This is a genomic window from Deinococcus koreensis, from assembly GCF_002901445.1.
Classification (GTDB): Bacteria; Deinococcota; Deinococci; order Deinococcales; family Deinococcaceae; genus Deinococcus; species Deinococcus koreensis.
On record NZ_PPPD01000004.1, the window covers coordinates 55084 to 112754 of the forward strand.

At 65.8% G+C, this 57671-nt stretch carries 54 protein-coding genes, 1 pseudogene and 1 riboswitch (1 of these 56 running past the window's edge); of the genes and pseudogenes, 25 read left to right on the forward strand and 30 right to left on the reverse strand.

Features of this window, described 5'->3' with window-relative positions; genetic code table 11:
- Positions 1-1253 carry the 3' portion of a hypothetical protein gene (locus CVO96_RS19580; protein WP_103314156.1) on the forward strand. It extends 736 nt beyond the left edge of the window, so 1253 of the gene's 1989 nt are visible here — the last part of the coding sequence; its start codon lies off the left edge, out of view; its stop codon occupies positions 1251-1253.
- On the forward strand, positions 1253-1531 hold the full coding sequence (locus CVO96_RS19585; protein ID WP_103314157.1) for a hypothetical protein: 279 nt from the start codon (positions 1253-1255) through the stop codon (positions 1529-1531). The genes CVO96_RS19580 and CVO96_RS19585 overlap by 1 nt, the downstream gene beginning before the upstream one ends.
- Before the next feature lie 966 nt (positions 1532-2497).
- On the opposite strand, the gene CVO96_RS20845 is transcribed toward CVO96_RS19585, so the two are convergent.
- From CVO96_RS20845 to CVO96_RS19600, 4 genes are all read right to left on the reverse strand, one after another.
- A complete protein-coding gene (locus CVO96_RS20845; RefSeq protein ID WP_133161875.1) occupies positions 2498-2866 on the reverse strand; it encodes a hypothetical protein in 369 nt (122 codons plus the stop codon).
- Positions 2863-3462, reverse strand: a complete 600-nt coding sequence (locus CVO96_RS19595; RefSeq protein WP_103314159.1) for a ParA family protein — start codon at positions 3460-3462, stop codon at positions 2863-2865. The genes CVO96_RS20845 and CVO96_RS19595 overlap by 4 nt, the downstream gene beginning before the upstream one ends.
- Before the next feature lie 86 nt (positions 3463-3548).
- On the reverse strand, positions 3549-4124 hold the full coding sequence (locus CVO96_RS20850) for a hypothetical protein (protein ID WP_133161876.1): 576 nt from the start codon (positions 4122-4124) through the stop codon (positions 3549-3551).
- Positions 4125-4269: 145 nt separating this feature from the next.
- Positions 4270-4953, reverse strand: a complete 684-nt coding sequence (locus tag CVO96_RS19600) for a recombinase family protein (RefSeq protein ID WP_243398526.1) — start codon at positions 4951-4953, stop codon at positions 4270-4272.
- A 126-nt stretch (positions 4954-5079) separates the two neighbouring features.
- On the opposite strand from CVO96_RS19600, the gene CVO96_RS19605 reads away from it, so the two are divergent.
- From CVO96_RS19605 to CVO96_RS19615, 3 genes are read left to right on the forward strand one after another with little or no spacing between them, the layout of a single operon-like run.
- Positions 5080-6009, forward strand: coding sequence for a helix-turn-helix transcriptional regulator (locus tag CVO96_RS19605; protein ID WP_103314161.1), 930 nt, complete (start codon positions 5080-5082; stop codon positions 6007-6009).
- 58 nt (positions 6010-6067) lie between these two features.
- Entirely contained in the window at positions 6068-6427 is a 360-nt protein-coding gene (locus tag CVO96_RS19610) for a VOC family protein (protein WP_103314162.1), read from the forward strand.
- An 11-nt stretch (positions 6428-6438) separates the two neighbouring features.
- Positions 6439-7350, forward strand: coding sequence for a DNA-3-methyladenine glycosylase family protein (locus CVO96_RS19615; RefSeq protein WP_103314163.1), 912 nt, complete (start codon positions 6439-6441; stop codon positions 7348-7350).
- A 186-nt stretch (positions 7351-7536) separates the two neighbouring features.
- On the opposite strand, the gene CVO96_RS20855 is transcribed toward CVO96_RS19615, so the two are convergent.
- The 16 genes and pseudogenes from CVO96_RS20855 to CVO96_RS19695 form a co-directional block, all read right to left on the reverse strand.
- Positions 7537-7761, reverse strand: coding sequence for a hypothetical protein (locus tag CVO96_RS20855; RefSeq protein ID WP_133161877.1), 225 nt, complete (start codon positions 7759-7761; stop codon positions 7537-7539).
- Between the two features lie 602 nt (positions 7762-8363).
- Positions 8364-11234 (reverse strand): DNA methyltransferase, encoded by a 2871-nt coding sequence (locus CVO96_RS19625; RefSeq protein ID WP_103314165.1) that lies wholly within the window; start codon positions 11232-11234, stop codon positions 8364-8366.
- A 15-nt stretch (positions 11235-11249) separates the two neighbouring features.
- Positions 11250-11447 (reverse strand): annotated as a pseudogene (locus CVO96_RS21730) (ribbon-helix-helix domain-containing protein); the annotation flags it as partial.
- 222 nt (positions 11448-11669) lie between these two features.
- Positions 11670-12590, reverse strand: coding sequence for a DUF2971 domain-containing protein (locus CVO96_RS19635; RefSeq protein ID WP_103314239.1), 921 nt, complete (start codon positions 12588-12590; stop codon positions 11670-11672).
- Positions 12591-13184: 594 nt separating this feature from the next.
- Positions 13185-14009: a hypothetical protein gene (locus tag CVO96_RS20860; protein WP_133161878.1), complete on the reverse strand. Its 825-nt coding sequence runs from the start codon at positions 14007-14009 to the stop codon at positions 13185-13187.
- On the reverse strand, positions 14006-14314 hold the full coding sequence (locus CVO96_RS20865; protein WP_133161879.1) for a hypothetical protein: 309 nt from the start codon (positions 14312-14314) through the stop codon (positions 14006-14008). The genes CVO96_RS20860 and CVO96_RS20865 overlap by 4 nt, the downstream gene beginning before the upstream one ends.
- Before the next feature lie 182 nt (positions 14315-14496).
- Positions 14497-15861, reverse strand: coding sequence for an IS701 family transposase (locus tag CVO96_RS19645; RefSeq protein WP_103314168.1), 1365 nt, complete (start codon positions 15859-15861; stop codon positions 14497-14499).
- Between the two features lie 107 nt (positions 15862-15968).
- Positions 15969-16280: a hypothetical protein gene (locus CVO96_RS19650; protein WP_103314169.1), complete on the reverse strand. Its 312-nt coding sequence runs from the start codon at positions 16278-16280 to the stop codon at positions 15969-15971.
- A gap of 482 nt (positions 16281-16762) precedes the next feature.
- Positions 16763-17194 carry a hypothetical protein gene (locus CVO96_RS19660; protein WP_103314171.1) on the reverse strand — a complete coding sequence of 144 codons (432 nt, stop codon included), beginning with the start codon at positions 17192-17194 and terminating at the stop codon, positions 16763-16765.
- Positions 17191-18546 (reverse strand): hypothetical protein, encoded by a 1356-nt coding sequence (locus CVO96_RS19665; RefSeq protein ID WP_103314172.1) that lies wholly within the window; start codon positions 18544-18546, stop codon positions 17191-17193. Before CVO96_RS19665 ends, CVO96_RS19660 begins: the two co-directional genes overlap by 4 nt.
- Positions 18543-19559, reverse strand: coding sequence for a hypothetical protein (locus tag CVO96_RS19670; protein ID WP_103314173.1), 1017 nt, complete (start codon positions 19557-19559; stop codon positions 18543-18545). Before CVO96_RS19670 ends, CVO96_RS19665 begins: the two co-directional genes overlap by 4 nt.
- A gap of 90 nt (positions 19560-19649) precedes the next feature.
- A complete protein-coding gene (locus CVO96_RS19675; RefSeq protein WP_165795459.1) occupies positions 19650-21278 on the reverse strand; it encodes a type IV secretory system conjugative DNA transfer family protein in 1629 nt (542 codons plus the stop codon).
- An 89-nt stretch (positions 21279-21367) separates the two neighbouring features.
- Positions 21368-21787, reverse strand: a complete 420-nt coding sequence (locus tag CVO96_RS19680; RefSeq protein ID WP_103314175.1) for a hypothetical protein — start codon at positions 21785-21787, stop codon at positions 21368-21370.
- Between the two features lie 12 nt (positions 21788-21799).
- Positions 21800-22513, reverse strand: coding sequence for a hypothetical protein (locus CVO96_RS19685; protein ID WP_103314176.1), 714 nt, complete (start codon positions 22511-22513; stop codon positions 21800-21802).
- 2 nt (positions 22514-22515) lie between these two features.
- Positions 22516-22998, reverse strand: a complete 483-nt coding sequence (locus tag CVO96_RS19690) for a hypothetical protein (protein WP_103314177.1) — start codon at positions 22996-22998, stop codon at positions 22516-22518.
- 198 nt (positions 22999-23196) lie between these two features.
- Positions 23197-23709 (reverse strand): hypothetical protein, encoded by a 513-nt coding sequence (locus CVO96_RS19695; RefSeq protein ID WP_133161881.1) that lies wholly within the window; start codon positions 23707-23709, stop codon positions 23197-23199.
- A gap of 884 nt (positions 23710-24593) precedes the next feature.
- Between CVO96_RS19695 and CVO96_RS19700 the strand changes: the two genes are divergently transcribed.
- From CVO96_RS19700 to CVO96_RS19705, 3 genes are all read left to right on the forward strand, one after another.
- A complete protein-coding gene (locus tag CVO96_RS19700; RefSeq protein ID WP_103314179.1) occupies positions 24594-25997 on the forward strand; it encodes a replication initiator protein A in 1404 nt (467 codons plus the stop codon).
- A gap of 602 nt (positions 25998-26599) precedes the next feature.
- Complete coding sequence (locus tag CVO96_RS21195) at positions 26600-26746, forward strand: hypothetical protein (RefSeq protein ID WP_165795460.1); 147 nt, start codon at positions 26600-26602, stop codon at positions 26744-26746.
- A gap of 435 nt (positions 26747-27181) precedes the next feature.
- Entirely contained in the window at positions 27182-31630 is a 4449-nt protein-coding gene (locus tag CVO96_RS19705; protein ID WP_103314180.1) for an Ig-like domain-containing domain, read from the forward strand.
- A 138-nt stretch (positions 31631-31768) separates the two neighbouring features.
- On the opposite strand, the gene CVO96_RS19710 is transcribed toward CVO96_RS19705, so the two are convergent.
- On the reverse strand, positions 31769-32605 hold the full coding sequence (locus tag CVO96_RS19710) for a LuxR C-terminal-related transcriptional regulator (protein ID WP_133161882.1): 837 nt from the start codon (positions 32603-32605) through the stop codon (positions 31769-31771).
- A 655-nt stretch (positions 32606-33260) separates the two neighbouring features.
- On the opposite strand from CVO96_RS19710, the gene CVO96_RS19715 reads away from it, so the two are divergent.
- From CVO96_RS19715 to CVO96_RS19725, 3 genes are all read left to right on the forward strand, one after another.
- Positions 33261-33533 (forward strand): hypothetical protein, encoded by a 273-nt coding sequence (locus tag CVO96_RS19715; RefSeq protein WP_103314182.1) that lies wholly within the window; start codon positions 33261-33263, stop codon positions 33531-33533.
- 184 nt (positions 33534-33717) lie between these two features.
- Positions 33718-34443, forward strand: coding sequence for a ZIP family metal transporter (locus tag CVO96_RS19720; protein WP_103314183.1), 726 nt, complete (start codon positions 33718-33720; stop codon positions 34441-34443).
- Between the two features lie 106 nt (positions 34444-34549).
- Positions 34550-34792, forward strand: a complete 243-nt coding sequence (locus tag CVO96_RS19725; protein WP_103314184.1) for a hypothetical protein — start codon at positions 34550-34552, stop codon at positions 34790-34792.
- Positions 34793-34931: 139 nt separating this feature from the next.
- On the opposite strand, the gene CVO96_RS19730 is transcribed toward CVO96_RS19725, so the two are convergent.
- The 3 genes from CVO96_RS19730 to CVO96_RS19740 form a co-directional block, all read right to left on the reverse strand.
- Positions 34932-35375, reverse strand: a complete 444-nt coding sequence (locus CVO96_RS19730; RefSeq protein ID WP_103314185.1) for a hypothetical protein — start codon at positions 35373-35375, stop codon at positions 34932-34934.
- 191 nt (positions 35376-35566) lie between these two features.
- Positions 35567-36100, reverse strand: coding sequence for a DUF4158 domain-containing protein (locus CVO96_RS19735; protein WP_165795461.1), 534 nt, complete (start codon positions 36098-36100; stop codon positions 35567-35569).
- A 7-nt stretch (positions 36101-36107) separates the two neighbouring features.
- A complete protein-coding gene (locus CVO96_RS19740) occupies positions 36108-36659 on the reverse strand; it encodes a recombinase family protein (RefSeq protein WP_103314187.1) in 552 nt (183 codons plus the stop codon).
- A 472-nt stretch (positions 36660-37131) separates the two neighbouring features.
- Here CVO96_RS19740 and CVO96_RS20870 point away from each other — a divergent pair, with 472 nt between their 5' ends.
- From CVO96_RS20870 to CVO96_RS19750, 3 genes are read left to right on the forward strand one after another with little or no spacing between them, the layout of a single operon-like run.
- A complete protein-coding gene (locus tag CVO96_RS20870) occupies positions 37132-37401 on the forward strand; it encodes a hypothetical protein (RefSeq protein WP_133161883.1) in 270 nt (89 codons plus the stop codon).
- Entirely contained in the window at positions 37383-38138 is a 756-nt protein-coding gene (locus tag CVO96_RS19745; RefSeq protein WP_103314188.1) for a cupredoxin domain-containing protein, read from the forward strand. Before CVO96_RS20870 ends, CVO96_RS19745 begins: the two co-directional genes overlap by 19 nt.
- 36 nt (positions 38139-38174) lie before the next feature.
- Positions 38175-38621: a CHRD domain-containing protein gene (locus tag CVO96_RS19750; protein ID WP_103314189.1), complete on the forward strand. Its 447-nt coding sequence runs from the start codon at positions 38175-38177 to the stop codon at positions 38619-38621.
- A 95-nt stretch (positions 38622-38716) separates the two neighbouring features.
- Here the strand turns inward: CVO96_RS19750 and CVO96_RS19755 are convergent, their stop codons facing one another.
- Together CVO96_RS19755 and CVO96_RS19760 are read right to left on the reverse strand one after the other, a co-directional pair.
- The gene (locus tag CVO96_RS19755) at positions 38717-39409 is read right to left on the reverse strand and encodes an anti-sigma factor (protein WP_103314190.1); all 693 of its coding nucleotides are present in this window, start codon (positions 39407-39409) and stop codon (positions 38717-38719) included.
- Entirely contained in the window at positions 39406-39960 is a 555-nt protein-coding gene (locus tag CVO96_RS19760; RefSeq protein WP_103314240.1) for an RNA polymerase sigma factor, read from the reverse strand. The genes CVO96_RS19755 and CVO96_RS19760 overlap by 4 nt, the downstream gene beginning before the upstream one ends.
- 335 nt (positions 39961-40295) lie before the next feature.
- Between CVO96_RS19760 and CVO96_RS19765 the strand changes: the two genes are divergently transcribed.
- Both CVO96_RS19765 and CVO96_RS19770 read left to right on the forward strand, forming a co-directional pair.
- A complete protein-coding gene (locus CVO96_RS19765; RefSeq protein ID WP_103314191.1) occupies positions 40296-40721 on the forward strand; it encodes a response regulator in 426 nt (141 codons plus the stop codon).
- 55 nt (positions 40722-40776) lie between these two features.
- On the forward strand, positions 40777-41220 hold the full coding sequence (locus CVO96_RS19770; protein WP_103314192.1) for a hypothetical protein: 444 nt from the start codon (positions 40777-40779) through the stop codon (positions 41218-41220).
- A gap of 259 nt (positions 41221-41479) precedes the next feature.
- Here CVO96_RS19770 and CVO96_RS19775 read toward each other — a convergent pair whose 3' ends face one another.
- The gene (locus tag CVO96_RS19775) at positions 41480-41689 is read right to left on the reverse strand and encodes a hypothetical protein (protein WP_103314241.1); all 210 of its coding nucleotides are present in this window, start codon (positions 41687-41689) and stop codon (positions 41480-41482) included.
- A gap of 178 nt (positions 41690-41867) precedes the next feature.
- Here CVO96_RS19775 and CVO96_RS19780 point away from each other — a divergent pair, with 178 nt between their 5' ends.
- On the forward strand, positions 41868-46589 hold the full coding sequence (locus tag CVO96_RS19780; protein WP_133161884.1) for a GAF domain-containing protein: 4722 nt from the start codon (positions 41868-41870) through the stop codon (positions 46587-46589).
- 489 nt (positions 46590-47078) lie between these two features.
- Here the strand turns inward: CVO96_RS19780 and CVO96_RS19785 are convergent, their stop codons facing one another.
- A complete protein-coding gene (locus CVO96_RS19785; RefSeq protein WP_133161885.1) occupies positions 47079-47360 on the reverse strand; it encodes a hypothetical protein in 282 nt (93 codons plus the stop codon).
- A gap of 180 nt (positions 47361-47540) precedes the next feature.
- A riboswitch (adenosylcobalamin-variant (AdoCbl-variant) riboswitch) is annotated at positions 47541-47640 on the forward strand.
- Positions 47641-47805: 165 nt separating this feature from the next.
- Between CVO96_RS19785 and CVO96_RS19790 the strand changes: the two genes are divergently transcribed.
- From CVO96_RS19790 to cobT, 7 genes are all read left to right on the forward strand, one after another.
- On the forward strand, positions 47806-48678 hold the full coding sequence (locus CVO96_RS19790; RefSeq protein ID WP_103314195.1) for an ABC transporter substrate-binding protein: 873 nt from the start codon (positions 47806-47808) through the stop codon (positions 48676-48678).
- 124 nt (positions 48679-48802) lie between these two features.
- Positions 48803-49426 carry a cob(I)yrinic acid a,c-diamide adenosyltransferase gene (gene cobO, locus CVO96_RS19795; RefSeq protein ID WP_103314196.1) on the forward strand — a complete coding sequence of 208 codons (624 nt, stop codon included), beginning with the start codon at positions 48803-48805 and terminating at the stop codon, positions 49424-49426.
- A 1-nt stretch (position 49427) separates the two neighbouring features.
- Positions 49428-50321 carry an adenosylcobinamide-phosphate synthase CbiB gene (cbiB, locus tag CVO96_RS19800; RefSeq protein WP_243398527.1) on the forward strand — a complete coding sequence of 298 codons (894 nt, stop codon included), beginning with the start codon at positions 49428-49430 and terminating at the stop codon, positions 50319-50321.
- 23 nt (positions 50322-50344) lie between these two features.
- Positions 50345-51343, forward strand: coding sequence for a pyridoxal phosphate-dependent aminotransferase (locus CVO96_RS19805; protein WP_243398528.1), 999 nt, complete (start codon positions 50345-50347; stop codon positions 51341-51343).
- Positions 51344-51365: 22 nt separating this feature from the next.
- Positions 51366-52757, forward strand: a complete 1392-nt coding sequence (locus CVO96_RS19810) for a cobyric acid synthase (RefSeq protein WP_165795468.1) — start codon at positions 51366-51368, stop codon at positions 52755-52757.
- Positions 52754-53293 carry a bifunctional adenosylcobinamide kinase/adenosylcobinamide-phosphate guanylyltransferase gene (gene cobU / locus CVO96_RS19815; RefSeq protein WP_103314199.1) on the forward strand — a complete coding sequence of 180 codons (540 nt, stop codon included), beginning with the start codon at positions 52754-52756 and terminating at the stop codon, positions 53291-53293. The genes CVO96_RS19810 and cobU overlap by 4 nt, the downstream gene beginning before the upstream one ends.
- The gene (gene cobT, locus CVO96_RS19820) at positions 53290-54357 is read left to right on the forward strand and encodes a nicotinate-nucleotide--dimethylbenzimidazole phosphoribosyltransferase (RefSeq protein WP_103314200.1); all 1068 of its coding nucleotides are present in this window, start codon (positions 53290-53292) and stop codon (positions 54355-54357) included. The genes cobU and cobT overlap by 4 nt, the downstream gene beginning before the upstream one ends.
- A gap of 156 nt (positions 54358-54513) precedes the next feature.
- Here the strand turns inward: cobT and CVO96_RS19825 are convergent, their stop codons facing one another.
- Positions 54514-55443, reverse strand: coding sequence for an IS110 family RNA-guided transposase (locus CVO96_RS19825; RefSeq protein ID WP_103314201.1), 930 nt, complete (start codon positions 55441-55443; stop codon positions 54514-54516).
- Between the two features lie 410 nt (positions 55444-55853).
- Positions 55854-56264 (reverse strand): HD-GYP domain-containing protein, encoded by a 411-nt coding sequence (locus CVO96_RS21640; RefSeq protein WP_279327028.1) that lies wholly within the window; start codon positions 56262-56264, stop codon positions 55854-55856.
- A gap of 84 nt (positions 56265-56348) precedes the next feature.
- Between CVO96_RS21640 and CVO96_RS19835 the strand changes: the two genes are divergently transcribed.
- Complete coding sequence (locus CVO96_RS19835) at positions 56349-57269, forward strand: hypothetical protein (RefSeq protein WP_103314203.1); 921 nt, start codon at positions 56349-56351, stop codon at positions 57267-57269.
- The last annotated feature ends 402 nt before the right edge of the window (positions 57270-57671 follow it).

Genomic DNA, 57671 nt, shown 5'->3' on the forward strand with positions numbered 1-57671 from the left:
CCCGCTCGACGACCACGTTCAAGCCCTTGAGTACGGAGGCCAGTCCGCCCCCCCCACCGGTCGTGCCGGAACGCCGCGTGAGGAGGGCCGACCGACCGCCGCCGGCCCTCTTCACCCCGGTGACCGTCGCCCCCGCGCCGCAACCGCCCACCCCTCCGGCTCCCGCTGCGCCTCCTGGGGGCTCATTCGGCGCCCCACCTGACCCCCGGCCCCTCCCCTGGGCCCCGACCCCGGCACGCCCCACGCGGGCCCCGGCAGCGCGGCCAGTCGCGGCCGCCCGGCCGGCCCCTCCCTCGACCGCTGCGGCCCGGCCCGCGCCTCCAGCCCATGGGGGCGCGGCCTTGACCCGCGCCAGCGAGGCTCCGGACGTCAACGCCGCCTTCGGTGCCCTGCGCGTGATGCCCGCCCCTGGGGATGCCCCGGAGTCGGCCGACAGCCCGCGGTTCACCGGGGGTGCCGAGGCCCCGTCCATGCCAGCCGTCCGCACCCTGTCCTCCAGCACGGTGCGGGACACCATTCCTGTGACCGCGCCTCCACCTCCGGACACCGCAGGGTTTGCCAGTGGCGTGGTGTACGAGCGCGCGCCCCGCCCGGCTGTGGCGGCTGCGGCGGTCGGCTCCGGCGCAGGGGAGACCCTTCCCGCCGAGACGCCGTTCGGCAGTGAGGCCAGCATCCCGGCGTCCACCATCGGTGCGACCGGCCCGTTTGCACCCCTGCAACAGGTGCCGGCCACCCTGATGACCGCCATTCGGACTCCGGGCGGCGGGTCGGTGCCGGTGGTGGCCGTGACCCCGGACGGCGGCTCGTTCGTCGGGCTGGCCACCATCCAGGCCACCCTGGCCCGGGTGGACATGCAGTTCCGGCGGTATGTCGCCGCAGACGGCACCATCTTTGCGATCGACGCCCTGGCGTACTCCCGTGACCCCGGCGGCCTGACCCAGGGTCTCGCGGCCCAGATCCAGGTGGTGGCCCCGACGCTGGCCCTCGACGCGGCGCAGAACAGCGCCAACGCCCTGAACACGTACGTCCAGAACGTCGCGGCGGCGGCCAGGACGCAGGGCACCAGCATCACCCTTGGGGACAACCTGACCCTGTCCGGGCCGTCGGTGGCGACCCTGGCCCAGACCCTGCTCGGCGGCCTCGGCAGCACCTTCCGGATGCCGGAGACCGCCCAGAGCGTCACCCGGATTGCCACGGTCAGGGGCAATGTGCCCCTGATCGTCATTGCGGGCCTGGGCGGGGAGGGCCGCTGATGACGGGCCCCCTGCGCTCGCTGGTGCCGGTGCTGTGGCTGCTGGCTGCGTCCACGGCCTCGGCCTGGGCCCTGCGTCACTTCCTGGTGACCGGCCGCCCCGCTTCGACGCTGACCCTGGGGGCCGCGTGCGCCACAGGTGGGCTGTGGTTCTTCGCCTTCCCGCGGTTCCAGGCCCTGCTGTGGCCGCAGGTCGCCTTGATGGTGGTGGCCGGCGTCCTGGCCCTGGGCGCATTGCTGGTGCCGGTGGCTGGCCGGCTGCTCCCACAGCGTGCATAGCGAAAGATTGACAGACACAGCCCACTGAGAGAAGGCGCTCATGGAGAGCCTTGTATCTTGCTGACTTTCTTCATTATGAGAAGAGGGAGACGGGTGGGGCATCGTTTCTCAGCTCGTGCGAAGGCCTGGTGTGTAGAGCTCATGCAGCACTTGGTCGAACCATTCGGAAGCAAGCCCGGGCACCATCAGCGCAGCTCCCAGAGCCGAACCGACACAGCGACCCTGAGCTTCAATCAGATCCTGTGTGGTCGGCCAAAACGAGACGCGAACGTCGTTCGGGCGCGGTAGGATAACCAGGTCTACGGACGGGCTGCATGACAAGTGGGACGTAGAGGGCGTGTCCTCAGCAAGAGGAAACCCCGGTGTTTCCGCACCGGGGCCACTGAAAGGTGGTGATTCTCTACGAAGCACAAGCAGCATACCACGCAGGGCCGCCGTCGTCTGACGGCTCGACTGGTGACGGCCTGGGCTGGGGCGGTTTCCGCCGTCCTGCTCGCCGTGAAGCTCTTGGTGGAGATCATCAAACTGATCCTCACCTAGCCTGAAGCTCTCGTGCGGCCCATAGCGTTCCCAGCTCGTCCAAAGACAACCCCCGACTGCAAGGCCGGGGGTTACTCACTTCTCCCCCTGGCAAACCCCAGAGATCTTCTGACGTGGTGACAAAAAAGATGGCCGCGTCGAGTGCGCGGCCCGTCGTGCAGATTCATTTCCCAGCCTACTTTCTACTTCTTGTTCGTGATTTTAACGGTCGTCTTGGGGCTGTCCTTGACCTTCTTATCGGTCACGAATCGGCCCGTTCCGGCATCGTGGTTCGTCGTCCTGGTGGACTTCGCACTTCCTTTCGTTGGCATGTTCTCACCTCCCTTCTACGTAAATAACATAAGAAGGGGTTATAGGTCAAGCTCTGGTATCTTCCTTCGCCACAGGGTACTAGATGTGGTAGTACGGCGGCGCGCTCGCTAGGTGCTAACTCTTTTCGTCGCCTTGGTGCTGCCGTATGTAGTCGATCAAGGCTGCTTCGACCACATCGCCCAGGGTCATCCCCTCAAGCCCAGCCAGCCCAGCAGCGGCCCGCTTGAGTTCGGGCCGAATGCGCACGTTGAGCTGCTCGCGGGGAACATCGGTACGCTTCACCGTGCCGTCCTCTTCTCGTCTCCCCTTCCGCTGTGGGGGCAGGGCATAGGCTGCTGGATTCTGAAGAGCGTGCCGTGGATCGCTAGCCGCTTTGGCTGAATCTCCAACCCGCTTCAACTCTGTAGGCGTTGCTAGCACTTCCGGCTCTCCCGTCTTTTCCGGCTCTGCTGCGTAGCTGAAGCGTCCTCCCTTACGGGTCATGCCACCACCTCTCGGGCCACCGCTTGAATGTCCGCCCACGCTTCCCTGGCACGGTCGTCTCGGACATCCCGCACCAGGCCGCCCGCCTCGGCCGCCCGCTCGTGGGCTGCGCATCGCCTCACCACCGCCTCTAAACAGGTCACACCCGCGCCCCTGAGGGCGTCCCGTGCCTCCTGGCCCACCCTGCCCACTGGAGGGGCTTTGGTGATAACCACGCGCACTGCTGCCAGGTCGTCACCGGCCCGCAGTTGCCGCCAAAGGTTCAGTGTGCTTTGAACTTCCAGTCTGGATACGCCACATGGAATGAGTACCTGGTCGAAAGTTCGGGCCAGCTCCAGCAGATCATCGACGGCGGGCCGCCCCTCACTGTCCACTATCAAGAATGCCGCGCCCTTGATTCCCTGTCCTGCCTGCTCTGGGGACAGGACTTCAAAAGGCACCGGTGCCAGCTCCGCCCACTGAAGGCAGGAACGAACCCGCGTGTCCTCGTCCACTAGTGCAACTCGGCCGCGCTCAGCCAGAGCGCCGGCAAGATTGAAAGCTAGAGTAGATTTACCTACTCCCCCCTTCTCGGATGTGACCGCTATACGTTTCATGCTTCAAGCAGCATAAGCTGAGTTGTGCCGGAAGAGACGGTATGCCGGAAGTGCTAGCTATATTGAATTCTCAGCCCTGGAGAGAGTCAATCCTCATGCTGTGAGAATGTGCGTATGTACGCCATGAGCCCGACTACGATGATAAACATCGATATAGCCGCATTCAAATACATAAATCCATCAAGCATACCGACAATATTCGTCAATGGAGAAGCAAAGCGAAATTTAGAGAATGTATTTTCATCTAAGATTCGATTGCCTATAGCCAACACGAAAGTCATTCCTAAAAAATAAAACCCTTTAAGCAGGGCTCTACCTGCATATCCATACCTATATGACATCTCTTGATTATTTTTAATTGATCCCTGTGCGGCTAAAATAAAGCCACCGAAAGCTAAAATTCCGAATGGTATCAATGACGCCCCAACGTCCAAGTTTTCAGGCAGAAAATTTATTTCTTTAATCTTTTTGTCACTTAATTGAAATATAAAATACCACACTACCCAAAAACCCGCAAAACCCGCAAATAAAGTTAATATGGCGGTATAAACCATACCCAAGAAGGGAATAAAATTTCTTACATCTAACAGAGCTTTTCTGGATTTGCCCGATCTATAAATATTTCTACGAAACCAAACACGCATCCGAGTGAGTATCAACATAGAAGATAGTACGTTGACTGAATCGGGATAGTTGCACAACTTGACAGTGTAGGTCGTTTGGCTTAGCGATCATCAGTAAATTTTTTCGTGCGTCTACTGAATGAATTGGACGTACGGCTGTTTAAAAGGTTTTGTTTTTGCTTGATCACGTTGCCCGCTCCAGTATCCGGCTGACCTGCATAGCGGTGAACGCTTTGCCCCTCCGCGTGGTGTGCCCCTCGGCATTCAGGCGGGCCGCGATCCGGGCCAGACTGGCGCCGGAGTCCCGAAGCAGCCGGACATAGCCGGCCGCCTTGCGCTCAGCCTCACGGGCCGCCTCACGCTGTACGGCCGCGCCCTTGACCTGCGCGGCGTGGGTCAGGTTCTCGGGCTGGCCCAGCACTACCCCACGCGCCTTCACGGCCCCTAAGGCCGCCTTCGTACGCTGGGAAATCAAGGCCGCCTCCCGCTCGGCCACGGCCGCCATCACGTGGATGGTCAGGTTGTCGACTTCGGGCATATCCACCGCGACGAATCGCACCCCGGACTCCATCAGAGCGGACACGAAGGCCACGTTCCTGGCCAGGCGATCCAGCTTGGCGATCAGCAGCACGGCGCCTGTGCGCCGGCTCTGGGCGAGGGCGGCGGCCAGCTGAGGGCGGTGGCGTTTGCGGGTGCCCGTCTCGACCTCGGTGAACTCCTGGGCGAGCACCAGGCCCCGACCGGCGGCGAACGCCTGTACGGCCGCGCGCTGGGCTTCCAGGCCCAGGCCGGAGGCGCCCTGCTTGACGGTGGAGACGCGGTAGTAGGCGACGGTGGGGGTGCCTGGCAGGAGGGCGGCGATGGTCACAAGGCGAGCGTAACAGGGAAGCATACACGATTCAGAAATTCTGGTATGCCCGGCACACCAGACCGACTGGGACGAGGTTTCTCACTGTATGAAGGGCAAGAACCCGCTCACTTAAACTGAAAGGGCGTGAACCGCACCGACCGCCTGCTCGCCATCGTCCTCGAACTGCAAGGACGAGGCCGCGCGCGTGCGGACGATCTCGCCCGGCAGCTCGAGGTCTCCAAACGCACCATCTACCGCGATGTGCTCGCCCTGAACGAGGCGGGGGTGCCCATCGTGAGCACCCCTGGACAGGGCTACACCCTGATGCCCGGCTACTTTCTGCCACCGCTGCACTTTAGTGTGGACGAAGCCGTCATGCTCCTGTTGGGCAGCGACGTCATGACCCAGGCCTTCGACCCGGGCCTGGCCGGTGCCGCCGGCCGCGCCGCGCGCAAGATCAGCGCCGTGCTCGGGGAGGACGTTCAGCGCGAGGTGCAATTCCTGCGTGACCACCTCCGGCTGGTGGAACGCGACCCAGGTGGGGACGAAACACGGGGCAAGCTGCGGACGCTGCGCCAGGCCACCCTGGAGCGGCGGACGGTCGAGTTCCGGTATTACAAACCCCGTGGTGGGGGGGAAGCGCGGCGGGTGCAGCCGCACGGGCTGTTCCGCCTGAACACCGCGTGGCTGCTCGCGGCCTTCGATCCCGACCGGGCCGCCCTGCGCACCTTCCGCCTCGACCGCATGGAGGGTCTGAGGCTGCTCTCCGAACCGTTTGAGCGCCAGCCCGAGTTCAAGCTGGAACGCGACGAGTCGCGCGAGGGGCGTGGGCTGATCGTGCGCGCCCTCTTCGCCCCCGAGGTGGCCCGCGAGGTTCGGCATCACCCGTCCTACTACGTGACCCGGGCCCAGGAAACCCTGGACGGGCTCCTCGTCACCCTGCAGGTACGTTCTCCCGAAGAGGTGCTGCCCTGGCTGCTGTCCTGGGGCAGTGCGTGCCGGGTGCTCGAACCCGCCTCCTTACAGGCCCGGCTCCGCGACGTCGCTCAGGAGCTGCTGCGCCGGTACCCCTGACAGCTGCTGACAGGACGGTGTCACTGGCCCCCTTCAATCTGGAGGTGGAGGGAAACAAATGCACACTCGTTTGGATTTCATGTCAGTGCAGGTGCGGAACCTGGAGGCTTCGCAGGAGTTCTACACGCAGGTGATTGGCTTTGAGGCCGCCGAGCCCTCTCGGCCTGGCGCGGTGGTGTTTCGCAATGAGGGGGGCGCCATCTTCGCCATCCGCCTGCCCCTACCCGGAACGGACACCAGTCAAGATCTCGGCCTGGGCGTGGGGCTGTGGTTCGCGGTGGGGGACGCGGACGCGGCGCATGCGCGCATCGTCTCTAATGGTGGACAGGTGGTGTCCTCTCCACAGCCTGGCCCCTTTGGGCGCATGTTCGTGGTGCGCGATCCGGACGGCTACCTGCTCACTTTCCACCAGGCCTGAGGGAGGACAACATGCCCATACTGACCACCCACCGGCTGCGACCCGTGCCCCCCTTCGATTTCGCGCAGACGCTGAGGTTTCTCGGCGTCTTCACGCCCATGGATGGGGAGCAGACCCTGGGCCCGCGATCCCTGACGAAGGCCGTGCGGATCCATGGGCAGACCGTGGGGCTGGGCCTTCACTCCGCTGGTTCGGTCGAGGCACCTGAGTTGACCTGCGATCTCTTCTCCGACCACGCCCTCACCCCCAGGATCGAGGAAGCCGCCCTAAACCGGGTGCGCTTTTTTCTTAGCCTGGACGAAGACCTGGAGCCGTTCTACGCCCTCGCCCGGCAGGACGCACCGTTTCAGAAGGTGCTGCGGCAGTTGTACGGATACCACCAGGTGAAGTTCCTGACGCCCTTCGAGAACGCCTGCTGGGCGGTGTTGACACAGCGTACCCCGGGCAGCGTCGCCAGAGAGATGAAACGGCGTCTGGTGGAGGTCTACGGGGGATCGGTGCAGACACCGGACGGTGCCTTGCGGGCCTTCCCTGAGCCCGCCGACCTCGTCAGGGCGTCCGCTGCTGAACTGGCCGGCTTGCTGCACAACTCGCGCAAGGGTGACGCTCTGGCCGCCGCCGCGCAGGCGTTCGGGCAGGTGAACGAGGCATGGCTGCGTCAGGAGCCGTATGACGAAGTGAAGGCTTGGCTGTGCCGCATTCGTGGGATTGGCCCCTGGTCGGCGACCTTTGTGCTACTGCGGGGGCTGGGGCGCATGGACAACCTGCCCCTGGACGACCCGGGCAATGTGTTGACCCGGGAGATGATGAGCGCGGCCACCAAAATGTACGGCCCCCTGAGCGTCCAGGCACTGAGGGAGCGCGCCTGCCACTACGGAGTTTGGCAGGGGTATTGGGGACACTATCTACGGGCGACGGGGTGAACTGTCTTGAGCCTGGCAGGCAACAGGCTACCCACCGGAAGCGCCTATCGACGTCACAGAGAGAACAGGCGTCCTGCACGAGTCATTCCCCCTATCGAACCAAAAGCTCTCAATCCCGCATGCTTCCATAACAGCTCACATCGGGTCGTTTGAGGGGTGTTATGGAGTGCGTAATCCTGTGTAGCCTCAATGAAATGTGACTTCTTGCGTATGCAGTATGAGAAGGTCAGCTTTAGTCTCATAGAGAAGAGGTGCGCTCAAACGGCGTTCCACAGGAGTTTCTTGAGCAATTCGGATGTGAAGCAGTCCCCCGCTGTTCGTCTCCTTGAAGCCCTCAACACCCCCGAAGGCCCAGCGCGAATATTCAGGAAGCAGAGTAGCGGCAGCTACCTTGCTGAGCATGGTGGACATGCCTGGGAGGTCACTTTGAGTGATCTACAGACTCTCAATCCCACCAAGTATCTCGACGAGGGGCCTTCGTCGAAGGAAAGAGCCGATCAGGAAGAATTTCTAGAACGCATTCGCTTCAGCAAACAGCGTTCAGCTCCAACCCTCTACCGGCGCTCAGAAGCAGGTCTTCGGTTCGCTCAGCAACAGCAGCAGGCCAACCGAGTTGAGGCTGCCCAGGAGGCTGCGTGGACGCGTGTGAGTAGACGAGTGAAACGGCCCAGAACTACCGCGCGCTCTGGCCAGTCTGAGCGGCCCCCTCTCACTCCTGAGGCGGTAGAGCATCTGCGACAGCATCTGGCTCTTGCCAAAGAAAGCCGAGAGAAGGAAAACGCGGAAGTACCCTTCTGGATGCGTCCCAGCCGCGACGACTAACATCCCGCTGAAAACATGAACTGATGGTGTTGCACCTCTTCAATGGAACGCCGATCAGGAAACATGTTGGTTGGAAAACTGCCTGTCAGCAGCTCGGTGCATAAGCTTGACCCCGGCTGCATTCGACTCTATATTTAAGAAATCAAGGCGGCCGAGAGGTCGCCTTCTTCGTTCACTTCTGCCTTTGCGTGTCATGCTTCCCTGCGCTTCCTGCCAGCTTTAGCGGGGGCGCTCTGGCTGGCCAGCGTGGGCACCAGCTCTTGGTACTGGGTGAGCAGCACGGCTAGGCGCTGGGCCTCTGTACTGCCCGTCTTGAGCCCATATAGGGCGTCCACTGCCCGGTCTAGGGCGTTGTGGGCGTCTCTCAGAGCACGAGGCATGGTCAGGGGGTCATACAGCTGCGCCAGTGTGCTGCTGGGGTGCTGTTTGCGGGCCTCTAGCACCTGCTGGGCGGCCTTCTCCACGGCCTGCACCTGCTTGGGCTTGAGGGCGGCCCGGTCAAGCCAGGGAAAGGTGTTGTAGACGAGATCGGACGAATAGCGGTAATCCGACTTGATACGCCCCCCAACGGCATGTAACCAAGCCATATGAACAGCGCTGCTGATGATCCCGAAGGTGAAGAGGTCGGCGTCAGGCACAAAGAAAACAGAATTATTGACGATGGTTTCAGTGCCCAGATAGCCGAATGGCACGTAGTCGCGGTTCTCGCTGGTGTGGGCTGGAATGACCACGTACTGCCCTGCTGGGTGCCTGTTTTCCACAAACTCCCCTGCTCGGCTGGCCCATTCCCGCGTTTGCGCCTTCTGGCTGGCTGCCCTGAACTCCCGCACGCGCTGCATGCGCTCTCGTACCTTGGACAACTTCGCCAGTTCGTGCGGCTCGGCCTCAGGCAGCCACAGCACCCAACGGTGACCACCTTGTATAAAATCCTCTGCACCAACAAGAGGTCTGATGAATTTTCCGGCTTCCGGTTCGACCTTCAACAGGGCGTCCAGCTCGGCCTGGGTGGAGATGATCAGGTTCCCCTCTGTCGGGGTGTTCTTCAACTGCTCTCGCGTTCCGTCCACGGGCTTATTTCCATATACAACCTGCTGCACGTTGTTCAGGAAGGGTTGGCGGCGCTTGGTCACGATCACGTCGGGCGCGTTGGTCAGATACGCATTGATGAACGTCGCCGGGTGCTCCACTGGCAGCGCTTTGGGGCTGCTGTAACTGAACAGGCGGCGCGGCCCGCTGGCCTGAGCGCTGGGCTGGAATTGGACAATCACGCAATGGACGGCGGCCTGTCCTGGAGCGTCGTTACTCCACTTGAACGTGCGGTGGGCGGCGGTGATGGTCATGCGCTGGTCGCGCAGCATCGACCCCCAGAGGGGCGCGACCTGCTCGCCCTGGGTCACGCTGTTGGTGCTCACCAGGGCGGCGGCGGTCTGAAGCTGGGGAAACTCGCGCGTCACGGCCTGCATGAGCTTCGCGGCCTTCATGTACCACGCGGCCACGTAGTCCAGCTTCCCGGCCTCCTGCGCGCCCTGAAAGATCTGCACGAGTTGCTGGCGCTGGGCGGGGGTCATCAGACTTGAACCGATGAAGGGTGGATTGCCAACGATGTACACGCGGGAAAGCTGGGTGGCGTCGGCCGCTAGGTTGAGGTGATCCTTCCAATCGACGTCCAGCGCGTCCCCGTGCCGGATGTGCGCGGCCTGGGTCAGCGGCAGGTTCACAAAGTTCCGGCCGAGCTTGCGGCTGGCCTCGATGTTCATCTGGTGGTCAGCCAACCACATGGCCACCCGCGCAATCTGTGAGGGGAACTCGTCGTACTCGATGCCGTAGAACTGCCCCACGTTGACCCTGAGCCGGAACGCGATATCCAGCAGCCCCTGACCGCCCGCGCTGCGCCCTTCGAGGGCGAGCAGTTCCACCAGGGCGTCCAGCTCCAGCCGGCGCAGCTCGCGGTAGGCCAACAGCAGGAAGTTCCCCGATCCGCACGCCGGGTCGAGGAAGCGCAGCCGGGGCAGCAGATCCAGCAACTTTTGAAGCCTGCTCTGACTCCCCCTGGCCGCCTCCCGCTCGGCGTGCAGCTCGTCGAGGAACAGCGGCCCCAGGGCTTTCAGGATGTTGACCTCTGAGGTGTAGTGCGCGCCCAGGTTGCGGCGCTCGGTCTCATCCATGACCGCCTGGAACATGCTGCCGAAGATGGCCGGCGAAACGGCCCCCCAGTCCAGCGTGCAGGCGTCCAGCAGCATCTGGCGCATTTTCGGGGAGAAGTCCGCAAGGTCGATGCGCTCGCTGAACAGCTCGCCGTTCACGTAGGGGAAAGCCTTCAGCCAGTCCGGCAGGTTCGCCTGTCGGCGGTCTTTCGGCGTGTCGAGCACCTGGAACAGTCGCCCCAGGACGCTGCCGGTGTCCTCGCCGTCGCTGCGGGTGTGGTCGGCCAGCAGGTCGTAGAACAATCCCCGCTCATCCCACAGACCCGTGTCGTCCCCGAACAGCAGGAACAGCAGCCGAACCAGCAGCAGCTCCAGGGCGTGCCCGGTGTACCCGCTGTCCTCCAGCAGGTTGTGCAGCTTGCCCATCTGCTGAGCGGCCTTGACGTTCACCGGGTCGGCCTCGCGCTGGTGCCGGAGCTGCTTGCCGATCAGGAACGCGAAGCGCTCCACCTGGCGGGGCAAATCCGACACGAGGAACTCTTCGGCCTGTCCGGTGGCCACCTCCTGCAAGCGGATCTGCCCGAAGTCGGACACCGCCACCCACTGGGGGCGCTCGTGTTCCTCCAAGACCTGGACGTACTCCAGCGCCTGCGCGGTCGCTTCGCCCAGGTCACGGCCCTTACTCTTGTGTTCCGCCATGAACAGCCCAGGCCAGAGCAGATCAATTCGTCCCCGCCCGCTGCCCTTCTCCAGCCCCTTCACCTTGCGCTCGAAGGCAGCCACGCGGCGGCGGTCGATGCCGTACACCGCCAGGAATTCATTCCAGAAGGTCTGGGCCTCGGCGTTCTCTTTGGTGGCGTCGGCCCAGCGCTCGGCAAACTGCGCGGCACGGGTACGGATTTCATTCCAGGTGAGCATGTGCGCCACAGTCTCTCACTTGACTGGGCCGCTGTCGCCCAAGCCTGGCGACGCCACCCCTAACCCTGGGGGCAGGGGCAGAGTGGCCGCCTGCTTCCTTTTGGTAGCTGTGGCTCGCTCCTCTATCACTTGGGACAGCATCTCCGACCGGCTTAGGCCTGCGGCGGTCGCCCAGGCGTCGAGTTGCGCTTTCAGGTCTGGTGGGAGAGTGACGGTGAGCCGCTCATACTTCTTTTCAGTTTAATTTCCACAGCCTCTTCGGTGTTTTGTCATCACAACTCAAAACTTATCAATATTTGTTTGTGTATTCTATTCATAATGGTTTAGTAAGTGGGAGTAAAACGAGTGGAAGGTCAAGTCGTGACTCGTATTAAGTCACTGATGGTCAATCTATGAAAAGGAGATTCAGTTTACATGTTGAGTAGTAATGTCGAGTCAAATTCTATACGGTATTTTAGAATCTTGAATAATGACTGTTTCTTGATCGTTTTTTTGCAAAAATACTTTTAGACCTTTGTTTATTCTATGAAAATCACTGTTAGGCCCAACTCTAATAGATTTTATTGGTAATTTTAAGTCCTCTGATTTTAGAATCAGATGTGGGACAAATATTCCATTTTGGACTCTGTACGACAAGCCTTCATGTCCAAGAAAATCAAGTATTCCAAAACTCGCCCGCACTTCAGATTCTTCTCTAAAATTATAATTTTTAAGCAATCCCAAATAGTCGGACAGGAATCTAAGACAATGGTTTGAGCAGGTAGCGTCTTCAGATACGCCAAACTCAATAAGTTTATCATAATATTCCTGTATAATGTTGCGTAATAGCGCTGACTTTTCAGGTCTTGAATACATGACGTTATCGAAAATATTCAATATAATCATATTTGCTCTTTGAGCAGAATTGAAGAATTCGCCTAACTTATCAATATCAAACTCTATACAGAAACCTACTGATGTACTACCATATCCTCGCCATTGACTTAATTGGTCACCATTGTTAGTAAAGCAAATTAGGTAAGTAGAATTAGCAGACTCATCATCTTCGTCAGATTTTAGACTCGCCACAAACTCTTTGTAAGTTGGGTCTGTTCGTGGTTGTTCAAGAATTTCATCGACAACTCTATTCTTTTCTTTTATACCATGCACTATTTCCTCTTTGTCGTTGAGAAAGTTAGCACTTGTAGCCCATAGAGAATTAGTTTCTACAATCCCTTTAAGCCCAGCAGCTGTTGTATAATGAAAAACAGATGCACTGTCTTTTCGGTGTATTGAACTCTTCCTTTCTATGAGAGAGGAGATCTTGAGTCGTATAGAACTAGCTATACTTCCATAGATTTTATAATCTTCTGACATTCCTTAAAAAGTATCATGTTCGTCCGCCGGGGGGTGATTAGCAGCTGAATTGCTTCCCCCTCCCCGAATTGGTGTTAAGGGTGAGAAAACTGGCCCCTTTTTACCCGGCTAAAATCTCATAATATTTTCTCACCTAAAGCTATTTAGGGGAAAAGTTGAGGATTTTGGAATGGTTGGTGAGGGGGTGTTATGCCAGTGGAGCTCAATTCTGACCGGAGGGCACTGCAAGCCAGATTTATTGACGACGGCGCAGGTTTGCATCGATGCGATGGAATGTGCGCCGCTCTGGGTGGAGCTTGCTGCCGTCAAATTCACGCAGACTAACGTCGTTGCCAATAGAACAGAATCTCTTGCTGATTAATGATCACAATTTTACTCTTTATGCTTGTATAAAGGATTTTACCATAGTGGGTAAGATAAGTAGTTTGCAATGCAACAAGTCATATATTATAACAATTTGAATATGGAAAAACAATTTTACTTCTTCCAGCATTTGCATAAAAGAATCCAATAGCGTGTGCCTCTTTAAATACGGCTTGAGTAGGCTCCTCCAAATAGTAACTAGAAATAGAGCTCAGAGCTCTACTCAGAATACTACTTATCTGAGCTGGGGAGTGCAAACGTCGAGCTGATATATTTGTATCCAACAAGTAGAAATGGGGTAAAGTATTTGTAAGATTCTACAAGTTTTTGTGCACCTTCAGCCATCTCAATACATTTCTTCCAAATTTCCCAAACATCTGCCTCGCTATCTCCGGTCTTCTGATCCATAATAACGTTCTGAACATTTTGGCCAAGCAGCATATCAATATTATTAAGCATTTTTTCAGGGCCAATATAATTTATTCTATTAATGCCATCTAGAATTGCAAGCAGAGTTTGAATCAATTTATCCCTGACAGAATCATCAAGGCTAGATCTGTGGATAAAATCTATGATTTCATTTATTTTTTCACTTATAGCATTTATTTCATCTAAAGGTATTATGCTTTCTATCTCTTTATCAGCTAGATTGTCACCTACGAGCTCAACTCTAGCTAAGACTTCATTAGAAAAGCCATGAATTATGTCCGCGTGATCATTTATAGTGTTGGATATATATAAATCCACAACGGTCTGAATATTAGCAATATTACTTTCTAAAGCTCTCTTAGGAGAGTTTTTTGTCACATACTCAAGAGTCTTTAGGCATATTTTATGCATTTCAGAATAGTCTTCTATCATTTCCAAAAGACTATAACCATTTTCAGGAACTTCTCTTCCCAGTGAGTAAGATATACACGGGCCTAGTTTAAAATGCCCATCTCCTCTTCTATATTTACTCATCTCATCGGGGAATTCATAGTTTTTAATCTGCTTAGTTATTTTTATTAGTCTAGACAACGGACTAACAGTTTGTGCGGCCACGTCTTCAGTCATTCGCTCTCCATGTGCGTTCCTGTAGTTTTCACTCTACAAGCCAGCAGGGCCGCTGGTTGGCGCAATTCTCCCCACTCCTGCCGATCTACGTCCAGCCGGGCCAGCTGCGCCGCGAGCACCTGCAACCCCCCCCGCCCCTGGATCTCTGCCGACCAGGCGTTCCAGATCAGCCGGCAGTACCATCGCCGGGAGTGCTCGTCATTCAGGGCCCGTGCCAGGGCTGCTCCCAGGATGCCCACCAACGCCGCTCGCTTCGTGACGTGCGCCTCAGCCACCGTCGGCAACAGGTAAATGACGTCTTGCACAGTCTGGACAGCCTCTCCCAGCTCGTCCGCCGAGAATATCCGGGGGTCAGTGAATAACGGGGGGTTGACCTGTCCCGGAATAACGGCCCACGCCTGTAACTGTCTTCTCAGGTACTGAGAACTTATAGAAGACTTACTGGTAGTCCGTTGACTCATGTGTTTGAGGCCGTTCCAGTCGGTATTCACGAGGTGTACAGGGGCAATCCTTGCCCACGTGCGACCCTGGCAAGCAAGCACCTCAGTCGTTGAGGTGGTCGATCGCCAGAAAAGGCCCTCCAGGCGCGCCACACCCAGATAAACGGCTCTAACCAGAGGCGAACATGCCTCAATAACACGCTCCAACTCGGCGGGTGCGCGGCACCCGCCTTACCCTCGCGCTGGTCTTTTTCTGCCCCTTGCGACTGCGATGCCCACCAATACAGGAAGCAGAAGGCAGCACAGACCAGACTCCAGTGTCGCCTCAAGGCCAGATCCGATCTGGCCTGGCACTGCGCCCAGCCCAGATGCTGCTTGACCTCGCGGTAGGCCTGCTCGATGCGTGGCCGCCGGGCATAGAGCAGGGCGATCTCGACGGGTGTGGCGGCGGGCCCTGGGGCCCGCCCAGGCGACGTATCCTCCTCCGCGACCCGAAGGTTAGAGATCAGGTATTCCGTGGTCTCTTCAGATAACGCCACAGGATCCGACGTCACCACGACCAACCGGAAACTCTTTGTGGTGCCAAAGGGCCCACCGTCCACTTCAACCACCCACTTCACCTCGGTATGGCCGTCGGCATACGTGCGGGTGAACGGGTGCCACGCGACTGGCGCTGCGCGCAGCGCCAGTTCTTCGACCCCACCCGGTTCATCCTCGAAATGCCACCACGTGTGGGAGGCAGGCAACGTCATCACGAAGGGAATGTGCTGACGGAGCAGATGCGTCTGGAACACCTCGTTGCGGCCATACAGGCAATCGGCCACGACGGCCCGGAACGGCCAGTCGTGGCGGACAGCGTCGATGAGTTCCACCGCCAGTTGGGGCTTCGTGCGGAACCCAGGATCGGCCTGTTTCCTGGGGAAATGATGGGCCGGGGTGTAGGGCACCAATCCAAGGGGAAAGTACCCCTGCGGCGTGTCGTACAGCACATGGACGGTCACGATGCCTGAGTCGACTTTGCCCAGACTCCCCAGGTATTGGCGACCAACATGCGCGGTGTGGGTGCCGTATTTGCGGTCACCGGTCTCGTCGATGACCAGAACGGCGTCGACAGTGGGCGCGGTACGGGCCACCGTACGCATCAGGTTCAGCCGAACCTGATGCAGGTCATCCGGATTCCAGGTGCTTTCCGAGAGGAACCACTGTAGCCGCTGTGCGGCTTTGTGGTGACTTCCCACTTTGCCGGGCTCGGTGTTGGCGAGGCCAGTGGCGGTCTTATGCCGCTCGGTACCCAACAGCAGTCCCTGAAGGTACAAGCGTAGCGCAGTGCGCTGCGCCTGCCGGGTAAAGATGCCGTCCAGAAGGGCGCAATACTGCTCCAAAGGTTCAGCGACTAGGCCATCTCCGTCCATGGCTCAGTGTGCGCCCACGGCAGTCAACGGACTACCAATAGTTGACCCCCGGATATTTTTTCGTCGTCCAGCACAGTGTTTTCATTTTGCGGATGTTGTGCCTCGTCCTAGTCGAGCTGGGCCGCCTGCTGCATGACCTTCCAGGCCGTACGGCCCGCCTCGCGGTCGGCGTCCAGGTCGCGGTAGCTGCGGGTCAGATCCTCGTAGCTCAGGTGGGCCTGGTGGCCGGGCTCCACGCGGATGGCGTACAGGGTGCCATTGACCACCGTGACCCGCTGGCCGTCCCGGGCCGTCACCGTGGTGTAGTGCGGGCGGGCGTGCAGGTAGCCCTGGGCCTGGAGGCGCTGTACCCAGGCGTGGTACGTGCTCTGGTTCTTGCCCAGGCTGCCGGCGAGCATCTCGGCGGACAGGTGCAGCACCACCTGACGGGGGGCTCGCCCCCGTTGCTGATAGAGGTCAGGCCGGACGGCGATGGCGTGGCGCACCAGGACGTCGAGCAGTTGCGCCAGGGCTCCCGCTCCAGCGGTGCCGGCCCCCTTGCCCCGCTTCGCGCGCAGGGCGTCCAGATCGAGAAGATCAGCAAGGGGGGGGCCTGGAAGGGCACCGGGCGGCCCACCTTCAGGCGAGCAGAACCGTAGATCACCTGAAGGGTCTGCTCGCGGGGCGGGGGAGGGCGGCGCGGGTGCGGGTCGCCCGGCCCTCCCCGACCGCCTGGTGGCCTGACTGGCACGCTGCGCGGCCTCCGCTGGCCACAGGGGCCGGCGCCACTCCTCCCTCCGCAGTTCACCGAACATCGCTTCATCGTTAGCAGAGATGCGGCGAGCCGGACACGCCAAGGTGAGTGGCGATCTCAGCGGGGAGGCGGACGATAACATCCTGTCCCGTTCCTCGGGCAAACCCTTCAATATGGGCTGGAATATCGCCAGTAGAGCTCCATCAGACCCTGCGTTTGGGCCGCTTCCGTTGGGCCGCGCATGATGGCGTAACCACCGTGCTTCAGGGGCAGGATGACCGCGCGCCCCTGCACGATGACCATGCTCCCGGTGAACGAGCTGGGCAGAGTGTTGACCTGGGCACCCAGGGCCTTGAGCGGTTTCATGTTCGGGGCGCTCTTCAGGGTCGTCAGCACGCGTACCGTGATCGTCTTGCTGTGGAGCAGGGTCAGCATGCCCCGCTGAAACTGAACGCTGCCGAACCGGTCGCCGTACAGGTCAACGCGGCCTTTCATCAGGGCCAGCACCACGTCGATATCAGTGGTGCGCTCCATCGTCGGGGATTGCTGAGCGGCGGCCAGCGGCGTGAGCAGCGCACAGAGGACAAGCAGGCGCTTCACTTCGTCACCGCCCCGGAGCCCAGGGGGGCGCCCTGCACGCGCGGCACCTCGTACCCCTCGGCCACACTCACCCATGAGAAGCGCGTCTGTGGCCCGGTGTACGGCAGCCCGGCCGCGAAGGGTTCGATCAGCATCGGAGCCGGCATGGGGACGGGGATAAGGTTGGGGAGGTACACGTTCCCCCCAGACGCCATGTAGATCATCTGCCGCAGTGGCCTGGCGTTGGCGACCTCCGGCAGGAGGCGCGGCCTCACCTCACTCCATGCTTCGAAAAGGTGTGTGTAGCCAAAACGCTCGTACATCACCGGATGGTTGACTGGCCAGCGCCGCTTGAATTCCTCCAGCTTCCAGACGCCGGGAGGATGGGGCACCCCAAGGACGTCATTAGTCTGGGGCAGGAGGTGGGCCCGGAGCGCCCCAGCGGGCCCGCTGAGGCCCTGGAGATAGTAGAGGTAGGCCGTGGCCCTGAAGACGCCGCCCAGGCGGTTGGCCGCCTCCTGAGCGCCCTGCTTGAGAAAGGCCACGTCCGGGTTCGGGCGCATGGTCGGCGCCACCACCGCGCCGGCCAGCCCAGACCAGGGCAGGGGGTAAAACGTGGGGCTGGGGGCCAGGGCCTTCAGCACGTCCTGGGCGTACTCCTTCAGATAGGTGGTGTGGGCTTCCTGGGTGGCCTTGGCGACGCGCTGCACGGCCAGGTCGCGGCGGAAGCCCAGGGGCCGGGGCGCCAGGGGGTTGAGGCTCGGCGTGTCGCCCTCGATGCAGAACAGCCGGGCGCTGCCCAGGTAAATGCAGGTGCCGGGCAAGTACATGACGGCGAACTCCATGTTCAGGCCCGCGCAGTAGTCCGTGTTGGGCACCTGGGGCCGCTGGCCGTAGCTGTCCAGGTGCAGCCGGTCGTCGGGTGGACGCTCGGGTATGGTGCCGGCCAACTCCTGTGGGAACATCCTGTTGTCAACGTTCACCACAAGCTTGGCCGCCTCCGCTTTCTGGCCACTCTTCCACTCCAGAGTACAGTGACTCAGCACCATGGCCGGGTTGTTGAGCCGGGTCAGGGCCCGCCAGTAGTAGCGGTCTTCGAGCCGCTGCCAGGCGGCGCGCAGCTTCGTGGCGACAGCGACGGTTTCGGACTCCAGGCTGTACGGCGCAGTAAATTCGTAATGCCGGCACTCCTTCCCACCCTGCGCGGCACAGGTCTTGTACTGCTTCATGGCTTCCACGTTGAGAAAGCGCGCGTGCGGCACGGGGGTGAGCTGGGTACTGGAATAGACGTTGTTCCGGCCTCCGTAATCCGGGATCGGGGCCGCCTGGGCCGCAGCGGCCAGCGCCGCCCCCACCAGCACCAGCCGCCTCACGGGCGCACCATGACGCCCACGTAGCGGGCGGGCAGGGGCTTCTGCGTGCGGGTATCCACTGGACGCACCTCGAACAGCACCACCGCGCTGCCGAGCAGGGCCGAGGCCTTGACGGTGAAGGTGCCCTCAACACCACCCCCTGTCACCCGCTGGTACACGTTCGGCGTGGTGGTGGCGGCCTGCGCGTGGCCCTGGCCGCTCGCGCGCAGGGTGACCCTGGGGGCCAGGATGTAGGCCAGGGTGTCGGTACCCAGCACGTCACGAACGCGGTAGGTCACGGTGCGGTCGGGGCCGCTCTGGCCGGGGGCCACGGACACCTCGACGGACAGGCCGTCCTCTTGCCTCGCGGCAGACGTCCCCGGCTGAACCGGACGGACGGCAGGGCTGGTCGCCCGCGCGGCGGGCCCCTGGACGCTGAGCGCCCGCCGCCCGTCGGCGGGCACAGGCCGGGTGCTGGAGGCCGCCGCGGGCGCGGCCACCCTGGGAACGACCTGCATAGGTGTGGTGGCCGCTGTGGTCACGGGCCGGACAGGGGGTGTGGTGGGCACGCGCCGCGCTGGAGCTGGTGCCGAGGTCGGGACTGGGGCCGCCGTTCTGGGGGCCTGGGTGCTCTGGAGCGCTGGGGCCGTGGTGATGGTGTAGGTCAGCACGCCGCCCGTCGCCTCGCTCAGCTCGACGGTGAGCTTGAGAATGACCGGTTCCCCTTCACTGACCAGGCGGATGTTGAGTGTGGCGTAGCCGCCCGGCCTCAGCACGTCTAGATACATCACGCGCCCGTCGCTCTTGTCGACCGTGGGCACCAGGGCTGTTTGCTTGCTGGCATTGATGCCCACGTTCTGGATCTCGGCAGGCAGCACGAGGCTCACCTGATAGTTGTTGCTGGCCACGATGCGGCCGAGGCGGTCACCCTGCAGGTCACTGACGCTGAATGTTCGCTGTGCCCCTCCCTGCACCGTCCCTCCTTTCTGCGCCTGGGCCGCGCCCAGCACGGACAACAGGATGGCTGTCAGCATCGTCGCTTCCATTCTCCTCATATATTGATTTTAACATAACAATCGATAAGCCCGACCTGATCAGGCCGGGCTTGAGCAGGTGTGGTGGTGCTAGAACGCGACGACTTCCGGGCCGTCGCCGTCCCCCTGGTCTGGGGTGATTCGCCCCGGTGTGGGGGCCGGTGCAGACTTCTCGGACTTAGCGCGTGCACGAGGCCTGGGCTTGGGAAGCACGATCTCCGGGCGGGCCACCTCGGCCCTGTCCGGCAGTTTGGGAAGAGGCAGAGACTCAGCCAGCTTGAACGCCCGAAACTGCCACGGCTCCAGCCGGTGCGCGAGGATGGGCGGCAGCTCGTTGGTGAGCACGATGCTGTGCGTGGGCGGCAACTGCCCGAACTCGGCCGCCGTGATGAGTTCCCGCGGGGTCAGCCGCACGGTGCTGGACAGTTCGTGCCCGTGCTCCTGCTTGTTGATGCCCCGGTCTTCCACCATGTACGACCCGCACGAGTTCGCGACAAAGGCCGACGTGCTATCCCTGTCGCCCTCGTTGCGGTCGACCGCCGACAGAAAAATCTTGGTGTGAACGTTGTCCAGCAGCGTGGTTTTCCCGGCTTTGCCCCACACGTCGGTGAGCTGCGCGATGCTCTGCACGTAGACGCACATGGAGATGCCGCGCCCCGAGACCGTGGCGCTGTACTCCGGCAACAGGGTGGGCGTGGCCCTGAACGCCTCGTCGAACACCGCCAGGGTCTTCACGCCCTGACGGGCGTAGTGCTCGCGGTTCAGGTCGTAGGCCCGCGTCACGGCGCGCAGCATGGCGTCCACCACCAGGTTGAACAGGGGCAGCGTCAGGTCGAGTTCCGACTCGCGGAACACGAGGTAGACCGTCACCGGGCCGTCCATCAGATCACTGGCCGTGAAGTCGCGGCCGGCCGTCATGTGGATGACGCCATCCGTGGTCAAGTACTGCGCCGCCGTCACCAGACGCTGCCACGAGTTGTTCAGGAAGCGGTCACCCGCCGCCGCGCCCCAGTCCACCCGGTTGGGCGCCCTGGACAGGAAGGCATTGAGCCACTTGTCGATCATCGGGTCGCCCAGCGCCTGCAGCGAGAGGGCCGCGCCCCTCACGCCGTCCGGGTGAAACAGCAGGGCGTCCAACGTGGGAATGACCGGCCAGCCCCCCACCCTGGCCGCGCGGATCATGGCGGCCAACATGGCGGACGCCCGCTGGGCGAAGATCGCGTTCTCCCCGTCCTGGTTGGGATTCATGAAGGCCACGGCGGCGCTGAAGATCTGGTTGTCGGTGTCCAGCTCGGCGAAGGGGTCGTACTGGTGACTCCGCTCACCGTCACTGGGGTTGAGGATGATGACCGTCTGCCCCAGCACGTCCCGCCGGTAGCCCGCCGTCGCCTCGGCAATCTCCCCCTTGATGTCCACGATCACGGCCGAGCCACGCCACAGCAGCAGGTTCGAGGTGATGCTCAGCCCCTTCCCGGAGCGGTTGGGGCCGACCCACATGAAATGCCCCAGCTCCTGTTTGCCGGAGAGGCCGGGCCGCACGGCCAGCAGCTCCCGGTAGCCGAAGCCCACCATGACGCCATCGCCGGCCAGCGCGCCCGGCTTCAGCGGATCAAGCTCCCCCGGGGTGGCGAAGTGGGCGTCGTAGCGCCGCTCGGCTACCGTGTCCTTGAAAAGGTAGAGGTACCAGCCTCCAGCGAGCAGGGCGGCCACGGCCATCATCCACAGCCCCAGCATAAGCAGGGAGGTAGCGGCGACACACAGCATCAAGGCCAGGAAAAAGCGCAGGAGAAACCGGAGGTAGTTGACCCTCACAGGAGGCCCCGTGGCGCTGTCGGTGACTTCAGGCGGGAGTCGTCGATCTTCACCGCATTGACGCGGGTGTCACGCATGGCGATCACTTCCGGCCGCCACACCATGCCACAGGCGGCGGCCAGCAGGCCACACCCCAGGCCGCCCAGGATGAACGCCTTTATCAACACGGGCGCACTCCAGGTCACGGCGTAGCTTCTCAGGCACCCGCTGGATCGCAGGCAGGTGTCCCAATACCCGAAGTTCAATGACCCACCTGCCGAGGATGTCTGAAAGGCCGCTTGGGCCTTGGCTGTAACGTCCATCAGGTCGGGCCTCACGCTGCTGACAAGCAGCGTCATGGAGGCCAGAACGACGACGATGCCCAGCCACTTCAGGAGCACGGGCCGCATGTCCACATACAGGGTCTGAAAGCGCATGGGGGCTCCCTTCTACTCGAACTGGATATCCATCGCCTTGGGGCGACGCTCTTCCTCGTCACGCTCGGTCTGGTGGACGCCCCCTCCCGAGGCCGGTGTGTTTTCGGTCACGCGCTCTTTCCAGGACTCTTCAAAGCCCCTGAACAGCTGCCTGTAGAGGCGCTGTTGAACGTCGCCCGATTGCCGCATCCTGAAAAACTCTTCCCTGCCAAACCGCACATCCGTCCGCACGATGACGTGGGCGTGGGGATGGGTCGTGTGCCCCTGATCGCCCGCGTGAACGACCAGGTAAAACCGGTCGATGCCCTGGGCATGCAGCACGGCCCTGGCCCACAGCTCGACGTCTCTGGGTGACATGGATCGGTCGCCGCTGCTGAGCACCAGGTGGTAGATGTACTTCTCAGTCGCGGCCCTCAGTTCGTCCTCGATCACCTGGCGGTCTGCAAGGCTGCCCTGCACGTTCAGGACACGGTCGGGCAGGATCACGTCCCGGCTGATGCGCTGGTCTGAGACGTCGGGCCGCGTGGTCATGTAATCGAGGTTCCGCAGGACGGCACTGGCGCGGCCCCGGGCGGGGTTCGGCCCCTTCCCGCTGAGGGTGCGGTAACGGCCCTTCACCACCGTTCGGATCGGGCCACGGCCACGGCCTCCACCACTGGGCAGGCTGACCTTCCCGCCCTGCTGACCTCGGCGTCCGCCGAGCACATCATCGATCACCTTGCCCATGCTCAGTCCTCCGTTTGATCACTGGGCCCAAGGCGGCTAGTTTTGTCCATCAGCAGCCCTTCGGCGTAGCCCATGCTCCGCTTCAGTTCCAGCAGTCCATCGAGGTGGGTGCGGCTCGCCTCCCAGGTCGCCGCCCACTGGCGCTCCTCGATCGACTTGACGGTTTCGATGGACAGGCCGTGGCCGTAGTGCAGGTTGGCCTGCACCAGGCGCCGGGCCGTGCCGGCCTCCATGTACGTCCGCACATGAAGCTCGAAGAGACGCTCCAGAAAGAGGCCCAGTTCCTGCCTGACCACCTGGCGGACGGTGGGCAGCACCAGAGCTTCCCCCTCCTCGTTGGCTTCGGCCTGGGCCGCGTACTCCAGCAGCGCGCCGCCCAGCTCGGTGAGGGGCATCCCCTTCGTGTCCGCTTTGGCCTTGAGGAACCGCGCGACCGAACGCCGCACGCGCACCTGCAGGATCGTTGTGTCCTCGCCTTTGGTCATGCGTCTCCTAGCTGAACTTCAGCCCTCTTCTGATGCTTCTCCGGGCTTATTAAGTTGCGCGGCTGCTTAATAATGAAAAACCCGCACTAGGACGCTAAAGTATCGATGCCTGGTCGGACTCTTATCCTGCCTTACGTTGGCTTCCACCTCCACCGCCGACTCCCACCCCTCCATACGCTTGAGCCGGAGCCCCGCTGCTCAGGTCACGGGCCACTCACTCGTCAGAGGTGACGTCGGCCGCCCTGACCCACCGCCCTCTACCCCGGCCCCAGGATCAACAGGGGGCGACAGCGCCGGCATCAGGCCCGCCGCGTCGAGCTTTGGTTTCCGCCGCTTCTTGCCCGGCCGGGGATGCTTGACGCTGGCGCGGGCGACGAGTTGCTGGCGGTACCGCTCGGCCAGGACGTCGAAGTCGGCCGCGCCACTCTGGAGGTCGTCGGCGTGCGCCACCACGCCCCGCCGGGCGCGGCGCAGTTCATATGTCCGCAGGGTCTGCTGGTGCCAGGCCTGGAAGGCCTCACTCACGCGCACCAGATCGTCATAATGGCGCGCTGTTCCCACGCGGAAGGTCTCCGCCAGGGGGGCGGCCTGCAGGGTGCCAGCCTTCACGGCGTCTCGGAAGGCGGCGAGGTACCGGGACGGGGGCACGTGGTCGGGCAGGGTGAGCACCAGGGCTGACAATCGTTGATACTTATGCAAGTATTCGTTCATGCGTCAGTGTGACATCAGAGGGGCCACGCGGTAAAGGGCCTGGGGAGGCGAGATGGACGGAGCGCGGAGTCAACCGAGGGGAGTGAGGCAGCGCCAGCAGGTAGATGGTCACAGCTGGCCCCGCTGGAGGTCTGGACGCCGCGCTGACCATCGACCAGAGCCGCACCCATGAACACTCGCTGGTGGCCCGCTCAGTCGTCCCTGGTTCATGAAGCGGTTCGGAGTGTGGCCTCGCTGCTGGGGCCAGAGGGGCACGGGGCGGATATGGATTCACAGCCCGTGCTCACCGCCTGGGGAGGCATGTGGAAGGCGGGGAAGAAGCCGTTGTGCCCTGGGCTCTGGCTGGTGGGCGCGCGACACACTTGGGGAATTGCTGGCGCTGTGTGGCACGACACTCTTGGGGAGACGGAACAGATGAGGCTGATCCTCTTCGTTTGGCACGCGAATTTGAGCGCAGCGCGCCGACCATGGACGCGGCGGCTGGTCGTCCGACACTCTTGGGGGAAATGGCGTGCTCAGGCGCGACACTCTTGGGGAATTCAGCGTGGACTGCGCGACACTCTTGGGGGATTAACCCTTTGCCCCGCACGACACACTTGGGGGATTGAAGTCCGAAAGGGCGACACTCTTGGGGAATTTCGCTTCTGGTCGTGCGACATACTCGGGGGATTGGGGCCCGTTTTCCGCGACACTCTTGGGGGATTGGGGCCCGAAAGTGCGACACTCTTGGGGGAAAAGAGGAGGAGAACGCCGTGTGGCACACAATGCCCCTTCCCGCTTGATGTTGATTCATCATGTAGTACAGATCAAAAGATCATTCCAAAGAAAATGATCATCAATCAAGCGTCCTCACCACGCGTTAGACTGCCGGCACCGGAGACCCCATGGCCGTCAAACGCAAGTCCACAGAGATGACCGGGCAGGCCATGCAGCGGCTGACCGAGGCCAACGTCGCCCGGCTGGGCCTGATCTCCATTCAGGAGCGCATTCCGGCGGACTTCACCCGCTGGGCCTACGAGTTCGAGATCGACGGCCGCACGGGCGAACTCTCCTGCTTCGGGCCGGCCGAGTACGGCGGCGTGCCGCATGGCCTGGACGGCGACATCGCCAACGCCTTCATCGACCTGTTCATCGAGCAAGGAGCACCTGAAGATGGCCGGCTCTCGACGACCGCCTCGCAGGTATTGGCGCGGGCGGGGTTGCACAGCAACGGGCACTACCACCGGGTGCTGACCGAGTCCCTGCGGCGCCTTAAGCAGGCGACCTACACCATGAGTCACGCCTGGCGCGACCACGAGCAGCAGCGCTGGACAAGCGGCACCTTCAGCTATGTCCTGGACTACGACGTGACCTCCGGCGAGCGGGACGCGGTGACCGAGGGGGCGGTGCTCTCGGTGACGCTGGCCCGGCAGATCGTCAAGTCGATCCGGGCGCGCTATGTCAAGCCGCTCGACTACGTCTTCCTGACCACCCTGGAGCGGCCCCTGACCCGCGCGCTGTACCGGCTGCTGGACGCCAAGCGCTACGACCCGCATGACCTCAGCCGCACGGTGGTGTCGCATCAGGTGAACCTGCTGGAGTGGGCGGCGGAGTGCAAGATCGTGGATCGCCGCACGGACAAGGTGCGGCGCACGCTGGAGGGCGCGCACGAGGAGCTGCAGCAGAAGGGCTACTTGCAGGACGTGACCTATGAGGGGCGGGGCCGCAAGCAGACGCTGACGTACCTCTTCGGGGCGCCGCAGGTGGCGCACGACACGCTGGATCCGCCGCTGGTGGAGGCGCTGGTGGAACGCCGGGTCGCGCGGCCGGTGGCCCGCAAGCTGGTGGCCACGCGGGGGGAGGCGCACGTGCGTGCCCGGCTGGCGAAATTCGAGGCGTTGCTGGCGTCGGGGTACAAGGCCCGCAATCCCTCAGCGCTGCTGGTGGACGTGATTCAGGATGACGCCGGGAAGTATCTGGATCCGGAGCTGCCGTCCGTTCACGTGGTCACCTCGAAACCACCGCCGACGCCCTCTCCGGAGCAGCAGGCCCAGGAGGATGCGGTGCGGGAAGCGGCCTTTCGGGCGCAGGATCTGGAAGCCCAGGCGGAGCAGGCCCTGCGCACCCTGCAACTGCTGCTCAAGACCCGTCTGACGACCGAGCAGTACGCCCGGCTGCGCTCGGCCTTGGAAGCGGGCCGGGCGGACGCGGCGCTGGTGGTCAGGGAGGTCACGAAGGCGGTGTTCGAAGGCCGGGCGGACGCAGTGGTGGCGGAACTCGCTCCCCTGGTCACCGCACCGGAGGTCTGAGGTTCCCCCCTGGTCTCCCTGGCAGGGCAGGGAAGGCTGGCGGGACAGGTCAGCGGCTCTGGAGCCGGGCAGGGCGATGCAGGGGGTGCCCTGACGCCTCCCAGGACGGCCCGTGACCATCTCCACCCACCTGAGCCAGCCGCCCATTCGGGCGCCCTATCGCCAGCTGGTCGCGCGGCACCCTGACGAGTCGCGCCAAGGCGGCCTGGCGCCGGGCTTGGGCGTGGCCGGGCGTGACGGGGCCGACCGTCTGGGCCTCCGCTCGGCGCACGCCGACAGGGTCGAGGGCGCGCCCGGGCGCCCGTGGCGCGGCCCTCCCTCCAGAGCGTGGGGTGGCGCGGCCGGGGTTCGGGCTTGCCACTGGAGGATGACTCCTCGGCGCGCCGGCCCAGATCCAGCGGCCTGCCAGGGGCGAGCAGCGTCTCGCCCAGGGGTCAAGCGCGGGATGACCCTGCGTCTCACCACTGGCTTCCCTGACCACGCTGTCCGGGCGGCAGGGCGTTTTGACCACGATCTCACGACTGCCGGCACTGCGGTGGGCCACCGGAGCAGGGTGATGGCGGCTAGGGTGGAGGTGGGGCCGGCCCGGGCGCCGGGAGGGCTTGACCAAGCGGGAGCCCGAACTCGTTCCACTGCAGGCAGAGGTCGGGGGCGAGGTGGCGCAGGAGCATAACCTGCTGGACGCGGGTGCTGCAGCCGCCTTCCAGGGCTGCATGACCGGGTGCGGGACGCCTGGACGCGGCCCCTGACGCCCTGAACGGGGGTCGTCGTGTGAGGGAGCGGGCGGCATGAATGACCGCCGTTCACCAGGGAAGCAGGCCAAACCAAGCGTCTGGGACGCTGGGTGCGACCCGTGCAGGAGGAGCCCACAGGACGTGGGAGAGCACGCTCCTGAGAGGGATGGAGGGGCCCGCGTCCTGCACGGCCTGGCCCCCGGGAGGCCGGCCGCAGGCATTCTGGCCAGTCGGCCGCCGTCTGCCCGGCGCTCTCATCTGCAGCGCAGTGGGATATCCCCCTCACGCTGCAGCACTGCCGCTGGATACGATCAATTCCGCCACCTCATCAGCCGCTCAAGTACTGCACGGTTCAGCACGTGCGCCCCTCACGCCGTCCTGGCGACGGTGGGCCGCGCCGCAGTGTGCCGCCCCCTCGCTCCCTCTCCGTCCCCCACCTGGAGGCCCGCCATGACCACCCTCACCGTCCGCCGAAGTCTGCGCCCCCACATGGCCGCCGTCAGCCTGCTGCTCCTGGCGGCGTGCCAGAGCGCCGCGCCCACCCCTGCTGGCGCCAACAAACTGCTGGCCGTCACCGCTAGCAGCGCCACCTCGGTGCGGCTGGACTTCGATGGGGCGCTGGGCCCACCGCAGGTCAGCGCCCTCGTCCTGGCCGATGATCAGGGCGCGAAGTTGCCCGTGCTCTCCGCCTACCTGACCGCCGACCGGCGCGGTCTCGATCTGGCGACCGGCCCCCAGCGCGCTGGACGCTACAGCGTCAGGCTGAGCGGGGTGCGAACCGCCTCCGGCGGGGCGGTGAGCGGCCAGGGCGAATTTGCCGGCTCCGTGGTGGCGGCCCCGGTGGTGAGCACTGTCACCCCCCTGAGCCCCACCGAACTGCTCGTGGTGCTGCGGGATCCCGCCACCGGCGAGGGGGCCCGCTTCGACCCCGCGGCCACCCGGCCCGAACACTTCGTGCTGGCCCCGGGGGTGGGGGGGGCCGGCCTGAAGGGACAGGCATCGCCGGCCAAGGTGCAGGGCGTGCGGTTCAGCCAGGATCAGACCAGCGCGGTGCTGAGCGTGCCGGCGTTGTCCGGTGGTTCCTGGGTGCTCGACGTGGCCGGAGCCCGGGTGGCCGCGTCCAGCGGCCAGGCGCCCGCCCTGGTGGATCCGCAGCGCAGCCAGGACACCTTCACGCCCATGGCGGCCGGCCCGGACAAGGTGCCGCCGGTGGTCAAGCAGATCCTGTCCACCGGCAACACCAGCGTGCAGTTGCTGTTCAGCGAGCCCCTCACCTCGGCGGCCGCGGATCTGGCGCGGTACACCGTCACGGACGCCGCCGGGCAGCCCCTGGCCGTGACGGCGGCCAGGCTCAGCGAGTTCCAGACCTCGCTGGTGCTGACCACCACCCCCCAGACCGGGGGCACGGCCTATACGGTCAAGTCCACCGGTCTCGCCGACCCCGCCGGCAACGCGCTGAGTGAGGGCGCGTCCACCCTCACCTTTACGGGCAGCTCGCGCGCCGGCCCCCCCGGCGCGGATACCACGCCGCCGCGGGTGGTGTCCGCGGGGGCCACCTCGAACACCACCGTGCGCGTCAGCTTCTCCGAGCCCATGCGCGGTGGCCCGGACGGAGCGGAGAACCCCGCCCGCTACCGGATCACCGGCGCGGCCGGCGCGGCGTCCTCTCAGAGCGGCGTGACGCCGCAGGCGGCCACGCTGGAGGTGACGGCCGCCACACTGGTGAGCGATGGCCAGACCGTCGAGCTGACCACCCGGCCTCAGTCGGACGTGAAGTATGAGCTGGCGGTCAGCGACGTCACCGACCGCGCCGGCAACCCACTGGCCCCGCCCGAGCGCGGGGTGAACCCCAGCCGCGCGACCTTCGTGGGGCTCCCGCCGGGCGGCGCGCCCGTGGACACCGATGGCGACGGCGTGGGCGACGCCGAGGAGATGCGGGGCTGGACGATCCGGATCACCACGCTGAGCAGCGGGGTGCAGGCCCGCGAGGTCACCAGCGACCCGACGCGCGCCGACACGGACGAGGACGGTCTGAACGACCGCGACGAGAAGACCTACCAGACCGACCCGCGTGACACGGACACCGATGACGACCAGCTCAGCGACACCGACGAGCTGAACGTGCATTACACCACCCCCAACGACGCCGACAGCGACGACGACACGTTGGGTGACGGCCTGGAGGTGGGGTTCTTCAAGACCTCGCCACTCCTCGACGACACGGACGGCGACCAGCTCAAGGACTGGCAGGAGGTCGTCTCGGGCGTGCGCAATCCGCGCATCGCGGATCTGCCGCTGTCGGACATCGTGGTGAACGGTGTGGATCTGAAACTGGACACGCGCTTCACGGCTACGAGCGACCGCGGCACGCGCACCTTGGAGAGCAAAAGCGCCTCCACGACCCTGCAAGAGAGCCAGTCCACGAGCACGGAGCGATCGGACACGCACACCTCCGAGTGGTTCGCCAAGGCCGGCGTCGAGGCCGGGGCCAAGATCAAGTGGGGCTTTGTCGAGGGCGGCACAGCGGGCGAGGTTACGGTCAAGGCATCGGTGGAGGCCGGCGGCGGTGGCTCGGACGCCACCACGTTCACCCGCTCGTCGGTGGAGGGCTCTCAGCGCGAGTACGCCAGTACCCTCAGCACCGACAAGGAAGTCACGGTCAGCGAGAGCGTGACGCGCGAGGTGGTCGGGGCGGATCTCGCCGTTGGCCTGACCGTCAGGAACACCGGCAACATCTCGTTCACGATCCGGAACCTGGAAGTCACGGCCCTGATGCCCGATCCGAAGAACCTGGGCAGCTTCATTCCGGTGGCGACCCTGCGCGCCGACGGCGGGGGGGCGGACGGCATTAGCGTGGGGCCCTTCAGCCCGTCGCGCGGCCCCTTCCGCTTCAAGGCCACCCAGGTGTTTCCGGCGCTGATCGAGCAGCTCATGCAGGATCCTAAGGGACTCATCTTCCGGGTGGTCAACTACGACATCTCCGACGAGCTCGGGCGCAACTTCGCCTACACCTCGCAGCAGATCAACGAGCGCACCGCGCAGGTGATCATCGATTACGGCGGGGGGTTGCCCTTGGAGCGGTACCGCGTGGCCACCGGTTCCACCTTCGGCGGCAGCGGCCGCCCCGCGGGCCGCACCCTGCAGTCCATCATGGAGGACGTGCTGGAGCTCAAGCACCATGACGCCAGCGAGGACGCGGGTCTGAGTCCCGCGGAGCGGCACGCCTCGTACTCGACCAAGGTCGTGAACGGCGTCGAGGAGCTGTGGCGGGTGCGCGAGCTGTCAAAGGACGCGCCGGTATCCGGTTCCGGGCTCGATCCGCAGCGTCAGCGCTGGTTTCTCATCCGCGACAACACCTTGGATGACACCCTGCCCTTCGGCCCCACGGTCGTGCAGTCGGGCCAGACGCTGCGTCTGGTGTTTAACCAGGATCTCGACCACGACGGCCTGACCCTCAGCGAGGAGCAGCTCTACGGCACCTCGGACAGCCGGAAGGATTCGGACGAAGACGGCCTCGAGGACGCCGAGGAACTGTACGGGCCGCTGAACGGCGACGGGAAGCGCCAGCCGCTGACCATCCTGAGTGACGGGCAGGTGCGGCCGCTGCGCTCCAACCCGGCGGCCCCGGACTCGGACGGGGACGGCCTGACCGACTGCCAGGAACTCCGCTCGACCCGCGTGGGCTGCGAGATGTACACGGCGCCCTTCATCCGGAACCCGAAAGTGCCGGATCAGATGATCGGCACCCCGTATGTCCAGCAGCTCGATCCCTCGGATGCCGACACCGATGGGGACAGTATTCCCGACGGAACCGAATTGAAGGGGTACACGATCCGGTCGTTCCCGGGCGGCGAACCGATCACGGTGTACAGCAATCCCTTCCTCACGGACTCGGATCAGGATAAGCTGCCCGACAGCGTCGAGCGGCGCCTGGGCACCGACCCGGGCGTCCCGGATCGCGACCGGGTGGCCGATGACGACGGCGACGGCCTGGCCAACGTGGTCGAGAAGGAGGGCTGGGACGTCACCACGTACGATTTGGCGGGCGTGGCCAGCACGCGCCGTGTGACGTCCGACCACACCAACCCCAACTCGGACAGCGACACGCTGGACGATCGCCAGGAGCAACTGCTGGGCACCGATCCGCGCGCGGCGGACACCGACAGCGACGGCCTGGGTGACGCTGAGGAACAGGCCGCGCGCACCATCCCGCAGCGGGCGGACACGGACGGCGACGGCCGCAGCGACGGCGACGAGCTGAACGTGCCCTGGACGGTGAAAACCACCACGCCGTACCAGGTGCGGTCAGACCCTCTGCAACGGGACGCCGACTTCGACGACCTGAGCGACGCCGATGAATACCGCTACGGCACCGATCCCTACAAGGCAGACACCGACAGCGACGACAGCCGTGACGAGTTCGAACTGCTCAACCGGCGCAACGGTCTCAGCCCACTGATCCGTGACAAACTGCTGAAATTGCGTTTGCGCACCATTACTGTGGACGGCGATTGCGACGATATTGCCGGCAACAATTATGGTGAGTTCACTGGTACGATCGGAATAAAATTTGGCTCAGGTGGTTTTGAGCCCCTCATGAGCCTGTATGACGACGAAAACAAAAGGAGAAGGTTGGATGACGTGCGTGAAGGGACGACCTACACTGTCCCCGAAAATTTCAATACTGGCCCGAGAGTGATAAGAGAAGGGGACACGTTTGGCCTACACACATCTGGAATTGAGGAAGCGGATGATACCAAAAAGGACACCTTCTTGGATGCCTCCACTATTTTAAATTATGATCAAATTAACGCCAATCAGGTGATGATTCTGTCAGTGTCTCGTAATTCGAACTGCGGTTTGACTATTCGCGGGGATCTCAGTTGGACTAAAGAGTAACGGGTTTTTGGATATAGGGCCCGTAAAGGGCTCTATATTTATTGTATAAACTAATGCTTTCCATTCAAGACTGAATTGACGCCTGTAAGCTTAATAATCATACTTCGCCTCTCTGATCTGAGCAATGCTACCGTTTGACTAACAGGTTTTTTGAATGTACAGCAGCGTCGCCTGCACCCGCGCGTTGACGGCCGGGTCGCGGGTGTCGACGCCCAGCGCGGCGTACAGCTGCCCCACCGCGTTGTCGATCCAGCGGGGACTCACCCCCAGGTGCCGGGCGATGGCCGCGTTGCTGTGTCCCTGCGCCAGCAGCGTCCAGATCTCGCGCTGGCGCGCGCTGAGTTCGCCCACCTGGCGGCCTGCGTCCCAGCCCGGGGGCGCGGTGGGAACCGGGGGCACTGGGCGAGGTTCCCCTGGTGGCCGGGGGGCAGACTCACCGTGGCTGAAGGGTTCCAGGCCCGCGTCCCCGATCCAGCGGGCGATCTGAGCTGTGCAGGTGGTCAACACCCGCTCCTGCTCTGCGCTCGGCTCGGCGTGGCGGTGGTAGCCGGTGAGCACTCCCATCACCTCGCCCCGCACGACCACCGGCCGGGCGGCCACGTGGCGGCCCCCGGCGACCCGTCCCAGGATCATGGTCAGGAAGGAGGGCACCATGCCGCCGGTGTACGCTTCAATGGTTCCAGTCACTGCCTCGCGCCCGTCAATGACCCGGAGGAGCAGCAGGTTGCGGTCGATCGGCGTCGCCACCGCGCGTGGATCGTAGGCGGGCAGGCGCAGGTTCATCAGGGCGAAGGCCCGCTGAACCTGTGCCTGGTGCCAGCCGGCGTTGGCAAAGCTGCGCGTGGTGCGGCTCCGTGGATCGTAGGTGCAGAAGGTGGCCAGGCGAAACTGCCCGCTGCGTTGCAGCGTCTCGACCAGGGTGTGCACCGCCGCTTCCCAGGCACGGGGTGGGGGCGGCGCCACGTCTGAGGTCACCCCCGCAGTATGCCCGGTTGTGGCGCGGAGGCAAGGCGATATGCCCAGTCGAGTCTGAGGCGTCCAACTCGGCACACCCACTCGGGCCAATCAAACGGCTGGTGAGTACGACCCACCGGGATGACGGCAGGCGTGGGCTCTTCCGAGCCGATGTTCCGTGCGGCATGGGGATGCTCGTCATTCGGTGTGACGTCAATGCTGAACACGTTGGAGCGGCGCAGCCCCCGCGCAGGGCGAGGCCGATCCTCGACCGTCCCGTGTGCCCCGTCGATCTGCGTCTGGGCTTGACCTGGCGCATACCCAAAGGGGTGGGCAGACGAGCGTTTCCGCAGGTTCCTGGCCCCCTCATCCGCGTTGCGCTTCGTTCTGGAGCATCCGTAGAGGGCCCCCTGTTCCTCGCGTTCGGCGCTCTGCGAGTCCACTCCGCGCCCTTGGTGCTCCTTGACTTCGCCGCTCTGCGAGTGCCTTCGCCCCGGGTTGAATCGTCTAGATCTAACCGCGCTTGGGATCACGCGGCCTGGATCGCCGGGTTGGTCAGACGTTCGATCTGTGACAGGCCAGGCCCTCCCCGTTCAGGGGCTACCGTCCCCCGCTGCCTGAGGCTCCCCTGAGGAGGCGCAGACGTGAAGCTGATTGGCTCCTACTCCCATGCGCCATGGACGCGGCTCCCCTGCCCGAGTGCGACGAACGTCTCCGCATGGCGGCCCGCCTGTGGGCGGCCTGGCCGTGGCTGATGGCGCTGACCCTGGGGAGCGCACCCGCGCTGCATATGCTGGGCCTTTCGGGCCTGTGGCTGGTGCTGATCCCGGCCCTGGGGGGCCTGCTGCTGACGCTCGTGGTCGTGCTGCCGGCCCGGCACCCGCGCCCGGGGTTCACGCCTGCGGCCGGTGAGCGTGCGGTTCCTGCGATGTCACGCCCGACGGCCTGAACCGCGCTCACTGAATGCAGGCGCTGGCTTCGGTCGGGCGCCGCAGCGCTCCAGAGAGGGCCAGCTTGGCTCGCCCAGGGCGACGGGCTCCTGAAGCCCGCCGAGAGGGGGGCATACAGCCCCCTCACGCTTCCATCCCTGAGCGGACGGCCCCGCCCCCACCCCCATCTGCCAGACTGAACCCATGTGGACAGCGACGCTCTGGGGTCTGGCGGCGGGCTCCTCCCTCCTCGTCGGCGCCCTGCTGGGGCTGTACGCGCCGCTGCACAAACGCCTGGTCGCGCTGATCATGGCGCTGGGGGCCGGCGTGCTGATCAGTTCGGTGACCTTCGAACTGCTGGACGAGGCCTTCAACCGGGGCGGTTTTGGTGCGGTGGCGACCGGACTGGTGCTGGGCGCGCTGGCGTTCTTCCTAGGTGACCTGGCGGTGAACCGCGCTGGCGGCCTGCACCGCAAGCGCAGCACGGGTCAGCAGGAGGGGGGTCAGGCCAGTGCCATCGTGTTGGGCACGCTGATGGACGGCATCCCGGAATCGGTCGCCATCGGGGTCAGTCTGCTGGCGGGCGGGACGCTGAGCTGGGAGTTTCTGGCGGCCGTGTTCCTGAGCAACATCCCCGAGAGCTTGAGTGCCAGCGTCGGCCTCAAACGGGCCGGGCACCGGCCCGCGCACATCCTGGGGTTGTGGGCCGCCATCGCCGCGGCGAGCGGCCTGGCCTCGGGCCTCGGGTACGCAGTGCTGGGGTCAGCGGGCCCCGGGCTGATCGCGGGGATCCAGGCCTTCGCCGCCGGGGCCATCCTGACCATGCTGTCGTCGACCATGTTGCCCGAAGCGTACGAGGAGGGCGGGGCCGCCATCGGGCTGGCCACCACCGTCGGCTTCCTGGCGGCGTTCACCCTCAGTCACCTGTAGCGGGTCGGGTCGGGCTGCTGAGGTGGCGCATGAAGGCGTTCCAGCGCACGGGCTGACCTATACTGGGGCATCCCCGACAAGATCAGCGCGGTTCAAGGAGACAGTCATGCCTGAGAAGAAGACCGGCAAGAGTGCGGCCAGTGCGGCGGCCAAGACCCTGCGGGATGGGCGCACAGGCGCAGATTCCAAGGCGGCGGCGGGGAGCGCCCTGTCGCAGGTGAAGGGGGGGCGGAGCACGGGCGTGAAAGCGGCCCAGGCGGCCTCGGACGTCTTGCAGAGTCCAGACACGGGCAAGGCGTCGAAAAAGGCGGCCGGGAGCGCCCTGTCCCAGAAGAAGAAGTCGGGCTGAACCGATCTCGGTGTGACGGGTCATCTGGCTTCAGCGGGCTGGGGGCCAGGGGCACGGCGCCCAGGTGGGCCTGTACCGGATGACTGGTGATGGAGGTGGGGCAGGACGTGCTCGCCCTGCGGCCAACGGGGGGCGAGGCTCACGCCACGAGGCGGGCCGCGCTGGTCGGCCTCCTGGAGGCGACCCACCCCGGCGCGGGCGCTGAACGACAAGCACTCGCGGCGCTGGAACGGGCGGCTAAGCTGGAGCGCCTGGTCAGCGGAGACCCAGGGGCGGGGAGGGGTTCGGGGGCTCGCACCGCCCGTTCCGGCTGGGCGCGGGCGGCCTTGGCCAGCTTGAACAGCAGCGCACTCTTGCCCTGCACCCGCCGGAGGTGCCGCGGCACCTCCGCCTCCACCCTGCTCTCGGCGCGGGTGCCGATGTGGTGGGCCACCGAGACCAGCAGTTCCACCAGGTCTTCGGTGACCTCGGTCAGCCGCTCCCAGCACAGCGCGGCGAGCAGGACGTGGCGCAGGGGCGCGGGATGGCGGCGCAATTCGCGGGGTGGTTCACTGGCGGCCCGGCGCCGGTACTGCTGGAGCACTCTGGGAGGAACCCCCTGAACCAGCTGCGGCGGAAGGCCGAGGGCGCTCAGCTCGCTGAGCTTGGCGAGTTCCTGCAGGACGGTGTCGACCGTGACCCGCCCGGCGGTGTCTTTGAGGGTGGCCAGGGTGGAGCGGACGACCAGCAGCAGTTGCAGGTCATCCGCCGCCGCATCGGTGCTGATCAGGGCGTTCAGGGCCTGACAGGTTGGGGGCTGAGCCGGCGCTGGATGCTCTGCATCCAGTGCTCCTCCTGGGCGCCCACGGCCGCGCGCAGGCAGCGACTGAATCGCTGTGCCGTCGGCGGAACGAGACGCTGTCCCCGCAGAAAGTCCCGTCCGCGCTGCCTCAGGCTCTCCGAGTCCGGATTGAGGTCGGCGACCAGGGGCGTGAGGTGGGCGATCAGCGCCGCCCCGTCCGGTGCGCGGAAGGCCCGGAAGCCGCAGAAGTGCGCCACCTCATCGCGGTAGCGCCGCGCCGTTCGGGTCGACCAGTCCACCTCTGCCCACAGGGCTGGAGAGAGGCCGAGCTGCTGGGACAGGACGTCGATGACCGCCGCAGGCACCGCCTGCGGACGATCCAGAAACTCGCCCCCCACCTGAAAGGTCTTGAGCAGGGCGGCCAGGTGAAGCGTGGCCGCCGCGCCCTTGTGGCCCAGGAAGACCCGTTCCCCGGCGCTCAGGGTGAAGTGGTGCGCGAGTTCCTCGGGCGTCCAGGTGCGGATCACGCGGCGCTCAGCGCTGAAGAAGCCGGGTGATGGTGCTGGGATGCACGCCGAACAAGCGGGCGCACTGCGCCGCCGTGCGCCGCCCGGCCTGGACGGACTCGCGGATGTCCTGCTCCTGGTGCGGGAGGAGTTTGCGCCGACGCCCGCTGACGCGCCCCTCGGAGCGCGCCTGCTCCAGTCCTGCCAGGGTGCGCTCGCGGATCATGGCGCGCTCGAACTCGGCGAAGGCGCCGACCATCTGCATCATCATCCGGCCGGCGGGCGTGGTGGTGTCGATGGCCTCGGTCAGACTGCGGAACCCCGCTTCCCGCTCACCCAGCAGCTCCATCAGGTGCAGCAGATCTTTCAGGCTGCGGCTGAGCCGGTCGAGCTTCCAGACGACCACCAAGTCCCCGGGGCGCAGCTGGTCGAGCATGCGGTGAAGTTCGGGGCGATCCCAGCGGCCTCCCGAAGCGTGTTCGGTGAACACGCGTCCCACGCCGCTCTCCTTCAGCGCCCGGAGCTGTGCGGCGGTGTCCTGGTCGTGCTGCTTGCTGACGCGTGCATACCCAATCTGCATGGGGCCTCCAGGAGTGCCAAAACGTGGTGCGGATGCTCCTGATTATGCAACAGTGTTTCGCAACGCCAGAACCCGCTGCCCGTCACATCATCAGCATCGTTGAACAGACGAATGTTTTCGCAATCCTGGTGTACAACCAGGGCTTATCCGTGTCGTGACCCCTGTACGCGCTCGAATAGGATCCACTGACCACCCGGTGTCCAGTTCGCGCGCAGACCCTGCGTGACGGCTTGCGGAGCACTGAAGGTGGGCTTGGCTGAGCGTACTGGTCGCCCGGAGTCAGAAGGTCAGCGAGACGTGGCGTGACCTTCGGAAACTCCAGGGCTGCCTGGCAAGTCACGGCGTGAAGCTTCGGTGAAGAGCTCAGGGAATCCAGGAGAGGGGGGCTGGGCATACAGGGGATGAAAGCAATCATCCAGCCGTCCGTCACCCTCCCCCTCGCAGCGCCATCTCCTGTTCCCCAGAGGTCGTCATGTTCCAGCGTCACCGTCCGTTCCGTCCTGACCTCGCCGCCCTGCTCACACCCAGCGTGACTGGCGCCCTTGCCCTCGCGCAGCAGGCCAGCGGCGGCGCCCAAGGCATGAGCCAGCCGCCCGCCATCAACGGCCCCGCGGTTTCCGCGCGCGACCGGGTGGACACCGCCGACCAGACCTCGACCACCGTCACGGTCATGAATCTCGCGACCAACGCTGTGCCACATCCATCACCAAACAGAGGAGCCTCATGTTCAGACGTGTCCTGATGACATCACTGGTCGTGGCCGCCCTAGCGCCAGGCGCGGCCAGCGCGGCGACCGTACAGCTCTTCCCCTTCAAGGGCATGGGCCGCGCGGACAGCCCGGCTGCGACTGGACAGCTCAGTGTCCGCAGCCCCACTCCGCAGCTAGCGGTGTCCACCCTGACCCTGCGGGGCCTGACGCCGGGCCGGGCCTACGTCGCCCACTATCACGCGTTGGGGAAGGCGGCGACTGAGCCCTGCTCGTCCCAGGGGCCCGTCACCCTGGGCTTCCCGGCCTTCAAGGCCAATGCACGCGGGCAGGCCACGGTCGTCCTGCGGGCCGATTCAGCGCGCATCGCTGGGGCTCTGGGTGCGTATGTCAACGTCCACACGGCGTCTGATTTGACGGTCGTGCCGCTGTGTGCGGCGCTGCTGAAGACGGGGGCGGCTCCGGCTACCCCGGCCACCGCTCCAGCGCCGACAGCCGCCACCCCGGTGGCTGCGGCTCCGGTCACCGTAAAGGTCGGGGACAACGTGTTTCAGCCCACCAGCCTGACCGTCCCCGCCGGCACCACCGTGACCTGGCTCCATACCGGGCAGATCACCCACAACGTCCTGTCCCTGACGGTGGCCGACCTGAAGTCACCGGATCTGCGGCCAGGGGACAAGTACAGCTACACCTTCAAGACCCCCGGCACCTATACCTACTACTGCTCGTACCACGATGGCATGAGCGCCACGATCACTGTGACCAACCGCTGAGGCGGAGTCAATGCACCACGCACCACGGAGGAACATATGTTCGTAGACAAGATCGTTCTGGGGATGGCCACCACCGCGCTGCTCGGCTCGTGCAGCATGATGATGGGTGGCGGCACCACCTACACCTTCAAGCACAACGCCAACGCGGCCGATCCCGCCGCCATGGGCAAGGCCGTGGCGACCATGAGTGGCGGCATGGTCAGCACCACCCTGACGGTGAGCGGCCTGACGCCCAGCAAGGCGTACATCGCGCACTACCACGCCTTCGGCCCGGCGTCCAGCACCGATCCCTGCGCCTCCAACGGGCCGGTGACACTGGGCTTCCCAGGCTTCATGTCGGACGCCAGCGGCAACGCCAGCGTGACCGTCAGCGGCGACATGACCAAGATCGCGGGCGACCTGGGCGCGTACATCAACGTCCACTACGCCAGCGATCCCAGCGTCGTGCCGATCTGCGCCCCAGTCAAGATGACCAAGGGCTGAGGATCGCAACCAGGGCGGCCTTCACGGCAACGTGGGGGCCGCCTTGCTGACGTGTCCACTGGCCGCCCCTGGCCGTGTCCATCACCACCTCTGGTCTACCCGCCGGGCAGGGCCACCCGGCCCAGCGGGCGGGTCGGGGCCGGGCTGCCCCCGGCGGGTTCCACGCTGATGCCCACAGACGCGTAGCCCCGCCAGCCCACCTGCAAGGCGGTGCCGCCCGTGAGCCCCAGACTGACCGGCACGCGGGCGCCCGTCCCGCTGCCTGTGCGGCCCCATGCCTGGTAGACCTGCCCGGCCGGCGCCGGCCGGGCGAGAATCACCAGGGCCTGTCCGTCCGGCCGCACGAGCAGGGTGCCGAACGCCTGACCGTCCGGCGACGCGAGGGTCAGCCTGGACGCGCCCTGGGCCTCCCACCGCTGGGCCGTGGTCTGCGGGGACGGTGCCGTCATGAGGCGGGTCGTGAGGGGCGTCAGGGCCAGCACCAGCACGGCGGCCGCCGCCAGCCACGGCCAGCGCGGGCGGTGGAGGCGGGGCACCGCTCTGAGCGGCGGCTGAGTCGTGAAAGGGCTAGCCCCGGCGACGCGGCGGGCCTGCAGGCGTTCCCACCCGCCACTGGGCAACGCTGCGTCGGGCAGGTCGTCGGCGAGCGAGAACAGCGCGTCTTGCAGCCGGGCCAGCTCGGCGCGGCAGGTGGAGCAGCCGGACAGGTGAGCCTCGACGCTCTCCAATTCCGCCTGCTCCAGGTCACCGAGGACGTACCCGGGCAGCAGCTCCGTCGGGTGGGTCATGGGGTCATCCTCCTGCGGAGATTCAGCAGCGCGCGGCGCAGTCGGCTTTTGACCGTGCCCAGGGGCAGCCCGGTGCGGGCCGCGAGTTCAGCGTGCGTGTAGCCGCCAAAGAACATGCCCTCCAGCAGCAGCCGGTCGGTGTCCGGGAGCGATCTCAGGGCGGCGCCCAGCAGGGCCTGATCCAGGGGATCGCGCGCTGGCGAGGGCGCTGGCAGGTCGAAGGCCGGATCGTCGACCGCGCCGTCACGGGCCTGTGGCCGGGCGCGGCGGGCGCGCAGCCGCTCCAGGCACAGGTGGTGGGCGATGGTCAGCACGAAGGTCTGCACCGTGCCGCGCGCCGGATCGTAGCGCCCGGCCTGGGCCTCCAGGCGCAGGAAGGTGTCCTGCAGGACTTCCTCGGCGTCCTCCGGGGAGACCAGCATCCGCAGGCACACGCGGTAGGTCACGCCGGCGAGCGCGTCGTAGAGGGCCTTCAGGGCGCCCTCCTGTCCATGCTGAAGCTGCACGAGCAGCCCCTGATGATCCAGAGCGGTCGGCAGGGGAGCGGGCATGACCGCAGTCTGCCGCACCGGCCGCCGCTCCGGGGCATGAAACCCAGGAAAGCAGGCGAATGCGGCGAAGTCGGACATACCTCCTGTATGCGCGCAGAGGGCTGCCTGGATGCACGTCTCAGGCAAGGAGGATGAACAGACAGCACGCTCAAATCGTGACCCCTGAACTCATCACCCACTCACACGATCTGGACAAAATTTCAGCCTTGGCCAGGTTAGGCCCATCTGGGTGGTTCACTCGACCAGTCCGAGCGCTCACCCTTGCCCTGGGCGAGGCCGCCTGCTAGCGTGACGCATCCCTTGGCATTTCCATCCCTTCCTCAGAGGAGCAGCTCATGCGTCCCTTTCACATTCTGCTGGTCGATGACAGCGTCGCCGACCTTGAACTGGCCCGCGAGGCCTTCGAAAGCCACCGCACGTCCCTGACCCTGCACACCTTCGAGGGGGGCCTGGGCGCCCTGAGCTTTCTGGAGACCCTGGAGGTGGGGGAGTTGCCGGACGTGATCGTGCTCGACATCAACATGCCCAGGATGAGCGGCTTCGACGTGCTGCGCATCCTCAAGGCGGACGCCCGCTGGGGGAGCATCCCCGTGGTGATGCTGTCCACGTCCTCGGGGCATCAGGATGTCACCCGGGCGTACTCGCTGCACGCCAGCTCGTACCTCGTGAAAGCGAGTTCCTTCCCCGCGTTCCTGAAGCAAATTGATCAGTTTCTGGCGTACTGGATGAGCAACCGCCTGCCGAGCTGGCCGGTGGCCTGAGCCGCAGTGGGCGCCGGCGCCGGGCAGGCTCAGCGCGTGGGACGGTGAGTGTGCGATGAAGGACGACCTGGAGGAGGTGCACTGGGCGGCGCTCGGCCTGGGGGCGACGGCCTCCGTCCTGAGCGTTCCCGAGCTGCTGCGCGGTCTGCTCACGGAAACGCAGGCCGAGCGGAGGCAGGCCGGCGGGTACTGGACGGTGGAGCACCTCCTGCGTCTGCTGTGGGACGAGGCCGGTGCGCTGCGGCCCGGTGTGCCCCAGGTGTACCGGTACCTGCTGGAGGTGCTCGTTCAGCCGCAGGTGGTGACGCGGGTGGACGTGCTGCGCTGCCTGTTCGTGTGGTTTGACGAGCAGGGCGGGACGGGCGCGGTGGCGGATGAGGTGCGGGCGGTGATGCGCGCGGGCCGGCCGGTGTACGAGGCGCTGCTGCGGGAGGGGGATCCAGAGCTCACGCCGGAAGTGCGCGAACTGCTGGCGCAGGCGTGGTGGCAGGAGGCGTAGGGGCTCAGGGGGGAGGAAGCCTGGACAGGCTGCTCCCACAGTCTTCGGGCGGCGGGTCGTCTTGATCCTGTCCCGGTCAGTGTGCCCAGATCTGGATGTGGAACGGTGCTGGAGGGTTCAGACTCGGCTCGCAGGGCGGTCACCCTGCGGGCGGCGGGCGGTCACGGGCCGTCCCGTGGGGGTGGCCAGGTGTGCCTTCTGGCGCGCAGCGGTGGGGGTCAGGGCGAGGGCGGTGATGCTGGAGGAGGGCCAGCCCTGATCACGCGGACTCCACCTCGAGCCTTACCGCTTTGTCCCGGTCATACAGGGCACACAGGCCGCTGGTGGTGCCGTGGCTGTACTCGAGGAGGGCGTCGGGTTCGCTCGTGCCGGGTTTCAGTCCCAGGGCTTTCAGCTGCTCGGCAGTGGCGAGGTGATCGGGGTAAGTCTGGTGGTATTTGGGGCGGGGGGTGGGTTTGGTGCGGGGCATGGGGGTCACCACCTGGGGACGTCCTTGAACAGGCGCGAGGCCAGTGTACTGGAGCCAGCGGGGTGACCGTCTTCCCGACCGAGCCTCAGTTTCTCTGGCACTTCCGGAGAGGCTGAGCCTGGGTGAACGGTAAGGAACGCTGAGCGGGCCTGGGGGCGCTGACCCGTATCCTGTGACGGTGCCCCATCCCGCGTCTTCCTCCCTGAGCGACCGTCTGCAGGAGCTCACCGAGCAGCTCGCCGCGGCCCGCACGCCGGATGAGGTCTTCAGGGTGGTGCTCACGCCCGCGCTGGCGGCCCTGGACGCGGTCGCGGGCGCCGTTCTGCTGGTGGATGAGGAGGCCAGTCGCCTGACCCTCGCGGTCACGCAGGGGGACGAGGCGGACGTCCAGACCGTCTGGCAGGACGGGCCTCTCGAGCGCGCCGTCCCGGCTGGCGACGCCCTGGAGCGCCATGAGGCCCTGTTCTTCGAGCATCCGGGCGAGCTCGCGCGCGCCTACCCGGAGCTGGAGGCCCGCACGGGCGGCGTCGCTGCGGTCGCGACCGCCGTGCTGCCGATGTTCCTCGACGAGCGGCCGCTGGGCACGATCATCCTGGATTTTCGCGAGCCCCACACCTTCACCCAGGATGAGCGGCGCTTTCTGCGCACGCTGGCGGCCCAGTGTGCCGTGGCCCTGGGCCGGGCGCGGCTGATGACGGAACTGCAGCGCCAGGTGCAGGAACGCAGCGGGCAGCTGGAAACGGACGCCCGCGCGCAGGAGGCCTTCATGGCCTTTACCGAGGCGGTGGGCACCGAGACCGACCTGCTGGCCCTGGCCCGGCAGGCGATCGCGGTATTGCGCGCCCGCTTCCAGGACGGCAGCATCGCTTACCACACCAGACGGGGGGAGGTGTGGACGCCCGAGGTGTGGAGTGAGGACATGGAGGCGCCCCTGGTGGCGCGCCTGCAGGCCGGCCTGGCCGACCGTACCCCCTTCATCCGCCAGGCCCTGCGGACGGGCACGGTGGACTTCACGGACGGCTGGAATCCGGTGCAGGAAGGGATCGCGCACAGCGAGGCGTACGGCGCGGCCGCCACCTATCCGCTGGTGGTGAACGGCGAGGTGCAGGCCCTGCTGGTCTTTGGCCTGCGGGACACGCGGCGCTGGAGTGGGCGCGACCGGGCGCTCGTGCGGGCGGTGGGGCGCGGGCTGATCCTGGCCCTGGAGCGCGCCGCTCAGGCCCGGCTGCTGCAGACCCGGGGGGAGGAGCTGGAGGCCCGCACCCTGGCGCTGGAACGCTTCGCCGAGCTGGCCCGCCGCCCGGAGTCCGACCCCCTCACGCTCATCCGGCAGGCGCAGGAGGCGGTGAGCGAGCTGATCGGTGAGGGCTTCGCGGTGTACTACGAACTCGGCGCCGGCGTCTGGCACCTGCGCTCGCAGGTCGGCCACCCCGAGAACCGGGTGGTGCAGGCCTCGCTGGACTCGGCCCTGCCCTACGAGACGGTGCTGAACTTCCGCCGCCCCTGGGAGAGCGGCGAGCCGCTGTACCAGGACGTCTACGATCAGGCGCTCGACGACGGGGTGCCCGGCACGGGAGCGCTGGCCTCCACGGCGGCACTGCCGCTGGTCGTCGGGGGTCGGCACCAAGGGATGTTCGGGTATGGGCTGGAGGTGAGCCGCCCGTGGAGCCGCGCCGACCGGGCGACGCTGGAGACGGCCGTAAGCAGCCTGGGGCTGGCCTTCGAGCGGGCCGAGCAGACCGGGGCGCTGGAGGAGGAACGCGCCGCCCTCGACGCCTTCGTGGCCTTCAGCGAGGCGGCAGGCACCGAGACCGACGTGTCCACCCTGGCGCGGCAGGCGGTGACGGCGCTCACCCTGCGCTTCCCCGGGTGCTCCAGCGCCTACTACGAACTGGAGGGGGGCCGCTGGACACTCCGGCTGCACAACGATGACCTCAACCATCAGCCGGAGCTGCGCGCGGCGCTGCTGGCGGGGCTGCCCCGGGACACACCCAGCTTCGCCCAGGCCCTGAAGAGCATGCGGCCCGTCTTCGTGGAGAACTGGGACGCTGCGCAGGAGCAGATCGCCCGCACCGAGGCCTACGGCGCGGTCGCCAACGCCCCGCTCGTGCAGGGCGGCGAGGTGCAGGCCATCCTGTCCCTGGGCCTCCGGGGGCAGCGGCAGTGGGCCGAGCGCGACCGGGCCGTGTTCCGGGCCGTGGCCCGCGGCCTGACCCTGGCCCTGGAGCGCGCCGGGCAGGCCCGGCACCTTCAGGCGCGTCAGGCCGAGGAGGCGCGCCGGAGTCAGGCCCTTTCTGCCTTCGCGGAACTCTCCCGCGACCTGGCCCTGGAGACGGAGCCCTACACGCTCATCCTCCGGACGCAGGAGATCGTGCTGAGCCTGCTGTCCGCCGGGTTCTCGGTCTACTTTGAGCCCCGGGAGGGGGTGTGGCGCATCGGGTCGCAGGTGGGACACGCCAACACGCCCGAACTACAGGCTGCACTGGAAGCCGGATTGTCCTTTGAGGCGGCGACCAACCTGGTGACCCCGTGGCGCAGCGGGGAGGCCTATTACCAGGATGAGTATGATCCAGATCTCGACGGACTAACGGGCAGCGAGGCGTACCCGGGCGCCTCGGTGACCCTGCCCATCGTCGTGAACGGGCACACGCGCGGCGTCCTGGGCTTCGCGCTGTACCGCCAGCGCTCCTGGTCGGGCGAAGACCGGGCGGTGCTGGACACGGTGAGCCGTCAGCTGACCCTGGCGTTAGAGCGCGCGGAGCAGACCCGACGGCTGGCCGAAGAGCGTGAGGCCCTGGAGGCGTTTGCCCGCTTCACGGAGGCGTCCACCCACACCACCGACCCGCTGACGCTGGCCGAGGGTGTTCGGGACGTGCTGCGCGCCACCATCGGGGTGGAGGCAGGCTACTCGGAGCTGGAAGGCGGGCTCTGGAAGGGCCGGGTGTTCTCCGACCTCACGCCCCCGGAGGTCAGGGCGCAGTCCGTGCAGGGGTTTCCCGCCAACCTGCCGGTCTTTGCCCACCCCTTTGCGGAGCGGGCCATCGTGTTTGTAGACGATTGGAGAACCCAGAACGTCGCGCATACCGAGATGTACGGCGCCGCCGCGCTGTACCCGTACTTTGGGGCGGGGCAGCCGCGCGGCCTGCTGACCATGGGCACGACCCAGGCCCGGGCCTGGACGGCGCGCGAGCGCAGCGTGTTCCGGTCGGTGGGGCGCAGCCTGGCGCTGGCCTTCGAGCGGGCGGAGGCGGCGCGGCACCTGCAGACCCAGAACGCCGAGCTGGCGGCGCGTACCCAGGCGCTGGAGGGCTTCGCCGAGCTGACTCGCGATCTGAGCACCGGGACCGACCGCCTGACCCTGGTGCGGCGCGCCCAGGAGGTGGCCCTGTCGCTGCTTCCAGACGGGTACGCCCTGTATTTCGAGCCCCAGGGGGACTGGAGGGTGTTGCGCGCCCAGACCGGGGAACTGCGCAGCGCCGCCCTCCAGGCGGCGGCCGACCAGGGCTTCCCGGTTCAGGAGGCCCGGAACCTGTTCATTCCCTACACGACCCTGAAGCCGTACTACCAAGACCAGTACGACATCGATACGGACACCATCGGTGAGCTGGGGGCGCACCTGGGGGCCACGGCGACCTTCCCGGTACTGCTTCAGGGCCAGCCGAAGGGGGTGATGGCGGTGGTGCTGTTCGGCGGCGCGCGGCCGTGGGCACGGCCGGATCAGGCCGCGTTGGAGTCGGTGGTGCGCAGCCTGGGCCTGGCGCTGGAACGGGCCGAGGGTCTGGCCCGGCTGGAGGCGCGTACCCAAGAGGTTGCCCAATGGCGCGAGCGCTACGAGGTGGCGGTGAAGGGCTCGGGCCACCTGCTCTATGACTGGAACCCGCGCACGGGCGAGATCCTGTACGGCGGCGCGGTCGAGGGTATCACCGGCTACGCGCCGGAGGAGCTGGCCGGCACCCTGGACGACTGGACGGAATGGCTGATCCACCCGGACGACCGGGACGCCTTTACCCGGGAGATCGGGCGGGTCGTCGCCTCGGGTGAGGAGTTTCATCTGCCCTTCCGAGTGCTGCGCAAGGACGGGACGGTCGCCCAGGTGGAGGACGACGGCTATTTCAAGCGCGACGCCTCCAACGAGGTGACGCGCATGGTGGGCCTGGTCAAGGACGTGACCGAGCGCGAGCGGGCGCAGGCGGAGCTGCTCCGCACCAACGAGGAGCTGCGCCGCTCCAACGCGGAGCTGGAGCAGTTCGCGTACATCGCCTCGCACGACCTGCAGGCCCCCATCCGCTCGGTGACCTCCTTCAGCGAGATCCTGGCGAGTCGCTACGAGGCGCAGCTGGACGAGCGCGGAGTGCGGTATCTGCGCTTCATCACGGAGAGTGGGCAGCACATGAAGCGGCTGGTGGACGACCTGCTGACCTTCTCGCGCGTCGACACCGAGCAGCGTCCGCCCACTCCAACTGACAGCGGCGCGGTGGTGGAGCAGGTGTGGCGGCGCCTGATGCCGGAGGTGGAGGCCCTGGAGGCCACGGTTACGTTTAGTGCCCTGCCTCGCGTGCTGGTGGATCGGCGGCAGCTCGATCAATTGCTACAGAACCTGCTGGCCAACGCGCTGAAGTACCACCGGCCGGGCGTGCCGCCGCGCCTGCAGGTCTCGGCCGAGTGGGAGGGGGCGTGCTGGCGCTTTGCCATAACGGACAACGGCCTGGGGATCGAGTCTCAATACTTCGAGAAGGTCTTCGTGATCTTCCAGCGGCTTCATGGTCAGGGGGTCTACCAGGGCACGGGGATCGGGCTGGCGGTGTGTAAGAAGATCGTGGAGTGCCATGGCGGGCGGTTGTGGGTGGAGAGCGTGCCGGGGGAGGGCAGCACCTTCCTGTTTACTCTGCCGGCGGCGTGAGGGGCGTCAGGGCGGGTGTGACGCACACCGGAGCCAGTGCGGGGGGTCTGACAAGCCAGTCCTCCTGTATAATGCTCGATATTTGTTACGTTGACTGACCATCCCTCTTTCCCCCTGCCCTCTTACGTCCCCCGTTCCCACCTCAGCCTCGTTCCCTCGTCGGCTGTCGCTGTGGCCCAGGCTCTTGGTTTCTCGTTTCTGCCTTGTCCTTATTTCCCGCCCTATGCTGGGCCTTTCCCTGATGATGACTTCACAGGGAGGCTGGTGCTCGGGGACGGTGGGGAACAAGGTGGCATCCTTCCATCATAGGTGTACATATCAGAAGATATATCTCACGCTGAACTTGCCGCCGCTTACTCCAGTCCGGTGGCCCCACAGTGCACCAGCCCGACCTCTCGCTGTCGCCCCTGCTGACGGCCCTGGCCACGGCAGCTGAGGGGCAGGCGGAGAGAGCGGGAACCCGAACCGTGCCTGCTGATCATCAGATGGTCAACCTTCGCTTTGCCCCCCTTCGGGGGGCCATTGTCTGGTGTCGATCCAGGAATGCAGCGTCCGGCGCCCCAACGGCGAGAGTCGGTACCCAGCCAGGCGCTCACCGACCCGGCGCTCCACATAGCCCAGCTCTTCCAATCGGGGAAGCAGCTCCGCCAGATACACCGTCTCCAGACTCCTGGTCTGCGGCGACATGTGAATGTCCTTGAGGCTCCAGACCCGATTCTCGCTGGCCAGTACCGCCAGCACGGCCGCACGCTCGGAAGAATGATGACGCATACCTCACTGTATGGGGTATGGAAACGAAAAGACGCATCAGATCTTGGTGCACTCCCTGCGGCGCTTGACCGTCACCCTAACCGGCGCGGGGGCGGGGGTTCCCCCCAAGTTGCCACCGTGCGCCGACCCAGGAGTGCGTGGTGGGCCGTGTACTCCGCCCCCCGGCGTCTGCTACGCTGCGCCCTGACCTGAGGTTGGGGAAGTCCGGTGAGAATCCGGCGCTGTCGCGCAACGGTATGCCGTCCGAATCTGGAGGGTGAGCCCGAATGCCTCTCAGGGACGCCGCTTTTCTTTGGAGAAGCGCACCTCTCGCCGTCAGAGGGCCGCACACTGAGTCGATGTCACCGCGCTATGCGCGTGCCCGCTCTGGCCCCGGCTGGAGCGGGTTTTCCCACGCTGCGCCCGCTCCTGGCTGTTCCACCGCCCACGCACGCCGGAGTTCACCATGCCTTACCGTTTCCTGCTCGCCGCCCTGCTGGCTGCCGCGTCCACTGCCGCCGCGACCACGTACCCGCTGACTGTCAGGGACGACCTGGGCCGCGTTGTCACCCTGAAGGCCCCGCCCCGCCGAATCATCGCCATGCTCCCCAGCCACACCGAGACGCTCGCCGCCATCGGCGCGGAGGGCACGCTGATCGCCGTGGACGAGTACAGCAACTACCCCAGAACCCTGACCGACCGCCTGCCGAAGGTGGGCAGCGGCTACCAGCCGAACATCGAGAAGATCGTGGCGCTGAACCCAGACCTGGTGCTGGCCGATGAATCCAGTGGCTCACGCCTGACCGAAAAACTCGCGGCGGCGGGCCTGACCGTGTACGGCGGCACCGCGCAGACGTTTGGCGAGGTCTTCGAAAAGATTGCCGTTCTGGGCCGGCTCACGAACCACGAGGCTGGCGCCACGCGCCTGATTACGACCATGCGCACCGACCTGAACGCCTTGCAGGCCAGTGTCGTGGGCCTGCCAAAGGTCAGCACGTACTTCGAGATCGATCCCACGCCGTACTCGGTCGGGCCGAACTCGTTCATCGGCGCGCTGATCGCGAAGGCGGGCGGACAGACCATCGTGCCGGCCGCGCTGGGCGACTTCCCGAAGATTGACCCGGAGGTTATCGTGAAGGCCAACCCGCAGGTCATGGTCGGCCTAAGCCTCGCGGACGCGCGCGTGCGCCCCGGCTGGAACACCCTACGGGCCGTGCAGGCCGGCCGCGTCTCCGAACCCACCGCCGAGGAGAACGACGCCCTGAGTCGCCCCGGCCCGCGCCTGGCGGTCGCCCTGCGCGCATTGATCCGCCTGCTGCATCCTGGAGCGCTGAAGTGATGCCGGACGCCACCGAATTCAGAGTGACTCGTGGACAGATCGGAATGCATGTCCAACGCACCAGTCCAGCACCCTGCTTCAGCCCGCTTCACTCGGGCTCGCCCTCGGTTCACCCGAGTGTCCGGTGACCGGCCCGCTCGACGACGCGACCCGCGAGCGGCGCGAAGCGGCCATGCGTGACTTGACGGCCGCCCGCGACGCGCACCGGAAACCGGAGGGGCTCCAAAAGGGCCGCCGGGGCCTGCTGATCGTGAACACTGGGCACGGCAAAGGCAAGACGACCGCTGCGCTGGGGCTGATGATGCGCGCCCACGGGCGGGGCCTGCGCGTGCGGCTGTTCCAGTTCCTGAAGCACGAGGGCGCGCGCTTCGGCGAGCACCGCACCCTGGACGTCCTGGGCATCGAGCACGAGGGCCTGGGCGACGGCTTCACGTGGCGCTCGCGTGACCTGGAGAATAGCGCCGCCATGGCAGCGCACGGCTGGGCCCTGGCCAGGGGCGCCATCCTGGCCGGTGAGTACGATCTGATCGTGCTCGACGAGTTCACGTACGCCCTCACCTACGGCTGGGTGGCCTGGCCGGAGGTCGAGGCCACCCTGAAGGCCCGCCCCGCCCTGGTGCACGTGGTCATCACCGGCCGGGACGCCCTGCCGGAACTGACCGTGCTGGCCGACACGGTGAGCGAGGTCACGCCCGTCAAACATGCGTACGCGGCCGGGATCGGCGCGCAGACGGGCATCGAGTACTGAGGTGCTCCGGCCCACGCCCCGCCGCGCTCTGCTGCTCGCCCTGGCGCTGGACACGCTGGGGGAACCGCCCGCCCACGCACACCCTGTCGTGTGGATGGGCTCGTTCCTGAAGGCGGCCCGCATCCAGTGGAGGGCGACCACGCCGACCGGACAGCTGGCCGAGGGCGCGGCGGGCTGGGCCCTCGGCACGCTCCTCAGCGGCGGCGCGGGCGTGCTGGCCTCCCGACTGCCGTGGCCCGTGCAGGGCGTCCTGCTCAAGCCCCTGCTGGCCCGGCGCGCCCTGTTCACAGCGGTCGAGGACGTACACGGCGCGCTGGAGGCAGGCGACCTCCCGGAAGCGCGCCGGCTGCTATCGTGGCACCTCGTCAGCCGGGACACGGCCACGCTGGACGCGTCCGGGGTGGCCGGCGCCGCACTCGCCAGTCTCGCGGAGAACCTGTCGGACAGCGTCGTCGCGCCCCTGCTCGCCGCGCGGGCCGGCGGGTTGGGTGTGGCCGCCGCCTACCGCTTCACGAACACGGCCGACGCGATGTGGGGCTACCGCACGCCGGAACTGACGTGGGCAGGCAAGGCCGCCGCACACGCTGACGACCTCCTGAACGTTGTGCCGGCGCGTCTGACTGCCCTGTGCGCCCTGCTCGCTGCCGGTGGCCGGGGGTGGCGGGTGTGGGCGCGGGATCGGCGAGTCACGCCCAGCCCGAACGGCGGGCATCCCATGAGCGCGTTCGCGGGCGCGCTGAACGTGCGCCTGGAGAAACGCGGCGTGTACGTTCTGAACGCCGCCGGGCGGCCCCCAGCCCCCACCGACCTGCTGCGCGCGCTGGTTCTCGCCCGCCGCACCCTCGTTCTGGCCGCCGCGTGCGCCCTGTGGCCCGGAACCTCGAGGACATCGTGACGCCAGCTGGCCTTCCCCCCCGCGTGCCCCAATCCCCGCACGGCGGCCCGGACAGCACACCCTTCACGGGCCTGGACTTCAGCGTGAACGCCAACCCGTATGGCCCGAACCCGCTGCTCGTGCAGGCCCTGCGGGACGCGGATCACGCCGCCTACCCTGAGCCCACCTACGCAGACGTGCGTTCCCGCCTGGGCGCGTGGCACGGTCTGGACGCCGCGCAGGTCGCGCTGGCCACGGGGGCGTCCGACCTGCTGCACCGCCTCGTGCGGGCCTTCCTGCCTGCGAGGGGCACGCTGCTCAGCCTGCACGCGCCCTTCGGGGAGCTCGCGCGGGCCGCCGCCCTGAACCGCGCCACAGTGGTGACTGTGCCGAACGTGCCGGAGACCCTCGCACCCGGCACGCGGCTCGTCTACGTGGGCTACCCGCATAACCCGACCGGGCACGCGCCCACCCTGGAACAGCTGCGCGCCCTGGCCGACCTCTGCGCCAACGCCGACGCCCTCCTGATCTTGGACGAGGCGTACGCGCCCTTCACCACGCTGCCCACCCTGACCCGGCATCCGGCGGTCGTGCGGGTGCTGTCGCCTGGCAAGGCACACGGCCTGGTCGGCGCGCGGCCCGCGTACGCCCTGGCCGACCCGGACGTGGTCGCCGCACTCGACAATCTTGCCCCGGCGTGGCACGTCCCGGCGGGCACGGCGGCCGTTCTGGCGGCCCTGCCGGCGGGCGCGTCCTTCCTGATGCAGACGCTGCCGCGCGTGGCGCAGCACGCCGCCGTCTTGGCCACCGACCTGGGCGCACTGGGCCACGTGGGGCATCACGGCACGCCGTTTCTGACCCTGCGCGCCCCGGACGCCGCCCACACCTGCGCGGCGCTGCTGGCCCAGGGGCTGCGCGTGCGGGACTGCGCCAGCTACGGTCTGCCCGACACCGTGCGGATCAGCACCCTCACGCCCGGTGAGAACGCCACGCTAATCCGCGCGCTGGGCGAACTGGTTCGGGGAGGTGGGCGACATGGGTAGTGCCGCTCCAGGCCGGGCGATCATGATCCAGGGCTGCACCAGCAGCGCCGGCAAGAGTTACCTCACGGCCGCGCTGTGCCGTGCCCTGATGAACGCGGGCGTGCGAGTGGTTCCCTTCAAGGCACAGAACATGAGCAACAATGCCGGCGTCACACCGGACGGACTGGAGATGGGACGCGCGCAGCTCGTACAGGCCCGTGCGGCGCGCGTCACGCCGGACGTCCGCATGAACCCGGTGCTTCTGAAACCCGAGGCGGACACCCGCTCGCAGGTCGTGCTGCTCGGACGGGTCGACCGCGAGATCACCGAACTTCCCTGGCGTGAACGCAAGGCGCACCTGTGGCCGCACGTGCAGGCGTCCCTGCACAGTCTGCTCGCCGAGTACGACGTCGTCGTCATCGAGGGCGCGGGCAGTCCCGCCGAGGTGAACCTGCGCGGCAGCGACATCGTGAACATGCGCGTCGCGCTGGAGGCGCAGGCCGGCGTCCTGCTGGCCGCCGACATCGACCGGGGCGGGGCCTTCGCGCATCTGCTCGGCACGTGGCACTGCCTGGAGCCGCAGGAGCGGGCGCGGCTGCGCGGTTTCGTCCTCAACCGCTTCCGGGGTGACGCGTCCCTGCTGGCCCCCGCACCCGCGTGGCTGGAGGCGCAGACCGGGGTGCCGACGGTGGGCGTGGTGCCGCTGCTGGATGTCCCGTTGCCGGAGGAAGATGGGGTTGGGCCCGGCACCCACAGCCGCGCGGCCCAACAGGGCGGTGGCTTCGTCGCCATCGCCCGCCTGCCGCGCGTGAGCAACCTCGACGAGTTCGCGCCGCTGGGCGACCTGGCCCGCTGGGTCACGTCGCCGTCGGAACTTGCCGGCGCGCGGGCGGTGGTCTTGCCCGGCAGCAAGAGTACGGCCGCCGACCTGAACTGGCTGCGTGCCACTGGCCTCGCGGGGGCGGTCACGCGGCTCGCGAATGCGGGCGTGCCCGTGCTGGGCGTGTGCGGCGGGCTACAGATGCTCGGCATGGCGATCCGCGATCCGCACGGCGTGGAGAGCGGCGGCGACGTGGCGGGCCTGGGTCTCCTCGACCTGCACACCGAATTGGCGCCCGACAAGACGACCGTGCAGACCACCTTCACTGACCCGGAATCGGGGTTCACCCTGACTGGGTACGAGATTCATCACGGACAGACCCGGGCCGGGCCGGGCGCGCGCACGCTCGTGCCGGGGCTGCTGTGGCAGCAGGGCAACGTGCGCGGCACGTACCTGCACGGCCTGCTGGAACACCCCGCGTACCTGGAACGTTTCCTGACCTGGGCCGGGCTGCCGGCGCCGCCTGGCCTGGACTCTCTGGACGCCCGCCTGGACGCCATCGCCGCGCAGGTGCGGGCGAACCTGGACTGGCCGGTCATCGAGGCCATGCTGTGAGTGGCGCCGGGTCGGGCCGCGTCGTGTTCGTGACCGGCGGCGCGCGCAGCGGCAAGAGCTCCTTCGCCGAACGCCTGGCCTCGCAGGCGGGCGGCCCGGTGACGTACCTCGCGACCGCGCAGCCCTTCGACGACGAGATGCAGGGGCGCATCGACCGGCACGCCCAGGATCGCCCGTCCGGGTGGGTCACGGTGGAGGAACCCCTGCAGGTGTCCGCCGCTGTGCGTGCCGCCTCCACCCCCACGGTGCTGCTCGACTGCCTGAGCCTATGGGTCAGCAACGCCATGCTGACCGGGTGGACGGATCACGCCGTGCTGGACGCCACCACCGAACTGCTGTCGGTCGCCCGCGCCCGGGCGGGACTGACGGTGCTCGTCACGAACGAGGTCGGCTCCGGCATCGTCCCGGTCGGCGCCCTGGCCCGCCGGTACCGCGACGTGCTCGGCTGGGTGAACCAGCGGGCCGCAGCTGCCAGTGACGACGCGTACCTGATCGCCAGCGGCCTGCCCCTCATCCTGAAAGGAAACACCCCATGACTGATCACCTGACCGTCCTGATCCAGTCCATCCAGCCCACGAACCGTGCGGCCATGACCCGCGCCCGCGAGCGGCAGGCGAACCTCACCAAGCCCGCCGGGGCGCTCGGTGATCTGGAAGACCTCGCAGCGCGGCTTGCGGGCGTGTTCGGGAGTGAGCGGCCCCACCCGTGCGGCGTGGCGGTGCTCGTCGCCGCCGGTGATCACGGAGTGGCCTCTGCCGGCGTGAGCGCGTACCCCCCCGAGGTAACGCCCGCTATGGTCGCCAATTTCCTGGCCGACACGCCGTATGGCCCTGGCGGCGCGGCCGTGAACGCCATCGCCCGGACGGTCGGTGCCCGCGTGTACGTGATGGACGCCGGCGTGAATGCCGACCTGCCCGCCCACCCGGCCCTGGTGCGGGCCGCCGTGCGCCCGGGAAGTCGCGACCTGAGCGTGGAAGCGGCCATGACGCCGGAGGAGACGGCCGCCCTGATCCTGGCCGGTGCCGCCCTGGCCCGGCAGGCCATTGCCGACGGCGCGGATGTCCTGATTCCCGGCGAGATGGGCATCGGGAACACGACCCCCGCCGCCACGATCACCGCCCGGATGCTGGGCCTTGACCCGGCGCAGGTCACGGGACGCGGCACCGGCGTGGACGACGCGCGGCTGGCGCATAAGGTCACCGTGATCCGCACAGCCCTGGCCCGCACACCCACCACGAGTCCCATGAAGGTGCTCGCCGAGTTCGGCGGGTACGAGATCGCTGCGATGCTCGGCATGATGCTCCAGGGCGCCGCCCTGAGGCGTGCGGTCATCCTGGACGGTTTCGTGGAGGGCAGCGCCGCCTTGATCGGCGTGCTCCTGGCTCCACATCTGCGCGACTACCTGTTCCCGGCGGGCCTGTGCGCCGAGGTGGGGCATGCCTCGCAGTTGAACCAGCTGAACCTGAAGCCCATGTTTACTCTGAACCTGCGGCTGGGCGAAGGCACCGGCGGTGTCCTGGCAGCGCCCATGCTGCTCGCGGCGGCCGCCACCCTGCGCGAGATGCGCACCTTTGAGGAGGCCGGCGTGCCGCACGGCTAAACAGTCTGTACGTCTCACTGGAGGGTTTCGTGGCAGAGACCCCGTAAAGATGCATACGTTGGCTTCGCTGCTCTAAACCAAGAGTTCACAGTTTTACGCGTTGTAGCCTTAAGAGGCTGTTTCGAAAGGGTCACAGTAGGCAGAATTCCCAATATCCTACGTCGGGTCGTAGGGGCACCCTGACTGCACGACCGCAAAGCCCACACACAACAGCTTCCGAGCCAGGGCGATGATCGCCACCTTGCCCGGCCTCCCCTGTTCGCGCAACCGCTGGTCGAAGGCCTTCTCCTTGCTCTGGGTACGGGTCGCTGCCACCGACGCCAGGTAGACAATGCGTCGCAGTCGGGGATTTCCAATGTTCGAGATTCGACCACACTTGATCATCGCTCCCGACTGGTTGGGCGCGGGCGATACGCCCGCATACGCTGCCAACTGGCGACTGGTCTCCATCGCATTGAACCCCGCGGTTTCCACCAACACCGTCAAGGACACCAGAAACCCGAAACCCGGCAAGCTCTGAAGCAGCTCGACCTGACGCTGAAGGTCTGGCAGCGCTTCGACCCGTGCTCGCAACTCGCGGTTCAAGGCCTCGACCTGTCCCGTCAGGAACGTGATGCGCGCTTCCGTGAGCTGCACCACCAGGGGGTCGGCCTCCTGGCGCTGTTTGAACGAGTGTCGTCGGTTCTTGGCCTGCGTCAGCTCCTTGACGATGGCCTCCCGCTCATGAACCAGCAGCTTCAACGCTTCGAGTTCGGCGGCGGGTGGCTTCCACGCTTTGGGCCGCATGATCGCCCCGTAGCGGGCAATGATGTCGGCGTCCATCCTGTCGGTTTTCCCACGTCGGAGCAAGCTCTGAGCGAAGAACTTGATCTGGGCAGGATTGACGACGCTCACCATGCACCCCAGGTCGTGCAGGAAATGGGCACACCGCTCCCAGTACACGCCAGTGGCTTCCATCACGGCGTGCAGTTGCAAGGCGGGCACACTGTTCCCCAGCAGCCAAGTCTGCAGGGCCTGAAGGCCACTGCAGTCGTAGATGAATACCTGCACGGTGCCGATGGGCTGCGGACTGTCAGCAGTCTGCACAGCAAGAAGTCACGCGTAGACCTCTGATTTGCCGATGTCGAGACCCAAAACGTACATGGCCACCTCCAAAAGGAGCTATCGGACTGGTCAAGCGCTCTTTTTCTGGTCAGGCCCTTGTGTGCAGGCTCGAACGCCTCGGATAGTGTGCTGTCTCGAAGAAAGGGCCCAGACCGGCCCCACCTACTAAACGACCTCGGGGGTCGACGCTGAGCGCGGGCTTGTTGGGCTGGCTTGATTGAGAACCATTCTCAGGCACGCAGTCCAAAACACAACGCTAAGCCTGAAAAACAGGACACTTGACCGCAGCCTGCAAAGACAATATCTACGAAAATTCTAGAATCGTGTCTTGTCCCCGTACCGGCGGGCCAGAAGGTATGGGCTGATAGTCAAGACGCTTTTCTACACCAGGACTAGGATGTCCGGTTCGTGAACCTGCGCGTCGAGAACCTGCACCTGGCCCTGAATCCGCCCCAGGTGTACATCGCGCATGAATACGTGCCGATTCTGCCTGCCCTCACACAGGAACTGCGAAACCATCTGGCGGGGCGCTCCACGGGGTATGTGTTTTCCCGAAGCTCGCGCAGGTATCCGCTCCCGTCCCAGCGCTCGTGGTGCTGGGTGATCACCGACAGCGCCTCGGGCGGCAGGAACCCCAGCGTCTCGGCCAGCCGGTGGCCCTCGGGGACGTGCAGCTGCATGGTCGCCCATTCCTGGGCGCTCAGCCGGCCGGGCTTGAGCAGCACCGCGTCGGGAATGGCCAGCTTGCCGATGTCGTGCAGGGACGCCCCCCAGCGCAACTCCTGCACCGCGTCCTCCAACACGCTGATCTCAGGGCGGCATTCCCAATACCCGACAAATCCGACTAACTTACTTGACATTATGTTCTGGCCGGGTACCATGGCCCCATGAAGCTGTTGCCCCTGATGTCACTCCTGTCGCTCTCCACCGCCGGCGCGGCCAACCTGTCAGCGGCAGCTGACCTCGAACTCATCCGCGCTCACCTGTACGCCAGCGTGACCACCTACGCAGGCGGAAGCCTGCAATGGGGCAAAAAGCACGCCGGTCACTCGCTGGAAGAACTCTGGGCCCACCTCTCACCTCAGGTGGCGGCCGGGCAGCGGCCCGCGTTCGAGGCGGGCCTGAAGGCGATTCAGGTGGGGCCAGGGACGCTTGCCCCAGGGGCGTACGAGGAGACCGTCAACCGCTTTCTGAGCGGCCCCTGGGCCGCCGCCTGGACGGCCGCGAGTACGGGCGCTGGCGCGGACTTCGAGGTGTCGCTGACGACCAGCCTGCTGACGAACGCCAGGAGTGATTACGCGGCCGCCATGGCCGGGGGGACGCTGAGCAATCCCGGCGAACAGCAGGACGCGGTCGGCTTCCTGAACCGCGCCCTAGTGCACGGGGCCAAGGTCAGCCCGCAGGGGGCCCAGGGGATTGAGGAGCTACAGATCCTGCTCCTGAACGGCGCAGCTGCAGATGTCTTCGGCGCCCGCGTAGAGCAGGTGCGTGCCGAATTTCAGGCGCAGCACAATGACGCCGGTACCGAGCGACGTCGCCTGCTGGAACTTAGCCTAAAGGCAACGCGCGAGGAGTACGTCGGCGAGGGGGAGGTCGACGAGGGTCTGGCCTCGCTGGCCGACGTGGATGGGCAGTGGTCGCTGCTGCGCACCGCTCTGGGCGCCCGCAACGCTCCCCTGGTACAGGAATTCAGCGCGGCGCTGATCAAGCTGCGCGCCACGCTGGTGGCTAATGATACCGAGGCGTTCAAGGTCGCGCATATCACGGCGCTGGACGTCTGGCAGCGGATCAAGGCAGCCCGGCCATAGCAGGAACCAACTGGGGCGGCCCCGGCCGCCTGCGTTAGATTGATGCGAATCCAACGAACGGGTGAGCATCACCGAGGGGAACGCGTGTACGTTCCGTCGGATTTCTCCACATGCCGATTATTGGCGGCATCAGCAACGAAGCTGAGAAGGGGCGACCACTTGTCAAGGTCAAGACCATACGGCTGCCTTGCAAAACAAGGCCGGGATCGTGGGCAACACGCTCTATCCCAGCGTACGGTGGAACACTCAATCTGTCTGGGCCAAGCACGAGCGGAAGCGGGCGTAGGCGCGGGGTGGCATACGGGCTCCACCTGATCGGGACGCTGTTAGCGTACGCCGTGCAGGAATTTAGTGGATGAGCCTAGAACGGGGGTTTTCGGGCGATCGAGGCGACACCGCGTG

Coding starts and splice junctions, on each gene's coding strand:
- CVO96_RS19585 (WP_103314157.1), top strand. CDS start 1,253: ATGACGGGCCCCCTGCGCTCGCTGGTGCCGGTGCTGTGGCTGCTGGCT.
- CVO96_RS20845 (WP_133161875.1), bottom strand. CDS start 2,866: ATGACCCGTAAGGGAGGACGCTTCAGCTACGCAGCAGAGCCGGAAAAG.
- CVO96_RS19595 (WP_103314159.1), bottom strand. CDS start 3,462: ATGAAACGTATAGCGGTCACATCCGAGAAGGGGGGAGTAGGTAAATCT.
- CVO96_RS20850 (WP_133161876.1), bottom strand. CDS start 4,124: ATGTTGATACTCACTCGGATGCGTGTTTGGTTTCGTAGAAATATTTAT.
- CVO96_RS19610 (WP_103314162.1), top strand. CDS start 6,068: ATGCACACTCGTTTGGATTTCATGTCAGTGCAGGTGCGGAACCTGGAG.
- CVO96_RS19615 (WP_103314163.1), top strand. CDS start 6,439: ATGCCCATACTGACCACCCACCGGCTGCGACCCGTGCCCCCCTTCGAT.
- CVO96_RS20855 (WP_133161877.1), bottom strand. CDS start 7,761: ATGTCCACCATGCTCAGCAAGGTAGCTGCCGCTACTCTGCTTCCTGAA.
- CVO96_RS19625 (WP_103314165.1), bottom strand. CDS start 11,234: ATGCTCACCTGGAATGAAATCCGTACCCGTGCCGCGCAGTTTGCCGAG.
- CVO96_RS19635 (WP_103314239.1), bottom strand. CDS start 12,590: ATGTCAGAAGATTATAAAATCTATGGAAGTATAGCTAGTTCTATACGA.
- CVO96_RS20860 (WP_133161878.1), bottom strand. CDS start 14,009: ATGACTGAAGACGTGGCCGCACAAACTGTTAGTCCGTTGTCTAGACTA.
- CVO96_RS19645 (WP_103314168.1), bottom strand. CDS start 15,861: ATGGACGGAGATGGCCTAGTCGCTGAACCTTTGGAGCAGTATTGCGCC.
- CVO96_RS19670 (WP_103314173.1), bottom strand. CDS start 19,559: ATGCTGACAGCCATCCTGTTGTCCGTGCTGGGCGCGGCCCAGGCGCAG.
- CVO96_RS19675 (WP_165795459.1), bottom strand. CDS start 21,278: ATGATGGCCGTGGCCGCCCTGCTCGCTGGAGGCTGGTACCTCTACCTT.
- CVO96_RS19680 (WP_103314175.1), bottom strand. CDS start 21,787: ATGCGCTTTCAGACCCTGTATGTGGACATGCGGCCCGTGCTCCTGAAG.
- CVO96_RS19685 (WP_103314176.1), bottom strand. CDS start 22,513: ATGGGCAAGGTGATCGATGATGTGCTCGGCGGACGCCGAGGTCAGCAG.
- CVO96_RS19690 (WP_103314177.1), bottom strand. CDS start 22,998: ATGACCAAAGGCGAGGACACAACGATCCTGCAGGTGCGCGTGCGGCGT.
- CVO96_RS19695 (WP_133161881.1), bottom strand. CDS start 23,709: ATGAACGAATACTTGCATAAGTATCAACGATTGTCAGCCCTGGTGCTC.
- CVO96_RS19700 (WP_103314179.1), top strand. CDS start 24,594: ATGGCCGTCAAACGCAAGTCCACAGAGATGACCGGGCAGGCCATGCAG.
- CVO96_RS19705 (WP_103314180.1), top strand. CDS start 27,182: ATGACCACCCTCACCGTCCGCCGAAGTCTGCGCCCCCACATGGCCGCC.
- CVO96_RS19715 (WP_103314182.1), top strand. CDS start 33,261: ATGGACGCGGCTCCCCTGCCCGAGTGCGACGAACGTCTCCGCATGGCG.
- CVO96_RS19720 (WP_103314183.1), top strand. CDS start 33,718: ATGTGGACAGCGACGCTCTGGGGTCTGGCGGCGGGCTCCTCCCTCCTC.
- CVO96_RS19725 (WP_103314184.1), top strand. CDS start 34,550: ATGCCTGAGAAGAAGACCGGCAAGAGTGCGGCCAGTGCGGCGGCCAAG.
- CVO96_RS19740 (WP_103314187.1), bottom strand. CDS start 36,659: ATGCAGATTGGGTATGCACGCGTCAGCAAGCAGCACGACCAGGACACC.
- CVO96_RS20870 (WP_133161883.1), top strand. CDS start 37,132: ATGTTCCAGCGTCACCGTCCGTTCCGTCCTGACCTCGCCGCCCTGCTC.
- CVO96_RS19745 (WP_103314188.1), top strand. CDS start 37,383: ATGTTCAGACGTGTCCTGATGACATCACTGGTCGTGGCCGCCCTAGCG.
- CVO96_RS19750 (WP_103314189.1), top strand. CDS start 38,175: ATGTTCGTAGACAAGATCGTTCTGGGGATGGCCACCACCGCGCTGCTC.
- CVO96_RS19755 (WP_103314190.1), bottom strand. CDS start 39,409: ATGACCCACCCGACGGAGCTGCTGCCCGGGTACGTCCTCGGTGACCTG.
- CVO96_RS19760 (WP_103314240.1), bottom strand. CDS start 39,960: ATGCCCGCTCCCCTGCCGACCGCTCTGGATCATCAGGGGCTGCTCGTG.
- CVO96_RS19765 (WP_103314191.1), top strand. CDS start 40,296: ATGCGTCCCTTTCACATTCTGCTGGTCGATGACAGCGTCGCCGACCTT.
- CVO96_RS19770 (WP_103314192.1), top strand. CDS start 40,777: ATGAAGGACGACCTGGAGGAGGTGCACTGGGCGGCGCTCGGCCTGGGG.
- CVO96_RS19775 (WP_103314241.1), bottom strand. CDS start 41,689: ATGCCCCGCACCAAACCCACCCCCCGCCCCAAATACCACCAGACTTAC.
- CVO96_RS19785 (WP_133161885.1), bottom strand. CDS start 47,360: ATGCGTCATCATTCTTCCGAGCGTGCGGCCGTGCTGGCGGTACTGGCC.
- CVO96_RS19790 (WP_103314195.1), top strand. CDS start 47,806: ATGCCTTACCGTTTCCTGCTCGCCGCCCTGCTGGCTGCCGCGTCCACT.
- CVO96_RS19810 (WP_165795468.1), top strand. CDS start 51,366: ATGATCCAGGGCTGCACCAGCAGCGCCGGCAAGAGTTACCTCACGGCC.
- cobT (WP_103314200.1), top strand. CDS start 53,290: ATGACTGATCACCTGACCGTCCTGATCCAGTCCATCCAGCCCACGAAC.
- CVO96_RS19835 (WP_103314203.1), top strand. CDS start 56,349: ATGAAGCTGTTGCCCCTGATGTCACTCCTGTCGCTCTCCACCGCCGGC.